General features: G+C 48.8%; 59 protein-coding genes (2 of these 59 only partly in view). 54 read left to right on the forward strand and 5 right to left on the reverse strand.

The window, feature by feature from the left end; genetic code table 11:
* Window positions 1-300: the 3' portion of a CYTH domain-containing protein gene (locus tag C7120_RS12990; RefSeq protein ID WP_107622067.1), read on the forward strand. The gene continues 207 nt to the left of window position 1, outside the view; only the last 300 of its 507 coding nucleotides appear in the window; its start codon lies off the left edge, out of view; it ends in the stop codon at window positions 298-300.
* On the opposite strand, the gene C7120_RS12995 is transcribed toward C7120_RS12990, so the two are convergent.
* Window positions 260-652 carry a VanZ family protein gene (locus tag C7120_RS12995; RefSeq protein WP_107622068.1) on the reverse strand — a complete coding sequence of 131 codons (393 nt, stop codon included), beginning with the start codon at window positions 650-652 and terminating at the stop codon, window positions 260-262. The genes C7120_RS12990 and C7120_RS12995 overlap by 41 nt on opposite strands.
* A gap of 75 nt (window positions 653-727) precedes the next feature.
* On the opposite strand from C7120_RS12995, the gene C7120_RS13000 reads away from it, so the two are divergent.
* The 10 genes from C7120_RS13000 to C7120_RS13050 all read left to right on the forward strand — a co-directional run bounded on the left by C7120_RS13000 (window position 728) and on the right by C7120_RS13050 (window position 14,891).
* The gene (locus C7120_RS13000) at window positions 728-2,086 is read left to right on the forward strand and encodes a sodium-dependent transporter (RefSeq protein WP_107622069.1); all 1,359 of its coding nucleotides are present in this window, start codon (window positions 728-730) and stop codon (window positions 2,084-2,086) included.
* A gap of 262 nt (window positions 2,087-2,348) precedes the next feature.
* Window positions 2,349-3,260, forward strand: coding sequence for a helix-hairpin-helix domain-containing protein (locus C7120_RS13010; protein WP_107622071.1), 912 nt, complete (start codon window positions 2,349-2,351; stop codon window positions 3,258-3,260).
* Between the two features lie 321 nt (window positions 3,261-3,581).
* Window positions 3,582-4,154: an RNA polymerase sigma-70 factor gene (locus tag C7120_RS13015; protein WP_233247122.1), complete on the forward strand. Its 573-nt coding sequence runs from the start codon at window positions 3,582-3,584 to the stop codon at window positions 4,152-4,154.
* Between the two features lie 116 nt (window positions 4,155-4,270).
* Entirely contained in the window at window positions 4,271-5,275 is a 1,005-nt protein-coding gene (locus tag C7120_RS13020; protein ID WP_107622073.1) for a FecR family protein, read from the forward strand.
* Between the two features lie 164 nt (window positions 5,276-5,439).
* The gene (locus tag C7120_RS13025; protein WP_369916889.1) at window positions 5,440-8,706 is read left to right on the forward strand and encodes a SusC/RagA family TonB-linked outer membrane protein; all 3,267 of its coding nucleotides are present in this window, start codon (window positions 5,440-5,442) and stop codon (window positions 8,704-8,706) included.
* An 11-nt stretch (window positions 8,707-8,717) separates the two neighbouring features.
* Entirely contained in the window at window positions 8,718-10,292 is a 1,575-nt protein-coding gene (locus C7120_RS13030; protein ID WP_107622218.1) for a RagB/SusD family nutrient uptake outer membrane protein, read from the forward strand.
* A 23-nt stretch (window positions 10,293-10,315) separates the two neighbouring features.
* Window positions 10,316-11,359: a glycoside hydrolase family 18 gene (locus C7120_RS13035; RefSeq protein ID WP_107622074.1), complete on the forward strand. Its 1,044-nt coding sequence runs from the start codon at window positions 10,316-10,318 to the stop codon at window positions 11,357-11,359.
* A 6-nt stretch (window positions 11,360-11,365) separates the two neighbouring features.
* Window positions 11,366-12,511 (forward strand): DUF1735 and LamG domain-containing protein, encoded by a 1,146-nt coding sequence (locus C7120_RS13040; RefSeq protein ID WP_107622075.1) that lies wholly within the window; start codon window positions 11,366-11,368, stop codon window positions 12,509-12,511.
* Window positions 12,512-12,545: 34 nt separating this feature from the next.
* Complete coding sequence (locus C7120_RS13045) at window positions 12,546-13,892, forward strand: BT_3987 domain-containing protein (protein ID WP_107622076.1); 1,347 nt, start codon at window positions 12,546-12,548, stop codon at window positions 13,890-13,892.
* 21 nt (window positions 13,893-13,913) lie between these two features.
* The gene (locus C7120_RS13050; protein ID WP_107622077.1) at window positions 13,914-14,891 is read left to right on the forward strand and encodes a hypothetical protein; all 978 of its coding nucleotides are present in this window, start codon (window positions 13,914-13,916) and stop codon (window positions 14,889-14,891) included.
* Between the two features lie 393 nt (window positions 14,892-15,284).
* Here C7120_RS13050 and C7120_RS13055 read toward each other — a convergent pair whose 3' ends face one another.
* The 4 genes from C7120_RS13055 to C7120_RS13070 all read right to left on the reverse strand — a co-directional run bounded on the left by C7120_RS13055 (window position 15,285) and on the right by C7120_RS13070 (window position 19,979).
* Window positions 15,285-16,286 (reverse strand): hypothetical protein, encoded by a 1,002-nt coding sequence (locus C7120_RS13055; protein ID WP_233247124.1) that lies wholly within the window; start codon window positions 16,284-16,286, stop codon window positions 15,285-15,287.
* A gap of 112 nt (window positions 16,287-16,398) precedes the next feature.
* Window positions 16,399-18,531, reverse strand: coding sequence for a TonB-dependent receptor (locus C7120_RS13060; RefSeq protein ID WP_233247125.1), 2,133 nt, complete (start codon window positions 18,529-18,531; stop codon window positions 16,399-16,401).
* A gap of 185 nt (window positions 18,532-18,716) precedes the next feature.
* The gene (locus C7120_RS13065) at window positions 18,717-19,037 is read right to left on the reverse strand and encodes a hypothetical protein (protein WP_146154277.1); all 321 of its coding nucleotides are present in this window, start codon (window positions 19,035-19,037) and stop codon (window positions 18,717-18,719) included.
* A 573-nt stretch (window positions 19,038-19,610) separates the two neighbouring features.
* On the reverse strand, window positions 19,611-19,979 hold the full coding sequence (locus C7120_RS13070; protein WP_233247126.1) for a helix-turn-helix transcriptional regulator: 369 nt from the start codon (window positions 19,977-19,979) through the stop codon (window positions 19,611-19,613).
* Between the two features lie 163 nt (window positions 19,980-20,142).
* On the opposite strand from C7120_RS13070, the gene C7120_RS13075 reads away from it, so the two are divergent.
* The 43 genes from C7120_RS13075 to C7120_RS13300 all read left to right on the forward strand — a co-directional run.
* A complete protein-coding gene (locus C7120_RS13075; protein ID WP_107622080.1) occupies window positions 20,143-20,340 on the forward strand; it encodes a helix-turn-helix transcriptional regulator in 198 nt (65 codons plus the stop codon).
* A 117-nt stretch (window positions 20,341-20,457) separates the two neighbouring features.
* Window positions 20,458-20,727 carry a 3-mercaptopyruvate sulfurtransferase gene (locus C7120_RS13080; protein WP_107622081.1) on the forward strand — a complete coding sequence of 90 codons (270 nt, stop codon included), beginning with the start codon at window positions 20,458-20,460 and terminating at the stop codon, window positions 20,725-20,727.
* Between the two features lie 346 nt (window positions 20,728-21,073).
* Window positions 21,074-21,490: an XRE family transcriptional regulator gene (locus C7120_RS13095; protein ID WP_107622084.1), complete on the forward strand. Its 417-nt coding sequence runs from the start codon at window positions 21,074-21,076 to the stop codon at window positions 21,488-21,490.
* A complete protein-coding gene (gene dnaG / locus C7120_RS13100; RefSeq protein ID WP_107622085.1) occupies window positions 21,487-25,443 on the forward strand; it encodes a DNA primase in 3,957 nt (1,318 codons plus the stop codon). The genes C7120_RS13095 and dnaG overlap by 4 nt, the downstream gene beginning before the upstream one ends.
* 184 nt (window positions 25,444-25,627) lie before the next feature.
* Window positions 25,628-26,140 carry an SAM-dependent methyltransferase gene (locus C7120_RS13105; protein WP_107622086.1) on the forward strand — a complete coding sequence of 171 codons (513 nt, stop codon included), beginning with the start codon at window positions 25,628-25,630 and terminating at the stop codon, window positions 26,138-26,140.
* Between the two features lie 561 nt (window positions 26,141-26,701).
* Window positions 26,702-27,226 carry a hypothetical protein gene (locus tag C7120_RS13110; RefSeq protein ID WP_107622087.1) on the forward strand — a complete coding sequence of 175 codons (525 nt, stop codon included), beginning with the start codon at window positions 26,702-26,704 and terminating at the stop codon, window positions 27,224-27,226.
* Window positions 27,227-27,278: 52 nt separating this feature from the next.
* Window positions 27,279-27,632 (forward strand): pseudouridylate synthase, encoded by a 354-nt coding sequence (locus C7120_RS13115; protein WP_107622088.1) that lies wholly within the window; start codon window positions 27,279-27,281, stop codon window positions 27,630-27,632.
* Between the two features lie 52 nt (window positions 27,633-27,684).
* Complete coding sequence (locus C7120_RS13120) at window positions 27,685-28,683, forward strand: S49 family peptidase (RefSeq protein WP_107622089.1); 999 nt, start codon at window positions 27,685-27,687, stop codon at window positions 28,681-28,683.
* A gap of 21 nt (window positions 28,684-28,704) precedes the next feature.
* Window positions 28,705-30,711, forward strand: coding sequence for a hypothetical protein (locus C7120_RS13125; protein ID WP_107622090.1), 2,007 nt, complete (start codon window positions 28,705-28,707; stop codon window positions 30,709-30,711).
* Between the two features lie 83 nt (window positions 30,712-30,794).
* Entirely contained in the window at window positions 30,795-31,796 is a 1,002-nt protein-coding gene (locus tag C7120_RS13130) for a hypothetical protein (protein WP_107622091.1), read from the forward strand.
* 94 nt (window positions 31,797-31,890) lie between these two features.
* Window positions 31,891-32,307, forward strand: coding sequence for a hypothetical protein (locus C7120_RS13135; RefSeq protein WP_107622092.1), 417 nt, complete (start codon window positions 31,891-31,893; stop codon window positions 32,305-32,307).
* 32 nt (window positions 32,308-32,339) lie between these two features.
* Window positions 32,340-32,756: a hypothetical protein gene (locus tag C7120_RS13140; protein WP_199220717.1), complete on the forward strand. Its 417-nt coding sequence runs from the start codon at window positions 32,340-32,342 to the stop codon at window positions 32,754-32,756.
* A gap of 2 nt (window positions 32,757-32,758) precedes the next feature.
* Window positions 32,759-34,081, forward strand: coding sequence for a site-specific DNA-methyltransferase (locus C7120_RS13145; RefSeq protein WP_199220719.1), 1,323 nt, complete (start codon window positions 32,759-32,761; stop codon window positions 34,079-34,081).
* Complete coding sequence (locus C7120_RS13150; protein WP_107622094.1) at window positions 34,069-34,395, forward strand: hypothetical protein; 327 nt, start codon at window positions 34,069-34,071, stop codon at window positions 34,393-34,395. The genes C7120_RS13145 and C7120_RS13150 overlap by 13 nt, the downstream gene beginning before the upstream one ends.
* On the forward strand, window positions 34,392-35,039 hold the full coding sequence (locus C7120_RS13155) for a hypothetical protein (protein WP_107622095.1): 648 nt from the start codon (window positions 34,392-34,394) through the stop codon (window positions 35,037-35,039). Before C7120_RS13150 ends, C7120_RS13155 begins: the two co-directional genes overlap by 4 nt.
* Window positions 35,032-36,795 carry a hypothetical protein gene (locus C7120_RS13160; RefSeq protein ID WP_107622096.1) on the forward strand — a complete coding sequence of 588 codons (1,764 nt, stop codon included), beginning with the start codon at window positions 35,032-35,034 and terminating at the stop codon, window positions 36,793-36,795. The genes C7120_RS13155 and C7120_RS13160 overlap by 8 nt, the downstream gene beginning before the upstream one ends.
* 267 nt (window positions 36,796-37,062) lie before the next feature.
* The gene (locus C7120_RS13165; protein ID WP_107622097.1) at window positions 37,063-37,380 is read left to right on the forward strand and encodes a hypothetical protein; all 318 of its coding nucleotides are present in this window, start codon (window positions 37,063-37,065) and stop codon (window positions 37,378-37,380) included.
* Window positions 37,377-38,846 (forward strand): hypothetical protein, encoded by a 1,470-nt coding sequence (locus C7120_RS13170; protein ID WP_107622098.1) that lies wholly within the window; start codon window positions 37,377-37,379, stop codon window positions 38,844-38,846. Before C7120_RS13165 ends, C7120_RS13170 begins: the two co-directional genes overlap by 4 nt.
* Complete coding sequence (locus C7120_RS13175; protein WP_107622099.1) at window positions 38,843-39,733, forward strand: hypothetical protein; 891 nt, start codon at window positions 38,843-38,845, stop codon at window positions 39,731-39,733. The genes C7120_RS13170 and C7120_RS13175 overlap by 4 nt, the downstream gene beginning before the upstream one ends.
* A complete protein-coding gene (locus C7120_RS13180) occupies window positions 39,730-40,698 on the forward strand; it encodes a hypothetical protein (RefSeq protein ID WP_107622100.1) in 969 nt (322 codons plus the stop codon). Before C7120_RS13175 ends, C7120_RS13180 begins: the two co-directional genes overlap by 4 nt.
* On the forward strand, window positions 40,695-41,279 hold the full coding sequence (locus C7120_RS13185) for a hypothetical protein (RefSeq protein WP_107622101.1): 585 nt from the start codon (window positions 40,695-40,697) through the stop codon (window positions 41,277-41,279). The genes C7120_RS13180 and C7120_RS13185 overlap by 4 nt, the downstream gene beginning before the upstream one ends.
* Before the next feature lie 36 nt (window positions 41,280-41,315).
* Window positions 41,316-41,756, forward strand: coding sequence for a bacteriophage holin (locus C7120_RS13190; protein WP_107622102.1), 441 nt, complete (start codon window positions 41,316-41,318; stop codon window positions 41,754-41,756).
* Window positions 41,756-42,274 carry a glycoside hydrolase family 73 protein gene (locus C7120_RS13195; protein WP_107622103.1) on the forward strand — a complete coding sequence of 173 codons (519 nt, stop codon included), beginning with the start codon at window positions 41,756-41,758 and terminating at the stop codon, window positions 42,272-42,274. The genes C7120_RS13190 and C7120_RS13195 overlap by 1 nt, the downstream gene beginning before the upstream one ends.
* Before the next feature lie 4 nt (window positions 42,275-42,278).
* Window positions 42,279-42,935 carry a DUF6549 family protein gene (locus C7120_RS13200; RefSeq protein ID WP_107622104.1) on the forward strand — a complete coding sequence of 219 codons (657 nt, stop codon included), beginning with the start codon at window positions 42,279-42,281 and terminating at the stop codon, window positions 42,933-42,935.
* A 218-nt stretch (window positions 42,936-43,153) separates the two neighbouring features.
* Entirely contained in the window at window positions 43,154-44,098 is a 945-nt protein-coding gene (locus C7120_RS13205) for an amidoligase family protein (protein ID WP_107622105.1), read from the forward strand.
* Window positions 44,095-44,469, forward strand: coding sequence for a hypothetical protein (locus C7120_RS13210; protein ID WP_107622106.1), 375 nt, complete (start codon window positions 44,095-44,097; stop codon window positions 44,467-44,469). The genes C7120_RS13205 and C7120_RS13210 overlap by 4 nt, the downstream gene beginning before the upstream one ends.
* A 493-nt stretch (window positions 44,470-44,962) precedes the next feature.
* Window positions 44,963-46,162 (forward strand): DEAD/DEAH box helicase, encoded by a 1,200-nt coding sequence (locus C7120_RS13220; protein ID WP_107622108.1) that lies wholly within the window; start codon window positions 44,963-44,965, stop codon window positions 46,160-46,162.
* Window positions 46,159-46,365: a hypothetical protein gene (locus C7120_RS13225; protein WP_107622109.1), complete on the forward strand. Its 207-nt coding sequence runs from the start codon at window positions 46,159-46,161 to the stop codon at window positions 46,363-46,365. Before C7120_RS13220 ends, C7120_RS13225 begins: the two co-directional genes overlap by 4 nt.
* Entirely contained in the window at window positions 46,362-47,618 is a 1,257-nt protein-coding gene (locus C7120_RS13230; protein ID WP_107622110.1) for a DUF3440 domain-containing protein, read from the forward strand. The genes C7120_RS13225 and C7120_RS13230 overlap by 4 nt, the downstream gene beginning before the upstream one ends.
* On the forward strand, window positions 47,615-48,115 hold the full coding sequence (locus C7120_RS13235; RefSeq protein WP_107622111.1) for a ParB/RepB/Spo0J family partition protein: 501 nt from the start codon (window positions 47,615-47,617) through the stop codon (window positions 48,113-48,115). The genes C7120_RS13230 and C7120_RS13235 overlap by 4 nt, the downstream gene beginning before the upstream one ends.
* Entirely contained in the window at window positions 48,112-48,513 is a 402-nt protein-coding gene (locus C7120_RS14085) for a DNA breaking-rejoining protein (protein ID WP_199220720.1), read from the forward strand. The genes C7120_RS13235 and C7120_RS14085 overlap by 4 nt, the downstream gene beginning before the upstream one ends.
* The gene (locus C7120_RS13245) at window positions 48,503-48,682 is read left to right on the forward strand and encodes a ribbon-helix-helix protein, CopG family (RefSeq protein WP_107622112.1); all 180 of its coding nucleotides are present in this window, start codon (window positions 48,503-48,505) and stop codon (window positions 48,680-48,682) included. The genes C7120_RS14085 and C7120_RS13245 overlap by 11 nt, the downstream gene beginning before the upstream one ends.
* A 190-nt stretch (window positions 48,683-48,872) precedes the next feature.
* Window positions 48,873-49,058 (forward strand): type II toxin-antitoxin system HicA family toxin, encoded by a 186-nt coding sequence (locus C7120_RS13250; RefSeq protein ID WP_107622113.1) that lies wholly within the window; start codon window positions 48,873-48,875, stop codon window positions 49,056-49,058.
* Between the two features lie 79 nt (window positions 49,059-49,137).
* Window positions 49,138-49,545 (forward strand): HicB family protein, encoded by a 408-nt coding sequence (locus C7120_RS13255; protein WP_107622114.1) that lies wholly within the window; start codon window positions 49,138-49,140, stop codon window positions 49,543-49,545.
* 132 nt (window positions 49,546-49,677) lie between these two features.
* Entirely contained in the window at window positions 49,678-50,229 is a 552-nt protein-coding gene (locus tag C7120_RS13260) for a DUF4468 domain-containing protein (protein WP_158267378.1), read from the forward strand.
* 314 nt (window positions 50,230-50,543) lie between these two features.
* Window positions 50,544-50,858, forward strand: a complete 315-nt coding sequence (locus C7120_RS13265) for a Tat pathway signal protein (protein ID WP_107622116.1) — start codon at window positions 50,544-50,546, stop codon at window positions 50,856-50,858.
* On the forward strand, window positions 50,855-51,160 hold the full coding sequence (locus C7120_RS13270) for a hypothetical protein (RefSeq protein ID WP_107622117.1): 306 nt from the start codon (window positions 50,855-50,857) through the stop codon (window positions 51,158-51,160). Before C7120_RS13265 ends, C7120_RS13270 begins: the two co-directional genes overlap by 4 nt.
* A complete protein-coding gene (locus C7120_RS13275; protein ID WP_107622118.1) occupies window positions 51,157-51,438 on the forward strand; it encodes a hypothetical protein in 282 nt (93 codons plus the stop codon). The genes C7120_RS13270 and C7120_RS13275 overlap by 4 nt, the downstream gene beginning before the upstream one ends.
* The gene (locus C7120_RS13280) at window positions 51,431-51,706 is read left to right on the forward strand and encodes a 5-formyltetrahydrofolate cyclo-ligase (protein WP_107622119.1); all 276 of its coding nucleotides are present in this window, start codon (window positions 51,431-51,433) and stop codon (window positions 51,704-51,706) included. The genes C7120_RS13275 and C7120_RS13280 overlap by 8 nt, the downstream gene beginning before the upstream one ends.
* Window positions 51,707-51,837: 131 nt before the next feature.
* Window positions 51,838-52,827: a DNA cytosine methyltransferase gene (locus C7120_RS13285; protein ID WP_107622120.1), complete on the forward strand. Its 990-nt coding sequence runs from the start codon at window positions 51,838-51,840 to the stop codon at window positions 52,825-52,827.
* Window positions 52,828-53,102: 275 nt separating this feature from the next.
* The gene (locus C7120_RS13290; RefSeq protein WP_107622121.1) at window positions 53,103-53,504 is read left to right on the forward strand and encodes a hypothetical protein; all 402 of its coding nucleotides are present in this window, start codon (window positions 53,103-53,105) and stop codon (window positions 53,502-53,504) included.
* Window positions 53,505-53,509: 5 nt separating this feature from the next.
* Complete coding sequence (locus C7120_RS14090; protein WP_199220723.1) at window positions 53,510-57,478, forward strand: 2-oxoacid:ferredoxin oxidoreductase subunit delta; 3,969 nt, start codon at window positions 53,510-53,512, stop codon at window positions 57,476-57,478.
* Window positions 57,479-57,512: 34 nt separating this feature from the next.
* Window positions 57,513-57,671: the start of a hypothetical protein gene (locus C7120_RS13300; RefSeq protein WP_107622122.1), read on the forward strand. Its footprint extends 1,971 nt past the window's final position; 159 of the gene's 2,130 nt are visible here — the first part of the coding sequence; the start codon lies at window positions 57,513-57,515; its stop codon lies beyond the right edge, outside the window.

Raw genomic sequence — 57,671 nt, forward strand, 5'->3', positions numbered from 1 at the left:
GAGATCTCGCAGGATGAGGCGGAGCATCTCATGAGGCTGTGCAAGGGTGGCAGAATAGACAAGCGTCGCTATCTGGTGAAAAGCGAAGACGGCACCCACACTTTTGAGGTGGATGAGTTCTATGGCGACAACGAGGGCCTCGTGATGGCCGAAGTGGAGCTGAAAGACGAGGCGGAAGCGTTTAAAAAGCCCGATTTCATCGGTCAGGAAGTTACGGGTGACCGCAGGTTCTACAATTCCTCGCTGCTTCGATATCCTTTCATCCTTTGGAAAAACACCTTGCCAGAAGAATACCGATAGCCTGTCCGAGGGCTACTCCGATCACATCTGCCAGAAAGTCGATCCATTCTCCGCTTCTGGCGCCGTTCGTGCAAGTGGCCTGAACGATTTCAACGAGGCCTCCCATGAGGATGGGGGCAAGCAAAGCGGGCAGCCATATCTTCTTTCGGTCGACATGATGGTGGGTCTTGAGGTGTTCTGCCCATATCACAACGCATAGTCCACCGTACATGATTAAATGTGTCCATTTGTCCACCAGTCTGACATGGCTTAGCGGATTTTCGGGCATAGGGATAAGGCAAAGTATCCAGATGACCACGATCATCAGGCACGAAAAAGGATATTTGATGAGTAAATGGTGCAGGTGAGACATTTTTACTTTCAGTTTTGGTGCAAAGATAAATATTTTTTTATACTTTTGCAACAAACTGAATTGAATCTTGTTAGTATGTCTGAGAAACGAAATATTTTTGGAAGTAAAGTCGGAATGATACTTGCTACTGCCGGAGGTGCTGTCGGACTGGGAAATGTCTGGCGGTTTCCTTATATGGCGGGAGAAAATGGCGGCGCGGCCTTCATGGTGATTTATCTGGGTTGCGTGCTGTTGCTGGGTGTCCCGTGTATGTTGTCTGAGTTTATAATCGGGCGCCATGGAGCATCCAATACATTCCGGGCTTATTCGGAGGTTGGAAACGGAAGCGCGTGGAAATATGTTGGTTTTTTGGGCGTTCTCACAGGTTTTCTGATTACGGGATACTATGCCGTGGTATCAGGATGGTGTCTTCAGTATGTCTATGCGTCGCTTTCAGGCGAGTTGCAGGGCGACGCCACCTATGTAACCCGTTATTTCCAGGAGTTCTCTCAGAATCCCATTCGTCCGGTATTCTGGACGATTGTCATCCTGCTGACAACCCATTTCGTCATTGTTCATGGTGTCCGTAAGGGCATAGAACGCTTCTCCAAGGCGATGATGCCCGCTTTGTCTGTCTTGCTGATAATTATCGTGATAGCGTCTTGTCTGCTTCCAAATGGCTGGAAAGGCATGGAATTTTTCCTTCTGCCCGACTTCTCGAAGGTAGACAGCGGCGTTTTCCTGGGTGCTTTGGGCCAGTCGTTCTATTCTCTGAGCATTGCCATGGGCTGTATCTGCACCTATGCGTCCTACTTTAGCCGCCAGACCAACCTGTTGAAATCGGCAGTCCAAGTATCGTTAATCGACACCTTGATTGCCATTATGGCAGGTCTGATTATCTTTCCGTCGGCCTTCTCCGTCGGCGCGAATCCCGACAGCGGCCCTTCTCTGGTGTTCATTACCCTGCCGAATGTGTTTAATCAGGCCTTTTCGAGCGCTCCTTTCATAGGGTGGCTCGTGGCTCTGATGTTCTATGCGCTGCTCTCTCTGGCGGCCCTGACCTCTCTGGTATCGCTCCATGAGGTGAGTACGGCGTTTTTCTATGAGGAGTTGCACATCTCCCGAAAGAGAGGAGCCGTTATCGTTACGGTCGCCACCTGCATCATCGGTGCATTCTGCTCGTTGTCGCTCGGGGCGGTAAAGGAGCTGGAGGTAGCCGGGCTTCCTCTGTTTGATCTCTTCGATTTTGTAACCGGACAGATATTCCTTCCCTTGGGAGGATTCCTCACCTGCGTCTTCGTAGGTTGGTATGTGCCGAAGAAGTTGCTGCATGAGGAGTTTACGAACTGGAACACCTTGTCCGGCAGATGCTTTGGCGCCTATCTCTTTCTGGTGCGGTATGTATGCCCTGTGGCGATTCTGGCGATTTTCCTTCATCAGCTCGAGGTGATTTAAATGTGTGAGAGATGGCAGTCGAGCGGGGCAGTCTTCAAACAAAGATAGGTGTAACGCCGGTACCGGCTGTGCTTACTTCTGCGATTTCGACGCGTGAAGTCGGCACCGCCTTCTTCTATGAAGAGCTGCATACGGCGCATCGGAAGGGTGCGTGGATTGAAATGCTTGCCTGCATGTTGCCGGATATTGTCTCTGTTTTATCGGTCGGGGCATACGCAAATCTTCGGCTTTTCGGGAGGCCGACATCTAAAATAGTGTAACCATGAGGTTCAAGGAATTCTTCTATTTCTCAAAGTCAGACCGGTCGGCATTGCTTGTGTTGTTGGCCGTGGGTATCTTTGCGTTCTTGATGATCTATGGCATCGGACGACTGAATGACAAAACCGATCTTGTATCTGAAGATAGCCTGAATCTGCGGAAAACGCCCATTTCATCGAGAGAAATCCCCCGGAAACAGGGGACACAATATTATTATGCCGACCAGGAGCGGAAGGTGGAACGATTCTCTTTCGACCCGAATACCGCCGACAGCACCCGGCTTCTTCGCCTCGGACTGCAGTCTTGGCAAGTGCGTGCTATTTACCACTATCGGGCCAAGGGGGGAATCTTCCGCAAGAAGACCGATTTTGCCCGCCTTTACGGGCTTACGGTGAAGCAATATAGGGAGTTGGAGCCTTACATCAAGATTTCTTCCGATTATCTTCCCGCGGCGGAAGTTTATGCGGAAAAGAATAAAAAATCTCCATTTCATCGAGATTCTGTCCGATATCAAGAGAAGCTTATGCCCACTGAGCGTATCCTCTTGAACCGTGCCGACACCTCGCAACTGAAGAAGGTGCCGGGCATTGGGAGCTATTTTGCCCGTCAGGTGGTGAGCTACAGGAATCGGCTGGGTGGCTTCTATAGTCTTGACCAGCTTTCCGAGATTGACGATTTCCCGATGGAATCGATAAAATATATGATCCTCGACGCCGAAAACATCAGGAAGATAAACCTCAACACACTTACCTTGAACCAGTTGAAACGACATCCTTACATCAATTTCTATCAAGCCCGGGAAATCTGCGACTACCGACGGCTGAAAGGTTCTTTGCGCAGTCTGGACGATTTGCGGCTGCTGAAGGACTTTCCCCAAGAAGCCATTGAGAGGCTTCGTCCCTATGTAGAGTTCTGAATTTCGGTGGCTCCTTATTGCCTGAGCGGATGCGGGCAGCGACCTTCTGGAGAGTAAAATAGCCTGTTTTACTGACTAAAACAGGCTATTTTAGTGACTGAAACAGGCTGTTTTACTTTTCTGTAAGTTCCCGGAAGGGTAAGGAGAAGCTGCGCGGACCTTGATGTGTGTCGGCTGCCGGTGATGGAAAGGATCGTCGTCGTTCTTGTAATCTTGCAAAAAATTGATGGTAAAAATTTGTCGGAACTGATAAAATTCGTATTTTTGCACAGATTTAGACGCTAACTTAATTTTAGACAGGGGGATGATACCGAGTGTGTGATGGATGTGAGCATTTCCGATAAAATTATTCTGTCGGCGCTGAGCCAGGGGAATGAGGAGGCTTTCGACATGATTTTCGAGCAGCTGTATGCGAAGATGAAGGACTTTGCGACCCGTCTTTGTGGCAGTGAGTGCGATGCGGAGAACATCGTGCAGGATATTTTCATGCAACTCTGGATCAATCGCGAGAACCTCGTGGATGTAGATAATCTCGACGGCTATGTGTTCATGATGGTGCGAAATGCCGGCCTGAATTTTCTCAGGAAATCGCTCCGCTACGAGTCGGTGCATTTAGAGGACACCTTGCAGATGGTCGAAGAGGAGTCTGCGGGAGACACCTTATATTATAAGGAGCTGGAGGCAATCATCGAACAGGAAATCGACAAGATGCCGTCTCAGCGACGCGTGGTCTTCTCCATGAGCCGTATCGAAGGACTCTCAAATGCCGAGATTGCCGAGAAACTCGGCATCAGCAAGCGCACGGTGGAATCTCATATTTCGCTTGCGCTACGCGATCTCAGGAAAGTAATGCCCTTCATGTCGCTGCTGGCATTACTTGCCATGATGAAATGAAGTGCCCTGTAGGTTGTCGCCGAAGTTCCAAAAACTACCTTTAACTTATCTTAACTCTTCTTGGTTGCGTGCAGAGGTTCGCAATTGTGTCTTTATAGTATAATCTTAAACCATTTATGAACCTAACAGATCTTACCCATATCATCAGGGATTACTTTGACGGAATAACGCCAAAGAGCTATTCCGAGCGCATTAAGCGGTGGCTTCTGAGCGAATCGCAGAAGGATGAGAAAGCCGCGGTGATGAAGCAGATATGGGATGGTTTGGCGCCCGAAGAGGTTGATGTGGCGGGTGCCTTGCGCACATTCCGCGAGAATCGCCATGAGTATGAATGGGGTTTGCATCGCAGAAGTCGCTTTGTCAAGGCCTTTCGTTGGGCTGCCGTATTGGCGCTTCCGATAATAGGGGCCGTCGCGGCGTGGGTGTATTCAGGAAAGTATTACGAGCGCAAGCAGTTGGTGGAGTTCTATGTCCCGGAGGGAAAGATAGACTCACTGATGCTTTCCGATGGCACGAAGGTAATCGTAAATTCGAAAACTACGATCCTGTATCCTTCCGTGTTCAATACCCATGGCGGCCAGCGTGATGTGTTCCTCTTAGGCGAGGCCCACTTCGAGGTGGCCAAAGATACCAAGCGGCCCTTTGTCGTGCACTCGGGGAAGTTGAATATCCAGGTGCTCGGCACCCAGTTTAATGTCAAGGCTTATTCCGATGAAGACCTTATAACGACGACTCTTGAAGAAGGGAGCGTGAAGCTGTATGACGACAACTACAGCGAGACGATGAAGCCCAACGAGCAGATCGTCTACAGTCGCAATGAGGGTCGCATGGCGAAACATGTTGTAAGGGTCAGGGATTTCAATTACTGGATGCTCGGAAACATGGTATTCAAGGACCAGACCCTGCGCAGGATCCTCAACGATCTGGGTAGTCGCTATGAGGTGGACTTTATGATCGATTCTTCTATAGACCTTGACCAGAAGTTCACCATGAACTTCACAGCCAAGGAAACCATCGACGATGTGCTCGAGGTTCTTGTCCGACTGAAAAAGAATTTGAAATATCATAAAAATGGTCAAACAATAAAGCTCTTCAAGAGTAGAAAGGAGGACTCTCAATAAAACACTACAGCATTTTTGACAATCAAACCTAAACTATTAGTGAACTCAACTAACTTTATTCTCATACAAATGTTATGAAAACAAACATTATTAATTACCTTAAAGCAATAAAAGTGAAAAGAATTACCTTTCTTTTGGTTTTATTTCTTTCGATGTCTGTCAGCATGATGGGACAGAATCAGATGGTGAATCTGGATAAGACAACTACCACTGTCCGTCAGCTTATCAGCGCTATCGAGAAACAAACTAACATGTCCGTAGATTACGGGCAAAACACCCTAAACCTTGCGAAGCAGGTGAAGGTGAACTCAAAATCAGAGAAACTCAGCGTGCTGCTCGGCACGATACTGAGTGGTACGGGCTTGGAGTATTCCATCTCTGGCCGTCATATCATTATTACCAAGTCTGAGTCTCAGCAGACCCGGAAACCGGGCCAGAAGCAAACGGTGAAAGGACGGGTGCTGGACACCAATGGCAATCCTTTGATTGGCGTTACCGTGAAGGTGAAAGGAACAAGCAATGCCGCGGTTACCGATATCGATGGAAACTATAGCATCAATGCCGATCGTGGCGATGTGCTCGAGTTTTCTTATATTGGCTTTACGACTAAGGAAGCTCGTGCGAACAGCAGTCAGCTCGACCAGACTCTTCTGGAGGATTCCAAGGAGTTGAATGAGGTTGTCGTTACCGCCCTGGGCATCAAGCGTGAGCAGAAGGCGCTGTCTTATAATGTACAGCAGGTTGCGGGCGATGAGCTTTCAATAAACAAAGATGCCAACTTTATTAATTCTTTGAATGGTAAGGTGGCCGGTGTCAACATCAATGCTTCTTCTTCCGGTGCCGGTGGTGCATCAAAGGTGGTGATGCGTGGTACCCGTTCAATCATGCAGTCAAGCAATGTATTGTATGTCATCGATGGTATTCCTATGTTGAATACGGGCGGCGAAGGCTCTACAGAGTTCGGCTCTTCCGGTACATCGGAGGGTATTGCCGACCTGAACTCTGAGGATATCGAGTCGATGTCTGTCTTGACGGGTGCTGCCGCAGCCGCTCTTTATGGTGAGAAAGCATCTAATGGCGCCATTGTTATTACCACCAAGAAGGGTAGCGTTGGGCGTACGCAGTTTACCGTGTCTCAGAATACGGAGTTTTCCACAGTCTTTCGCACACCAAAATTCCAGAACAAGTATGGTACGGGTTCGGGTCTTCGCGACAGCGGCGCCGAGTCTTACAGCTGGGGAAAGCTGCTCAACGAAAGCAACTATATGGGGTATGACCCGATAAAGGACTATTTCAAGACGGGTATCATGACAACGGAAGCTTTCACCATGTCTACGGGTACGGAGAAGAACCAGACATTTTTCTCGGCAAGTGCCTTGAAGTCGGCTGGAATTGTTCCAAACAACAAATATAACCGTTACAATTTCACGGTGCGCAATACCACAAGTCTGTTGAACGATCGTATGACTCTTGATGTTGGTGCAAGCTACATCATACAGAACGACCGTAACATGACGAACCAAGGTGTTTACAACAACCCGTTGGTAACGGCCTATCTCTATCCGCGTGGGAACGACTATCAGGATATGGCCATGTTTGAGCACTACGACACTACTCGCAAGATCTATACCCAGAATTGGAATGGTCTGATTAGTGAGTTAGTTGGGCAGAATCCATATTGGATCAATTATCGCACGCCTCGTACCAATAGAAAGTATCGCTATATGATGAATGCGGGCTTGTCTTACAAGTTTACTGACTGGCTGAGCCTCGCCGCACGTATTCGTATTGATAATTCTACCAACACCTATGAGGAAAAGTTCTATGCCACGACCAATATGACCCTTACGGGTAGCAACAACGGTATGTATAACATTCAGAAGTCTGACAACAAGCAAACCTATGGCGATGTGATGGCTAATGTGAACAAGCGTTTCCTCGAGGACAGGCTCTCGTTGGTTGCCAATGTCGGCGTATCTCTTTCTGACATGAAGCAGAATCTGCTGGGCAACAGAGGTCCGTTGGACGAGAACCTTATTCCGAATGTATTCACCGTGGCACAGATAAACCGTGCCCGTCTCATGCCGGAGCAGTCGGGTTTCCACGACCAGACAAAGTCTCTCTTTGCCAGTGTTGAGCTGGGCTGGGCAAGCCAGTTCTACCTCACATTGACAGGTCGTAACGACTGGCCTTCCATGTTGGCGGGTCCCCACTCTAACAAGTCGTCGTTCTTCTATCCTTCAGTCGGTGGCTCTTGGATTATTTCCGAGACTTTTGCCCTTCCTAAACAGATAGACTATTTGAAGGTTCGTGCTTCATTCGCGTCGGTGGGCCTTTCATTCCCTCGTTGGTATGCGAACCCAAAGTACACTTGGGATGAGAACAAGAAGCAATGGAGCAGTCAAACAACTTATCCCATGTATAACTTGAAGCCGGAGCGCACGGACTCATGGGAGTTCGGTCTGCAGGCGCGCCTGTTCAAGCACTTCAATGTGGACTTTACCTATTATACGACCAAGACCTATAACCAGACTTTCGATCCGAAGATATCGGCATCTTCCGGCTACAGCAAGATGTATATCCAGACGGGTGATGTAAGTAACCGTGGTATAGAGTTGGCTGTAGGTTACAACAATACATGGGGCGATTTCTCATGGTCCACCAATTATACGCTCAGCATGAACCGCAATAAGATCAACGAACTTGTTACGAGCTATGTGCATCCGGAGACAGGAACTCTGATTACGGTAGACAAGCTCGACGAGGGAGGTCTGGGCTCTGCCCACTTCATATTGAAGAAGGGTGGCACCCTAGGCGATCTCTATTCACTCGCCGACATCCAGCGCGACAGTAACGGTAAGGTTTATGTAGACTCAAACGGTAAGGTTTACAAGAACTCTAATGTGGAGGATGTCAAACTGGGTTCTATTTTCCCCAAGAGCAATATGGCATGGCGTAATGACTTCTCTTGGAAAGGATTGAATCTTGGCTTTATGATCTCAGCTCGTTTCGGGGGCATCGTTTATTCTGCTACTCAGGCCAATCTTGACTATTACGGCGTATCGGAAGCTACGGCTGCTGCCCGCGACAAAGGATGGATTTCTGTGAACGGTGGACAGAACTATGTGAATCCGGAAACATGGTATACGACCATTGGTGGTAGCGATGGAATCCCACAGTATTATACATACAGCGCTACCAATGTGCGTCTACAGGAAGCAAGCCTGGGCTACACCTTCAAGAAAAACATGTTCTTTGGACTTGGAGATCTCAGCGTGTCTCTCGTCGGCCGTAACCTGTTGATGTTCTACTGTAAGGCTCCTTTCGATCCTGAGACGACGGCTACAACAGGTAATTACTATCAGGGCATAGACAAGTTCATGACGCCAAGCACCAGAAACCTTGGTTTCAATATCAAACTCAAATTCTAATGTGTGAAGCAATGAAACAGATTAAAAATATTTTATTGGTAAGCCTGTCGGGAGTACTTTTGTCTACTTCTACAGGTTGTACTAACAGCTATGAGGAGTATAACCAGGATCCTTATGCTGTTACTAAGGAAGAGATGCAGCGTGATGCTTATAGCTTGAGCTCCGCTCTCATTAATCTCGAAAGTTGGGTGATTCCTACTGATGTGAATGCCAATCAGTTCACGGAGTGTCTTTGTGGAGGTTCCTACGGAGGCTATATCTCTGACTCCAATCCAGGATTCTCAGGCAAGAACTTTGCTCAGTACAGTCCAGAGAATGGTTGGGATCGTGTTCTCTTCAATGATTTCGTCCCCAAGCTCTTCATCTATAGCAATGAGGTGAATAATGTAACAGAGGATGTGGTTCCTCGTTCTGTTGCCCAGATTGTAAAGGTTACTGGTATTCATCGTGTAACTGATGCTTATGGCCCTATTCCTTATTCTAAGGTAGGTGCCGACGGCAAGATTACGGCTCCTTATGATTCGCAGGAGGAGGTCTATAATCTCATGTTCGCCCAGCTTGATAGTGCGATTACAAACTTGACTGCCAATCGTACCAACGATTTCAGCCCGAAAGCCGATCGTGTATATGGTGGCAAGGTGGAGAAATGGATCAAGTTTGCCAATTCGCTGAAGCTTCGTTTGGCCATCCACATCGCCAAGGCTGCCCCAGCTAAGGCTAAGCAGATGGCGGAAGAAGCCGTAAGCCAAGCGGTGGGTGTGATGACTAGCAATGACGACAATGCAGAACTGTCAGTATCCAGTACCAATCCCTTCTATGTTGTTATGCATGAGTATAACGGAGTAGAAAATAACCACGGAGATTCTCGTGTTGGTGCTGATATCATAAGTTATATGAATGGTTATAAGGATCCTCGTCGTTCGGCGATGTTCACGCAATCAACTTTTGCGAGTGCTGTCAATGGTTTCCATGGTCTTCGTACGGGCATTAATATCCCAGGTCAGGAGATTTCCAATATGTATTCAAACTATAAAGTGGCTACTGATTCCAAGCTCCTTTGGATGAATGCGGCAGAAGTGGCATTTCTTCGTGCCGAGGGAGCTTTGCGTGGTTGGAGTATGGGTGGTAGCCCTAAGGAATTCTATGAACAAGGCATTCGTCTCTCTTTCGGACAGTGGGGGGCAAACGGTGTGGAGAACTATTTGGCAGATAATACAAGCACGCCTGCGGTCTATACCGACCCTGTTGGTCAGAACTCCTATACTGGTACCGTTTCCTCTATAACCATAGCATGGGATGATAACGCGTCCATGGATACTAACCTTGAACGTATCATCACCCAGAAGTGGTTAGCAAACTTCCCATTGGGGCAGGAGGCTTGGACCGAATACCGCCGCACGGGCTATCCTAAGTTGATGCCTGTCGTAGTGAATAATAGCGGTGGTGTCGTAAGTACGGAGCGTGGTGCTCGCCGTCTCTACTATCCACAGGAAGAACGCATCAATAACCTAACTAACTACAACGCGGCCCTCACATTGCTTGGTGGCCCAGACAACATGGCAACCGATGTGTGGCTGGCAAAGTAGATAAAGATTAAAAAGTATATAAAATGAAACATATAATTAAGAATATAGCATATTCAATGTTCTGTCTTGCTGCTGTCTTTTTCATGGCGAGCTGTGATACGGATATTGAATCTGTAGATATCAATGAACCAGGTATCGAGAAACAGAATACAGAACTCTATACCACTTACCTTGCTAACCTGAAAGGTTATAAGGCAAGAGATCATAAGGCGATATTTGCTTGGTTTGACAATAGTGCTAAGAATCCTGCTTCGCAAGGGCAGAGCATTATTGCCATTCCTGATAGTCTGGACTATCTTGTATTGTCAAGTCCTATAAACTTGAATGCTCGTGAGCTTTCTGAGATTGCCAAGATCAAGGAAGACAAGGGCACGAAGACCCTTTATGAGATTAGTTATTTCACCATTAAGAATGCTTATGACGCAGCGAAGCAGGCATTTGAAGAGAATGCAGAGAATAAGGGCAAGGCTTTCACTCCCGACTTCAATACCTATCTTGTAGATACGGTTCAGGCTCGTCTTGCCCTTTGTGAGCAGTTTGGCTATGACGGTATTGTGATGACCTTCTCTGCCAAGACCAAGATTTATATGTATGAAGAGGAAAAGAGCGAGGCCATCGCTCTTGAAAACGATTTTCTCGGTATTGCCAAGGATTGGAAAAACCGTCATGCTGATAAGATGCTCGTGCTGGCAGGCAAACCTCAGAATGTCGAGGATCAGAGTGTACTCGAACTTGCCAGTTACATTATTATTCCCTGTATGGACGCTACCAACGCAGGAGGTGTTACTTATAACATGAATAAGGCTTTGGTGGAGGGTGTTCCAACGGCTAAGCTGATTCCTCTCGTATCTCTCTATTCTTTGGATAATACTGATACGAAGACAGGCTATTGGGGAAATACTTATGCTGCTCTTGGGGCGGCGAGGTTTGTCGCTTCAGAACACTCTTCCTATAAGATGGCGGGATTAGCCTTGGATAATATCGGCAATGATTATTACCATGCTAATTTCGTTTATCCCGTTGTCCGTAAGGCAATCTCTATTGTCAATCCAACCGTTAAAAAGTAAAGTGAAATGAAGAAAGTATTTAAATATCTGCCGTTTCTGGCCGTAATGTTCCTGCTGGGAGCTTGCCAGAGCGACAAGGAAGAAAATTTCGACAACAAGGCATTTATTGATGCTCCCTCGATGTCTTCAGAAACGATCATCAAGGGTGAGGCTGGCGTCATCGCCAAGTCTCTCTCCATTGCGACATCTCGTCCGGCGGAAAAGGCAATCCATGCGAAAGCCGTTATCGACAAAGCTCTCCTGAGTACTTACAATATGGCCTATTATGCTAAGGCTCAATTGCTTCCGGATGATTGTTACGAAATGGTTAAGAGTGAAATGGTCATCGACGCGGGTAGTGTGAAAAGTACTGAAGCCTCCTTTAGCTTCAAGGCGCTTGGGGGACTTGACCGCAGCGTTGTCTATGTGCTTCCCGTAACAGTTCAGACAGCCGACATAGATCTGCTTGCCTCTGCCAAGAATTATTATTATGTATTCAAAGCTGGAGCACTCATCAATGTTGTTGCCGATATCCAGGATAACTATCTTGAGATATATCCTTGGAAGAATGCCAGCCGTGTATCCGGCATGCAGAAGATCACCATGGAGGCACTCATTTATCCCCGTGAGTTTGGACAGCTCATTTCGACCGTGATGGGTATTGAGGGAAGATTCCTCATGCGTATCGGTGATGCCGGCGTGCCGGACAACCAGATTCAGATTGCTACCTCAAACGGCAACTTTACCGATGCCAAGCTCCAGCTGCAGACCAACAGGTGGCAGCATGTGGCTCTTACCTACGATAGCGACACTCGAGAGATGAAGGTTTATGTCAATGGCCATCTGATGGCAGAGACCTCGTTCTCATGCAGTATCAGTATTCTCGGTAATGGATTTGATCGTAATTTCCTTATAGGGAAGTCTTATGAGGACGGGCGCGATTTGAATGGTTGTATTTCAGAGGCTCGTGTCTGGGATGTAGTACGCACGGCGGACGAGATTGCCAATCATATCTATACCGTCGATCCTGCAAATCCGGGACTTGTCGCTTACTGGAAGTTTGATGATCAGTCCACTTATATAGTGAAAGATTACTCTGGAAATGGCAATAATCTTACTGCCAGGCGTGCTCAGCTCACTTGGAAGAAAGTTTCATTACCTGCGGCAAATTAATTTTTGAATGCACAAAAAGAAAACAAGAAGAACTATGAACTTGAATAATATTAAGACATTGGCGTTTTCCCTGCTGGCATTTGGCTCTATGGTCTCTTGCTCAGATTCTATTGATGTTGCAGGGGTGAGCGAAGACCAATATCAGAAGGCGGGCAGCAGTCTGGCCTTCCTTACGGATAAATACGGTCTCAGCAATCAAGACTCGCTGATATTCAATGAGAAAGGGTCTACAGACTTTTATGTGAATGTTACCGATGCGCCTGCAAAAGCACAGACCTATACCATCGCTTACGATGCTACGGCACTGAATAACTATAACATGTCTCACGGCACAAGCTTTGAGCCGCTTCCGGAAAACCTCGTTAGGATAGGAGGGAATGCGACCATTGCTGTCGGCGAGACGAAGTCTTCGGCTGTAGCAGTGAGCTATACATCTGCCGACAACCTTGAGAAAAACGGTATCTACGCTATTCCCTTGAAAGTTACAGGTGCCGACGCACAGACCTCTAAAGACAAGGGAGAGTTCGTGCTTTTCGTACGCGACATCACCAAGATGCCTAACTGCCATAAGGAAAACGGGCTGCAAGTGATCAGCTGTATGGAAATCAACGATGCCAACCCGTTGTATAATTTATGCTTTACACTTGAGAACAGCGGCAAGTATTTCTTTGACCAGGTAATTCTCTTTTCTGGAAATATCAACTATAATCCAGAGACCCAGGAGGTGTATAATTATAATAACGAGAATATTACCCAGTGCCTGAAGTACAAGGAAAAATACCTTGAGCCTCTTCAGCAGAAGGGAATGAAGGTGATTCTCGGCATTCTCGGCAACCACGACCGCGCTGCTGTTACCAATCTCAATAATGAGGGGTGCAAGGCGTTCGCTGCCGAACTTAAGGCTGTTTGCGAGGCTTATGGTCTTGACGGCGTATTCTTCGACGACGAATATTCCAAACCGGGCAACTATCCGGGTTTCGTAGCTTATAATAACTTCCCTCGCCTTGCCTATGAGTGCAAGAAGCAGATGCCGGGCAAGTTGGTTGAAGCTTATGTGTATAGCGGTACGCAAACTTGTTCCCTGACAGAGAATATACAGCCTATAGATTATGGAATTCATGATTATGGAGGTACTTATGATCTGAGCGCCAACTATCCGGGCATGCCTAAAACGGGCATGATCTTGGGATCTGTCGAGTGCGCGCGTGGCTATGCGTCGTCTACGACTGTTTATCAGAATATTAAGGAAAAGGGTTATGGAGGTACGATGTTCTTCGCATTAGCCCCCAACCGAACCCCTATGGGCGCTATCAACAGAGTATCTCAGGCCTTTTTCGGCGAGAATGTTACGCAAGAGGGTATTTATGAGAAAGATTGGTAAACTGATTATCAAAAGAAGAAAATGAAAACAAGATATTTATTTTTGGCATTGGCGTCGATTGCGCTTGCATTTGGTTTTACTGCATGTAGTAGCGACGAGGATAAGCCACTCGAGCAGGCTCCTATGAAAAAAAGCACCTTGACCTTTGATACGGATACCATCAAGGTGCCCGTAGGAGAGACCGCCACCCTTACCATTAAAGATGGTGGAGGCGACTATAAGGTGATCAATGAGGATACTACGATCGTATCGGGAAAGGTAAACGGAAACGCCGTTACGGTAACCAGCAAGAAGAAAGGTATCACCGGACTCGTGATTTCAGATGCCGCAGGCAACTATAAGCGCGTGTTGGTGAAATCCATGTACTTCAAGATCGAACTGGATAAGACCGATGTTGCCGTAACTATGAAGCTTGGCCACACCTCTGGGACGGCCAAGGTAACAATAACGGGTGGAAACGGAGGCTATAAATGGGAGAGCAAAGCCCCAGAGGTAGCCAAGGTGAAGAGTATTTCTGACGATGGTGTCATCACGGTTGAAGGCCTGTCTGAAGGAGCTACTGAGATTGTCATAACGGATATGATGGGACTTACTCAGTCTATCACGGTTAAGATTTCTGTAACAGATATTCCTTTCACGGATGAAGAAAAAGCCGAAATCATGAAGTCTACAACCAAGATCATCACTTGGGATGATAAGAAGAACTGGGACGGATATGGTCCTTGCACGATCTCGGAAGTAGACGGGAAGAGGTGTGCCGGATGGAATTATTATGACTATTACTACTGTTTGGCGTATTTCACGGGCGACCTCTCCGTGGGTAAGAAGACCGATGGAAACCTCAAGCTTAAGTTCGGCTGGCAGGAACCAGAGACTACCTATGATGATGTGGACATCGAAATCCTCAAGCGCGAGGGTGGTGTTGTATGGGGTATCATGTCGAAGCTTCAGGACAACTATCTCCATACAGGATATTTTATTGTAGCGGAACGCAATTAATTTGCAAGTCAAGTTTTAACTTGAAATATTCTCAAGGGGTGGTCTCGCAGAGAGGCTGCCCCTTTTTTCGTGCCTGCTCGTTGACGGGAAACGGGTGAATGGGCTTTTCACGGATGGCATTCTGAAAGCAAGGAGGCCGCTGACAGGAAAGTTACAAGCCGTGTGTAATAGGGTTACAAACAGCGTGTAATAGGGTTACATGCTGCTTGTAACTTCCGCATACATGCCTCTCGTGATTCGGAGAGGTTGCAGTCGGGAAGATTGCTTGTGAGCAAGGCGGGTGTTGCCGTCGGCTTTCTCTTCTTCAAGGCGCATAGGGTATGGGGATGAAAAATCCTCCCCGCTGAAAGGCGGGGAGGATAATGTGAGCGGCCTTGATGGTCTTTTTGGCTTTTACAGCCAGTAGCCCTCGTTTGAGTGGGCCTTTTTCTTGTAGACGAAGTTCACATATTCCTTCAAGGCCTCATACCAGTCAAGGTTGAAAGCCTCCGCCAGATTGTTTATCACCTCATTGCTATTATCGTCAAGATCCTCCTCCGAGAGCTTGCTCAGGTCGGTGTCTCCATTTATATTCGGATCCACTTTCTCGGTATCGTCCCTATCCATGTAGATCACGAAGGGTATCTTATAGTCGATATCGAATGTGCCGCTCTGATACAGGCGGTTATCGGGCTTATAATAGGGACAGGTCTTGTCTCCGTTAATGAACTTTGACTTGTAGCCGTGGTAGAGCTTGATGTGCATGTCGAATGCCTTGCGGGTCTTTAGGAAGCGCAGCACGCCCTTGAATCCGGTAGGACTTTTTTTGCCAATAAGTCTGGCATCTTCTTTGGTGGTTTTGTTCCATGGGTCTGTGTCGCAGTATAGGTAGTCGAAGAGTTTGTCGGTTTCCTGGTCGTCTGCCTCCGTCTTTCCACCCGGCAGGGTCTTGACATCCTCCGCCATGAAGAAGTGCTGGTGAATCTTGCGCTGGTCCTCGCTCTGGAACTGGTCGGTGATTTCCTTGCCTGCCGCATTATAGTATTTGATGAAAAGCAGATAGACGGGCGCGGGCCTGCCGTCGTACCATGGCGCTTTCTGAACATAGAATTTCTTTTGCCCCTCGCTGCCGAACTCCCACTGCTTGGTGGCAGGGTTCAGCTGCCAGATAATCTTCTGCACGGTCTTGATGTGCTTGGCCTCGGTGTCGGGGTTCTGGTGAGGACCTCCGTGTTCCTGCACATCGTTCCATTGGACATGCAGGTGGCAGTCTACGAGAATAAGTTCCACCTTGGCAGGATCCTCGTGCAGTTTGTTTCCTATTTCGTTTTCCGGCTTTTTGGGGTCGTCGCTACATGCTGTAAAGCCTAATGTAAGCAGGGCTCCGCAGAGAAGCGTAAGTAGCTTTGTCTTCATTGTCTTTGTTTTCATTTCTGATAATTTTAAAGGGTTGTTTTATTCTTTTTCGTTTTGATTACTGTTGTTTCCTGAATGTTTTGAGTTGATTGTTGTTTCTTGAAAGAGGGGGTCAGAATGTCCAGTTGAGGTTGAGGCGTATGTCGCGCCCCATGTCGTGGGCGTAGTATCGTGCCCGGTTGGTGTATTCCTTGTATTCCTTGTTCAGCAGGTTGTCGGCCGCCACCATGGCAGAGAGCTTCTGCCGCCCTTTGAGGGGAAAGCTGATGCCGGCCTCGAGACCGAAGAGATGATAGGCCGGTGGCGTATAGCTGATGAGGTCGGTGGCAGGATTGAATCGGTTTTGTTTGGCCGTGAATCGGTGCTTGAGCGTAATCCAGGGCTCATGCTTGCCGGAGCCTTCAGGTTTCCAGGTAAGCTCGTTGCTCACCCGTGCCGACGGGATGTAGGGCAGATAGTTGCCGGTGGTGCGCTCGTTGGCCCAGATGAGGGCGGCGAGGCAGTGGTATTCAAGCCAGTCGGTGGGCTTTATGTGCAGGTCGGCGTCAATGCCCCGGAAGAGGGCCCGCGTCTGCTTGTAGCGGAAGGTGGGATAGGCTCCTGATATGACGACCGTGGTTTCGTGGGTAGGCTCATCGTAGATGTAGTTGTCTATCCATTGCAGAAACGCGTCGAGCGTGGCTTCAAATCGCTGCGACCTGTATCTTAGGGAGGTAATCCATTTGTAGCTGCGTTCGGAGTTCATGGTGGAGTCGCCTATGGTGAACATACCCGAACCCAGCTCGTTGCCGTTGCTGTAGAGCTCGTATACATGAGGTGCCCGCCAAGCCAAGCCGAAATTAGAGACTATGGACAGATGCCGTGTGGCCTGATAACGGCCTCCGAGACTATAAGTAAGGTTGCTGAACGAGCGTTGCCCGCCATAGAAGTTGCCGGTCCAGTCGTATCCTGCGGCCTTGGTGCGCTGTCCGTCAAACCTGATGCCAAGCTCCGATCCCCATCGGTCGTGGCTGTACTTCTGTATAGTATATATCCCAAAAGTGCTTTCCGTATAGTTTGGAATCACGGGCACCACGCCCGTACCGGCCTGACTGTGGTTTTCCGTGTAGGCAAAGTCGGCTCCCGCCTCCGTGCTCCATGCCCCGTAAGCAGTCTTCCATTTCAGGCTGTTCTGCAGGGAGCTGAGGTGCAGGCTCACGGCCGGAATGTTGGAGTGGTTCATGCGGCGGATGCGGTTCTCGGTGCGCTTGTCGTTTTGGTAGGTCAGCTGGTAGGTCATCCGTCCCCATCTGCCAAGGTTATATGCCGCCTTTGCGGTGGCCGTGTGGTGCGTGATGTGCTGATTCGGATAATCGATATGGCGGCTGAAAGGGTCGGTCTCTATGGGGCGGCCCAGTTCGATGCGCTTCTTCAGGACATCCTCACTGCCCATCTGTGCGCTCGGCATGATGCCCAGCTTCTGGTCGAACAGGCTGTAGTAGGCTTCCATGGTCAGTCGGCCGTGTCGATAGCCGGCATTCAGGGAGAAATCATGTTCCCGCATACCGGTATTATTGAGTAGATAACGGGCCGTCTTGCGGTCGCCTCCATTGCTGTGGGTGCCTTGCAGTCGCCATGCGATGTCCCTGCAGAAGGGCAGGGTGCCTTCGATGTTGCCCGAGAGGGAATAGCGCTTGCCGTTGGTTCCGTAAAGCGAGGTGAGCGAACCGCCGATGTGGTCCTGTCCGAAGGGCAGCTCCCTCTGTTCCATAACGATGATCCCCCCCAAGGCTTCGGCGCCGTATTTCACAGACTCCGCGCCTTTTACCACCTCGATGGTCGACGAGCTGTTCTGGTCTACCTCGGGCGCATGGTCGGCTCCCCACTGTTGTCCGGTGAGCCGCGCGCCTTGGTTGATGGTCAGGATGCGGTTGCCATACATGCCCTGAATCACGGGTTTGGCAATGATGGTGCCCGTCTGTATGGAACTTACTCCGCTCACATTCTCAAGCATCGAGGCCAGAGACTTGCCCAGACAGCGGTGGATGGTGGCGTTGTCGATCTGTGCGCTTACGCTGTTGGCACTTACGCCTGTGCGCCGTGCTTGCACGAGCACTTCGTTGAGATTGACAGAGTCTTTGATGATGATATTTTTCTTTTTCTCCTGCTGCCCTTCCCGGCTTTGCGCTGAAGTCGGCACAGGGACTGACAATAGTGTTGATGTCAGTGTCAGAAGCATGATGATGCAATATTTCTGTAGCTTCATGTCTCAATGAATGATGATGATGTGGCTTGCTCCAAAGGATTCCGGCCCCGGGCAGCCATAATATAATAAGGTGGAGAGGACTATTCCTCGGTCTGCGCTTTACGCCCGTGTGCGCCCCAACAGTCTCCTATAGGGATGTGTCGTGTGCGCTTCGTGGCAAAAGACCAGTGAAGATGGGGGCTGACTCAGGCTGCTGTCGGCGGGGCATGAGCGTTTATCGAATCGATATGTCGATAAGCGATTTGCGGAGAAAACGAAAGGAAGTGTATCAGCGTGACGGTTATCACGGGAACGAAGATCACGACCTTTAGAGTTGCCGACTTGTGCATGACGAAGTCGCAGATATAGCAGTCTTTTTCTACGGAAGCGTGGTGGCTCGTAGCCGCCTGTTTCGTTTCCTGATGAGAATATTCGTGTACATGGAAATTCTTCAGGGCAAGAACCGTCGTGAATGTCAGTAGTAACATCCACGCATAGAAAACATTTATGGTATTTCTTGCTCTCATCCAAATGGTTTTTCGGCGTACTCCTACGGTACCTTGCCCGTCATGGTGAGGCCGTCAACTGTTTTATTGCGGTTGCGAAGGTAAGGAGAAAAACCGAAAGAGACAGGCTGTTGTCAGTTTTGGTGTTGCTTTTTTAATGTTTTTTATGAGCACATAACGCTTATTTTCACTTCCTGCCTTGTTGGGTTCTGGTGTAATGAGCTGGGATAAAACGGCAGAAAAGACATGTCCCGGCATGATGGAATAGGCTTGCCTCGCCGTTGAAAGGGAGCTGAAAGACACCTTTTCGCAACCTCGTCGCTCATCCCGTGGAAAAAGTAAAGGGAATGTGAGCCATTCCCTTTGCCTTGCTTTGGTCGGGATGACCAGACTTGCGGATGTTAAAAACACGAGCGTAACTCATTGATAATCAATAGGACATTTTTTAAATTTACATCAAATTTCACCGACTTTTCGCCGATTACAGACATCTTGAAACTGCTTGACAATCAAACATTTGAGTGATTGCTTTGTATAAAAACAGCATTGATAATACCATTTTTTCGCTCTTTTATTTTTTGGGATACATCTTTACTATCCTGCATTTGCCGCCTTTGGGGATGGTTCATCAGGCAGTTCTTGCACGAGTCTTGCAGTTAACCGGTCTATCGTCTTCTGCTGGCTTTCTATCGTCTTCTGCTGCGTTGCAATAACAGAGTACAGTTTTTTCTTATCCATTTCGGGCTCACTTTTCTGTCCCATTACCAGCCAGTTCGCATCAACCCATTCAAAACCTTCTATGATTTTGACGATGTTATCATAACTGGGCATGTTTCTCCCGGAAACGATATTGTTGACAGTAGTCCAAGAAATGCCTAATTTCCGTGCGAAGGAACTCACGCTATGCCCTTCCTTCTCCATAATCAGAAGAATCCTTTCCGTTATATTTTCTTTGCCTTCCATATATGTATTTTTAATTTAGATATAATAAATATTGGAAAAAATCTCCCAAACATTTGTTTATTTCAAATAAAAGTTGCATATTTGCACCACGAAGTTTTTTTTTCGCTACGAAAATAATAAAAAACATTTGAAGTAACAATAAAAACATTTAAAAATTGAGATTATGGAATTTAAGGAGTATGTTAATTCTTTGCCAAATCAAAGGACTGATGTCATTTCACAGCTGTCCATCCTCTGCAGGGTGTCAAGCACGACCGTCTACAGATGGCTGCATGGAGACTTTATCCCAGACGCACTCAAGCGCAAGGTCATTGCTGATTATCTTCAGATGCCCGAAAAGGAGTTGTGGCCAAATGTATGACGAATGCAGGAACTGCCAGTTCCACAGAAATTGTATCAACGGATTGTACTGCATGATGTTGAAAGAATATGTGCAGTACTCCCGGATTAAGAAATGTGAAACCAAAAAAGAAAACCAATGAAAGTAAAAGACTTTGAAAAAGCGATAGATGCACTCAGTACCGACATCGTCATTGATGAGATGAAGCTGAGACATTCAGATGTCAGGCAGGTCAATGCCCACACGACCAACTTGTTGATAGTTTGGGACGGAAACGGTCGAGCTTTCTCCGCAAAAAAGGGAAGCGAGCATGAAATATACCTCACAGAAGGAGAGGACGGAAAGATCATTGGAATGTCCGGCGTACCTATAGAAAGAGATAAAAGTTTTGACCTTAAATTTGAATGACTATGGCCAGCATCAGAAAGGTAAGAAAAGCCTTTAAGCGCAAGAACGGTATCAAGGAGTTTAGTGTCCGGTTCAAGTTCAAAAATGGAGTAACACGCTTCACACCAACGATGAGGAAAAATCTCAGACGGAATGTAACAGAATTATTCAGAACTAATTTTGCAGCGTGGAATGTACATAGATAAAGACAGTTGGGGGAAGTTCTCCATCAATGATTTAAGCGAAAAGGATCTTCGTCTGTTTTACGAAGCCCTGAAAATATATGCCCAGCAAAATCTGGGGCGCATACATCCTGAGGATAATGTTAGACTTTTCTCATTTGACAGAGAATTTAACGGCATAATGTATGAAGAACGGCGCTCATAACAACAAGAAATGGACCGTAGAGGATGCAGAGTTCGTCAGGCAGCATCTTGGCAAGGTCTCGCTTGAGGATATGGCTACATATTTGGAGCGTAGCCCGATGTCCGTTAGGCTCTATATACTGCGAAATCGCCTGACAGTCGGTCGCACGGTGAAGCGCAACCTGTTGCTTAAAATGCTCGAGATAAAATTCAGACATCCTGAGGATTTCAGTCCGACACGAGCTTTTTACAAAGACACGGGCATCGGACAGCGTCGGTATTGGGATCTTTACTTCGGCAGGAAGGCAATCACCTGGAAGGAGTATGCTGCCGTAGCAGAATATCTTGGAGTAACAATGCAGGAGGCGTTTGAGGCACGCCAGCTGGATCTATTTGAAGAAGAGAATAAAACAATATGATTGACAAACTTTTTATAGAAAAGACAAAGTCGGCCCTGGACATCGTGAATGTGGTGGAGAACTTTACACGCCTGCATAAAGCCGGAGTGAACTACAAGGGGGTCTGCCCTTTTCACGATGATCATACCCCGTCGATGGTGGTCAGTCCGTCGAGACAGACCTACCACTGCTTTGTCTGTGGCGCGAGCGGAGATGTCATTGCGTTCGTCCAGCATTACCTTAACATGACCTTCGTGGAAGCCCTGCGATGGTGCGCCACTCAAGCAGGATTGGAATTTCCCACCAAGGAAATGACACCGGAGGAGGAAGAACGGTATAAACAGAAGGAAGCACAACTCATTGCCATCGATGCCGCTGCCAAGTTCTTTCAGAAGAGCCTGCCACAAGCGGAGTCTTTCCTTGCCTCCCGAGGATACAGCCTGTCTGACAAGACTCTCACAGATTTTGGCGTGGGCTATGCCCCGGTGGGCAATGTGGCCATATCCGAACTCACGAAAGCAGGCTATTCGCTGGATCGTCTGCAAGAAGTGGATGTCGTGGGCAATAACGAAGGCCGGGCTTATGACAGGTTCCGAGACCGCCTAATGTTCCCGTTCTACGATATGCAGGGACATGTCATAGGTTTCTCTGGGCGCATCCTCACCCCGAGAGAGGGCGTTGGAAAATATGTGAATACAGGCGAGACTCCACTGTTCACGAAGGGTAAGCACATCTTCGGACTCTACCAGGCACGGAAGGCTATCGACAAGCAGGGATTTGCCTATTTGGTCGAGGGGCAGTTTGATGTGATGTCGCTGTACAAGATGGGGGTGGAGAATGTCATCGGTGGCAGTGGAACGGCATTCACGGATGACCAAGTGAAGCTGCTGCTGCGCTTCACGGACTATGTAGTCATGGTATATGATGCAGATGCTGCCGGTGTTAAGGCCTCACTGAAAAACTGCGAGCTTCTGTTGAAAGCCGGGGCAAAGGTAAAGTGCATCCGATTGCCGAAAGGAACTGACCCTGATGAGTTTGCAAAAAATAATGGTAGTCTGACAAAGGATAAACTGAAAGAACTGACAGAACCGTTCCCGAAAGCCTTAAAGAGAATGCTGCTTCCGCACGGCTGCAAGGACGAGACTACCATCAGCGATGGACTGAACACAATTTGCTCACTCGTTGCATGCATCGACGACGCAGGACTGCGTCTGGAGTATATCAAATCTGTGGCTGCCGACTTCAAGAGTAAAATAGGTATCATCGATGATAAGGTGCGTAGCGTCCGCTTGAAGATAAAGGAGGCTTTGCCGAAAGCGAAGACACAGGCAGGATTATTCGGCATTGATGCATTGAAGGAAAATTTGGAGAGCGACCGCCCTGGCATACTGACCTCAGTCATGCAGGAGTTCCTCGATGGGTATGGCGAGGACCCAATCGTATATGTAGCTGGCCGCCCATCGAACAATGATATTCAGGAGTTGCGCCGGGTCTATTGCTATTTTGTTTCTTCAGAAACGGGATGTGGTATTACTGACGATGGGGAAGAGAACGACTACTTGTATACATTAGCAGAAATGTTCCGTTCGGGCATCAATATACGGATGACCTACAACGACTCAACGGGTTCTTTTGTGGATTATTACATAGCGCTGCACGGAAGATTTTTGGAAAACTATTCAGGCGACCGTGTTCCTCTTATCTCAAGATGTATTGAGCTGACCTCTTATGCTGAGGATACTGTCGTAACGGTCAACCGTAACCACTACTGCTCGGTATTGAAACTGAACAAGGGACAGTTCGACGAAATCCGCAAGCCGTTCGTGCAGAAACGGAAGTCCGCCATGAAGGTAAGTATGCAGACCGACAACCTCGATGACGAGGAATTCGATGTAAACGAGCCGCCCGATTATGTACAAGAGAATGACGAGTACCGCCGCATGTGGAAGGAGTGTGGCTATTATCCTCGGCTCAACAAGAAGAGCGAACCAGTCTGCTACATGTTCCGCAACAAAAATGGAAACGGCATGACACAGATCGCCGACTTCTTTATGACACCGCTGCTGCACATATTCTCTGATGACTTCGAACAGAATAAGCGCGTACTACGCATCAACCGCCGTTATTATGACACGCCCATTTATATAGAGATCCCTTCAAAGGCACTGCTGAAGATGTCATCGATAGAAGAAGTGCTCATCAATTACGAGGCGGTGAATTTCAACGGCGAGGAATGGCAGTGGAAAGCCATCAAGACCTATATGAGCCGCCACTTTGTGATGTGCTCTGAGATTAAGACATACGGCAACCAGCAGAGTGAAGGAATGAGCCGCAAGGGCGATGAACAGTTCTTTGCGTTTGCAAACGGAATCTTCCATAGCGTGGACGGTCAATGGCGTTTTGAGCCGGTCAATGAACTGGGCGTCGTTACCCATAACAGGGACAACTACTATCTGCCTGCCTTTTCGACGATTTACGCCGGCAGCGGCAAGCAATCCGACAAATACGAACTCATCAGTCAACTCGTCTACAAGGAAGTCCCGGCTGAGAAAAGGGTAACCTTTGAGAAATGGGCTGGGCTGATGAACCAGGTCTATAAAATCAACGACAACGGTAAGTGGGCAATCATCTTCGCCATCATGTGCGCCTTCCGAAGCAATATCCACTGCATCGACCGATTGTTCACGGCTCCGTTTTTTATGGGCCCCATGTCCTCGGGTAAGACACAGATAGCGATTTCCATTCGCTCCCTATTCATTTCCCCAAATATTCCCATCTTCAACCTCAACACGGGTACCGACGCTGCGATGGCCACCATCATGGGAATGTTCAAGGATGTGCCTGTTGTACTCGATGAATACAACAACAAGGATATCAGCGATAATAAGTTTCAGGCTTTGAAGGGCATTGTTTACGACGGCGACGGCAAGCAAAAACGAAAGGGTACATCAGGACGGGAAATCGAGAATGACAAAGTCTTTGCCCCTGTCATTATCTGTGGACAGGAAACGCCCCAACGAGATGACAACGCTTTGATGAGCCGTGTGATCGTTTGCGAGGTACCAAAGCCCCGAAATCGTACTCAGGAGGAAGTGCGCATCTTTGAAGAACTCAAGACCATCGAGGATCCGAACAAGGTCGGACTGTCGAATGTACTGCTGCATATCCTGGAACTACGCCCCATATTCATGGACCATTTCCGGCAACTCAAGCAAGAAGCATACAACGAGCTCAAACAAGATGTTATCAATTCCGGCGAGATGGACCGTTTGATGAAGACGGCCTCCCTCTTTCTTGGTACGGTAAAATTAATAGAGCGATACTCTAACCTGCGCCTCCCATTCACATACGAAGAGTTTTTCAAGATAGCTCAGGAAAAGATAAGATTCCAACTCTCACTCATCCGTAGCACGGATAAACTGGCCATGTTCTTCACGGCTGTTAATAACATGATCGACACTAAGCAGATTATTGAAGGCAGGGAATTTCTTATTGAGCAGCCCAAGAAGGTTACAGGCAAGGATTCTCGAGGCGATTCACATACCTTCACCTTCGAACCTGATACGAATGTCATGTTCCTGCGTCTGAGTGCCGTATTTAGTATATTCGACCGTAGCGGCTACAACAGCGAGGGCAGCACGCTCTCCACCTTGGAGCAGAACCTGCGAAGCCACCCATCCTATATCGGAACCGTACCTTCCCGTCGCTTCACGTGGGAGGAGACCATCGAGGTTCCGAGAAACGACGACCAGGAGACAATGGTCAAGATCCGCAAGCCGAGGAGTACATCAACCAGCGCAATCATCATCGACTACGATAAGTTCAAGGAATTGTACAATATTGACTTCCGTAGAACATATATCGAGGAGCCGGCACCAGCGGAAGAACCAGAGACACCACCAGTAACTGCCAGCATGACCATAAGCCAAGACCTCCCATTTGCTCCTATGGAGGATAGTAATGAACCATTTTAATTAAGGAATTATGGATTTAAGAAAATATAGAATTTGTAAAGCTGCACCTTCCGAATGTAGTAGCCCATGTGATTTATGCGAGTTAGTCGATTGCATTGGTATTGACGAGTGTGAAGAATATTATGGATCCCGCACATATTTCAAATTAGGGACACCAATACTTGACGCTTGTTGCGGCGGAAAGATGTTCTACTTCAACAAAGAGGATGAACGGGTGTTATTTCAGGACATAAGAAAGGTTGAACCAACGCTATGTGATGGCCGGCATTTTGAAGTCAGGCCGGACATTCAAGCGGATTTTACCAATATGCCCTATCCAGACGAAAGTTTCGCCATGGTAGTGTTCGATCCGCCACATTTGCTTCGCAATGTCAGCAAATCAACATTTGCAGACATATATGGAAGCCTTAATCCCAAGGCATCCCCATTAGGTTACCAGATGATAAAGTATGGTTCCCTCGGCAATGCGGACTGGCGTGAGATGTTGAGGAAAGGGTTTTCAGAGTGTTTTCGCGTGCTGAAGCAGGGGGGCTTCTTGATATTCAAATGGAATGAAACGAACATAAAGGTATCGGAAATACTGAAACTTACATCGGAAAAACCAATCTTCGGACATATCTCCGGCAAGCGAGCCAATACCCACTGGATATGCTTCATGAAAGACATCTACGAGGACGACCTCGTGCTATGGGAATAGGCATATTATATATTGTTGCACCTGCGGGGGGCTGTCATCAATTAGGGTGGCAGCCCCCTAACATTTGTCAGATACGGAAGTAGGCCTTAATTTTAAAATTTTTGACAGCAAAATCGCACATCTTCCCCCGCACCCCCAAAAATTGTAAAAAAGCAAGGAATACACGACTTTTGAAAATAATTTTCAGAAAAAGAGCGTCCTACAATCCTACAATCCTACAAATTAATTTTCATTTTTAAACCATATATTCTGTAACTATCTATATATCAAATATTTATATTAATACATTAAAGTAAGTGGGTTTATAGGAAATGTTGTAGGTTTGTAGGACGATGTAGGAAATGGCTTTTTTTGTAGGAAATGACTTTTATAGAGTTCCATCCTACAAATTGGATCGTTTTTGGATATTGTAGGAGATTGTAGGTTCGACTTTTTGAGTGAAATAGAATAAAATATGTTTGATATGTTTTGTGTAATTTGCTGATTGTTAGTATATTTGCAAAAAAGTATATTTTATTTGTAGGATTGTAGGACGGTAGGAAGCAAAAATCTTAAAAAGCTATGGACAAGAAAAAAAGAGCCCTTAAAAAAATTGCTACCATCAGGATAGAACCCTATCTTGCGGAGTATGTCATTGGAAAATACGGCGTAGAAGAGAAAAACGGCGCAATAAAAATACCTTATAATTCCGACCTTTATCATTGTGTGTGGGAGAATATGTCGAACCAGCGTTCTAATCAGACGGAGCCGCTGGATGGCAATCTGCGCATACTGTTGCCGTGTCGTAAGACTGGAAATGGTGTACCATGGAAGGATCCCGCTTACTATAACTATCTCTCAGCGGCAGCCTCCAAGGAGATAGAAAGCCAGATCCGGCGGATGTTCAATTTCGAGTTACATCGTGTGTTATTGGAAAACGAGGAGTTCGGCCGGAAGCGTAGGAACTTGGATGTCATCTATGATTTCATCCGTGCCTACCAGCTTGAGTCCATTTCGTCTGATGCGCTGCTGAAAAACTACTACCGTTTTCGCAACCGTCTGCGTCCTAAAAAAATCCGCAAATACCAGAAAACTTCACGCAATTAACATCATTTAATACATACCGAACAGGCCTTTTTGTCATTTTAAGTTATAAGTTATGATAGAGTTCTCCAATCTTATCCAGGTTATGCCGACTATTCCGAACAAATCCAATCCGGATAAAGTCTATGAATTCGTAGCGAACCCCTTCTCGTACATTCCGCAGCTCACTGATAACGAAGCAGGAAACTGTTGGAACTGCGACAAAACAATCGTGATAGACTTGCCAGACATCGAAACGCTCCGATTCTTCTCCATCGAGCGCAATGCCATCGTGACGGTCAAGACATCCGACAGGAGGTGCTATAAGATCGGGACAGCAGACATTCCTGCCCGGGTACAGATTTCTTCAAATCTGACCTCCGCCAACCTCGTTATCAAATGTAAAATGCTTGTAGACCCGCTTTTATAGGTCTTTTGCCTACACCTTATTATATAGTACATTCGCATCAAAAAGAATTTTGATGAACGAATTACAAATCCTTCTTGTTTCGGGAAAGCCGTTGTTTATCACCATCGACGGCTTTCGCCAAGCCATGCTTGCGGCTTTTCCTTTGAATGGAAAGATCGTAGAAGATAATTCTGGTACAAAGGCAGCCTTCGGCTTTTCACAGGCCGAAGTGGCTGCTTATCTGAAAAACCACACTTGGTATCAGTTTGAGACACATGTTGCCCTGGAGGAACTCAAGAAGGTGTTGGCGCAGGATAACGATACACCTATCGTAACGCTTACCGACGAGTTCGACGATGAGCAGCTTCCAGACAATTCCATTGCCTATCATCGTGTATGGGGTACGGTCATGGCAGACAGCTATTGGTACTTCTCGTCCAAACAGCTCGCCACCGACCTTCAGGCGGCCGAAACCAATCCTCAGATTTCCTGCCATTTTCTGCATATCAACTCTCCTGGAGGTGAAGCATGGTATCTTGACCGTCTGAGCGAGACGCTGCGTGCCTGTCAGAAACCAATTCTCACCTTCTATGAGCAGATGTGCTGCTCGGCCGGCTATTATATCGGTTGTCATGGTAACCGTATCTATGCGCTTACCGACAACGACTATGTCGGCTGCATCGGAACGATGTGCAGTTTTTACGACTTTGAACCTTACTTTGAGAAGCTCGGCATCAAACGCGTAGAAGCTAAGGCTACCAATTCCGATTTGAAAAACAAGACCTTCGACGACTTGCGTCACGGTAAGGACGAAAAGTTTGTGCATGATATTCTCGATCCGCTCAATGTTCAGTTCCTTGCCGAGGTGCGTTCTCAGCGCAGCCAACTCGCAGAACTCCCCGATGATGCGCCGGTACTGCGTGGCGAAACTTTCTATACCCCACAGGCAGTGGAACTCGGACTTACCGACGGGAGCCGCACGATGCCGGAAGCCGTTGCCGAAGCCGTCACCATGGGGCGTGAGTACGCTGATGCCAACAAACTGAAGACTGCCATATATAATATTGTTTAATGCTTTAATTTTTAGTTGTTTATGAATTTCAAAGAGAAACTTACCTCCGTTCTCGAATTCCTGCACCTCAAGCAGAAGTTCGATGAAAAAAGTCTTTCCAAGGAAGAGTTCAACGCTGTCGTGGCCGAATACCAGAAGAAGTACCAGGTTACGCTCAACGATGACCTCGCCGCGGAGCAAGCTGCACAGCAGACCGCACAGCAGGCTGCTGAGTTCCAGACCACGCTCAACACCATCCAGTCGGTTCTCAACGGCATAGAGGCAACGGCTGCCATAGAGGGTGACGAGGGCGCACAGCAAAACCCGCCACAGAGCAATGCCACGCTCGAGGGCATTCTTGAAAGCATCAAGGGGATGCGCGCCGACTTCAAGGCAATGGCCGAGAAACCTGCACCTGATGTCCCGTCGCAGACCCTCAATGCTTCTCCTCTCAACATCAACGGATTTGGCAATACGCCCGAATACCTTTTTGGCGTAGAACATCCTCTGTTCTCTATGAAGAACCGCTGGAATCAAATTGCAGCCAATCCTCGTGCGGCAGCTGCCATGCCGGAAGTCGACGAACAGGTAGATGGCGTAGCCTTTTACAAGGCAGTCTGCAACTTTGCCAAGTCGCTCAAGAACCGCTATCAGTATCTCCAACAGAACAAGATGCTTGATGCTCCGGCACTTGCCAAAGGCACCTATGCCACCAACTACGATGGCGTGGACAATGCCGGAGTCGGCGATCAGTTCGTCGTGCTGCGTCAGGATGCGCTCATCGCCCGTGTGCTTCAGGTGCGCGACATGACCCAGTTCTTCCCTGTCGCTTATGGCTATCAGGATCGTGGTCTCGTCTTCAACGCATTCTTCGACGAGGTTTCACAGGCTTATCAGGCCGGTGAGGTCTTCAAGGGCGGAATGAAGATAGAAAACCACATGGGTTATGTGGACGATGCGATGATCAAGATGGAATGGGGACCGATGAAAGAACTCGAGCGCAAGTACATCGGCTATCTCAACAAGGAAGGCTCCGACCCCATCAAGTGGACGATGATTGAGTACCAGCTGCTCAACACGCTCACTACGGCTCAGGTAGAGCAGAACAAACGCCGTATGCGTGGCATCTATGTGAAGCCCGAGAAAGGGGTTGCCGGTTCTTACCGAAATGCAGGTACAGGTATCCTTTATACTTTGCTTCGCTATGTCCATCAGTACGACATCAAGCCTCACACTGGCGACGAATATCGAAGCTACACACAGGCTACTTTTCTTCCTGCCGTGCAGGAGTTCATTGCCGATGTACGCAGCTCTGTTACTGAGGACATGGACATCGACCAGCACTGTGTCTATCTCAACAAGAACCACCAGTCGTGGTGGATCAAGAATGTCCGCACCACATACGGTAAGGACACGGACTTCAGCGGCCCGATGGGTGCGCTCAATGTCGTTCCCGACAGCACGGTCCGCATCATCTGGCTGCCTTACCTCGGACAGCTGCCGTTCATGATGCTGCATCAGCCGGGCAACATCCAGTTCCTGGAATTCGTGCCGGGCGAGATGCTCTCCATGAAGATGCAGGAACAGATGGAGCAGGTGCGTGCGTGGAGTACTTGGAAAGAAGGTTGCTCTGCCTCGTTCACGGGCCGTCGTTTCGACACCAAGAAAGCGATGGACGACAATGCCTGGGAGTGGCAGCAGATCTTCATCAACCTCTTCGCCGGCACCATCACCGATAAGGTAGACGCTGCCAACGGCTTCTGGCAGGTGACGGGAGCAACCACCACCGCCGACACCTACACCGACATCACCGGTGCGAAGGCTGGCGTGGCTTACTGCATCGAGGCTGGTGTGGCCGACCATCTGCCGAAGATTGCCAAGTCGGGCAAGTTCGCCAATCTCTCCGCCGCGTTCACCGCTACGGCTGTGGGTGACTACATCATGGTGATCCTCGGAGCTGACGGCAACTTCCGCGAGCTGGAGCGTTGTGTAGGTGGTAAGCGCACTATCAACAAGGAACTTCAGCCCAATGTTCCGGGTGGCCGCTAAGACAAAGAGTTGATTTGTTTATTAAATTTATTGTGTAACCGTAGGGAGCCGTTCCGGCGGCTCCCTGCAAAAATAAAAGAAAAATGAAAAAGCCAAATATTCAAAAACGCTGCCGTGCGTACAATCCCCTGAAGGGCTTTAACTACGCCAACCGGCAGGCACGCAATATGTTCATGGTCATGTTCGCCCTCTTCGGCGTGGTCCTGCTGCTTGGTGCATTGCTCGACCATTCGCTGTTCGCAGCCGGAGGTTCCGGCTTGTCCCTTGCGTCAATGGCCGTACTCGGACATATCGATGATGTGTCCGACCGTGACACGCATGGATCCGACATCTCCTACATCGTCTATCTCATCGCTCTCGACCAGATTGACCGTACCAAACCGTTTCCGCAGCCAAATGCTAACCGTGAGGTCGCTCCCGTACCGTTGAAACCGGGAGAAATACCACACTACTTCGAGGCGCACGACATCCCGACATTCACGGGAACCACCGAGAAGGGCGACATCACCACTACGGGCGAGAATAGTTTTGTAATCATCATGGGTGGTGCCCGTGTGCCGCTCTATAACTTCATTGAGGAATACAGCGGCGGTAAGTTCATCCTCATCTTCAAGCACATTAAGAAGAAGGAGTGGTACATCCTCGGCGAGCTGGAACGCCCGATTATCCTCTCTAACACCGAGACGAAGGACGACAAGGACGGTCGCTACACTACCTTAACCTTCAAGCGCTCGTCTGTCGACTTGCCACTTGTCTATACTGGCAACCCGGCAGTAACGGCGGCAGGAAGCGTGGCAGCCGGAGCGACCACCATCGCCATCACCCCGGCGTCCAACACCTACACCATAGCCAACGGTACATCCGCTGCTGCAGCCATCGCCACCGTGTCCGGACTCAGTAAGAGCGACAAGGGACGCTACATCACGCTCATCGGAGCAGGAACCGACAAACCCGCCACCATCGCCGATGGCTCTACCTTCATTCTCGAAGACGGTGCCACATGGACTGCCAAGACAGGCGCGTCTATCACGTTCCGTGTATTCGATACCACGACCCTCGTCGAAGTGTCGAGAACCGAAGTATAATCAATAACTGCCCACAAGGCCCCCGGTAAAATGCCTGTCGGAATAGGCTCCCCTCCCTTGGGAGGGGCCTGGGGTGGGCTTTAAATTCAATTTTATGTATAGCGCAAAAGAAAAACTATATCACTTTCGCCAGCTCTCCAATCCGCTGGCAGCCGCGGCCGACCTTAGCTTGCTGCACGGGAAGAATCCGCAGAGTACGGACTTCACGCGCTTCGACCTCGCACCAAGGAAGAATGCCGAGGATATTCTGTTCGCTCTGCTCGATGTAGCCGACCACGACGACATCGTGCGCAACCGGCGTGAATTTTTCTCACAGCAAGAAGCAGACAATGAACCTCCAACGAGTCCCGACGGCAACCCCGTTGTTGACGGTGAGGGCAGCGAGAACCCGACAGGCCCCAAAGGTACCCCTGTTGAAAGCCCTGTGGATAACTCTGAAAAAGGAGGAGAGGATAAGTCGCCGAAAAAACCAGCCACTCCAAAAAAAAAGAAGAAGAGTACTCGCAAATAGACTGGACAAACCTTGACGATGCAGATGTGCAGATGGCCACTGTCATCTACAACGACCGCATCAACACATGGCGAAAGATGAAGCAGCTCGACGAACTGCTGGAGACAAAGCCCACCGCACAGGCCGTAGCCGACATGGCAGAACTGCGCATCCGCAATCTTCAGGCATTCGCCGAGCTGCAGTCGTTCAACGACACGGGGAAGTTTCTCTGCAAGCACCCTATTCTCTACGGACGCTCTGAGATAGCCCGGCTCATCCGACTCCTCAAAGCTGACCCTGCCGAGTTTCTGCGCCGCCATAAGAATGTGCTTGACAATATCAAGCGTTACCATTCCTACCTCAAGCGCGGAGACCGTAAGGACCACCGGCAGCAGGATCGTCAGAATCTCGAGCGACATCAAGAATATGAACGATTGTTTAAAATGGTTTTGGAACAACAAAGTAAATAACAATGGAAAATAGTATAAAAGTTTTTAATTTGGGCAACCTACCTACTGCCCCGCTGGACTCTTTTATTGAACTTCAGGAAGACTTTAAAAAGCCTGACGCGGACAAGTTATCGAAGCTGCAAATGCTCATCATCACTCGTGGCTTCAAGTATTCATTCAAGGTATGGAAAGATCCTGATGGCAAACTGTGGATTATCGATGCGCACCAGCGCCGGAAGGCCCTGCTGGGACTTCGTTCTTATGGATTCAATATCCCGGAAATACCCTACGAGGAGATTCAGGCTTCAGACAAGCGAGAGGCTGTGGAGGAAATAGCCGCCTACAATTCCGAATTTGCACAGAAGAACCCTGACACGCTGCTTTTCACGAAATACAACATCAATGGAGACGATCTTGCCAAGTTCAACCTTGGATATGAAGTCAAACAGACAGATTTCTCCATTGACAGAGAAAAACTGTTCTCCACGGAGACAGACATATCAGAAATACAGGAGGACGCAGTTGATATAGTTCCGCAAGATGACGATATGGAGATGTTTGTCCGTCCGGGGGATATTTTCCGGCTTGGGAACAACAGGCTGATGTGTGGAGATTGTCGTGCGAAAAAAGATGTAGCGGCCTTGATGGACGGCAGAGTTGCCGACATGTTACTCACGGATCCGCCGTATAATGTCAATTATGAAGGTGGCGGGGAAGGAAAACTCACCATTCAGAACGACTCGATGGAGAATGACCTGTTCCTTCGGTTCCTGCAGTCTGTGTTCAACATGATGTTTGCCATTGTCAAGCCTGGAGGTTCATTCTATGTTTTCCATGCGGATTCTGAAGGCGAAAATTTCCGTAGGGCCATCCGGGAAGCAGGCTTTAAGATAGCCCAGTGCTGTATCTGGGTCAAGGACTCGCTCGTTATGGGACGCCAGGATTACCAATGGCAGCACGAACCTTGCTTGTATGGGTGGAAGCCCGGGGCTGCCCACTTTTGGAATGCAGACAGAAAGCAGACCACTATATGGAATTTTGACAAACCTAAAGCTAACAGGATACACCCTACCATGAAACCCATTGCCCTGATGGCATATCCGATAACCAACAGCACAAAGAATGGTGATGTAGTTGTGGACTTGTTCTCAGGCTCCGGTTCTACCATCATGGCATGTCAGCAGACCGACCGTATTGGTTATGGTATGGAGATAGACCCGAAGTATGTCGCTGCCACGGTACGCAGGTTCATGGCGATGTTTCCACAGCAACTTATACTGCTGGAGAGGAATGGAACCGTCCTCCCTGCCACTGAAACCAAAAAGATGATCCTATGTCGGAATTAGTCAAGGAAGAGTTGTCAGACGAGTATGTGAACCAGGTGAGAACCTTTGGGGCGTTGAGTTACACTCCCGAGCGTATCTGCCAGTTGCTCGGTCTGAGAAAAGCCAAGCGCATAGCCCTGTTGTACCGCATAGGCATTCCCGGCGATGTCTACTGCGAGGCATATCACCAAGGGCGTGCGCTTGGTGAGTATAATATTGACGCGGAACTCGCTAAGAAGGCGGAGAAAGGAGAGAACGATTCCATTACCCTGCTTGAGGAACGCAAGAATGAGCGCGCCGAGAAAGACCTGCGTATGAAATTGTTTGGAATATGAAAAGTGAAATCGAGAAATTAGACTCCATCCACCCTGACCTCATATCCACATTCCTGACGAATGGAGATTGTGAGGGAATTCCGCAGGATGTCAAACTGTTCTTGCAGCAGTTGCAGTGGTCTGCAGAAATTTTCGAATATGAGCGCAATATAACAAGGGCGGCAAAAAAACTGAGGCTGCGTATCAATGCAGAGCAGCACATCAAGATAGAGGAGCGTACTTGCATGGCGAGGATTTATCAGGCAATCAACTATTTCCAGGTTGACTGCAATGTCCCCATCAAGGTTTGGGAGAGTAATTTTGCCAACAAGTATGAGGATCTCGCCAAACTATGCGCTCTCAACCGCGACTATAAGGGTATGAAAGCCTGTTATGACGCAGCGTTGGAATGCCGTCGTCGTTCTTCGGAAATAGCGGAAGCAGACAAAGACTTGGGCGTTCTCTTCTTGATTTCACCTGAGCTGACACCAGAGCAGCTCGGCTTCTCGAGGAAAAACCTCAAGGAGATTGCTGCCAAGCACAATCAAGGATTTTATCACACGCTCATCGACTCGCTGCCCATCGAGACGAAAGAGAAAAGGCGTCTGCTGCGGGATGCGGACATACAAGAGGCGGAAATAGTGGAGGAGATACCAAATGACTGACAACCGACAGTATGAAAACAGCGTGCCCGACTTCGAGCACTACTATATGAATCATGTGCAGCTGCTGGCGAACATCATCGACCCCAACATGCTCTATGCCGAGTGGGCGCGTGCCACAGGTAAGACCGAGGGGGTGATCGTGCCACGGCTCATTCGTGTCGTGAACGATATGCCTGGTGAATTGTCGTTTCTGGTACATAAGACCTATGTCGCCCTGATGACCAACATATGGCCGAATATTCAGGCGTCGTTCTCACGCCCCGTCATCGTGAACGGCAAGCAGCGGGCAATGCTCGAATATGGCATCGACTATGTGGTGGGCGAGGCGAAGCTGCCCTCTCACTTCCGCCGCCCGCGCTATCCGATTGCCTATGCCAAGCACTCAATTATTTTCCGCAACGGAGCGCACTTGCAGCTCGTTTCGTCTGACCAGCCCGAGAGTGTGGCCGGCCGTAACGCCGTCCACGCCTTCGTCGAGGAGATGAAGCACAACAGCGGCGAGAAACTTAAATCGCGCCTGTTTCCTTCGCTGCGTGGCGGCTCGGCAGACATCCGGCGGTCGGCCTACTATGAGGGCGTGACGGGCGTGAGCGACACCGCCCGGGTGGATTTGGGCGAAGACGATTGGTTTGAGGAGTACGAGAACAAGATGGACCGCTGGCTCATCGAAGAGATAGCCTCTGTGTCGCTCGCCATCAACCAGTCGCTCTACCGCCAGTTCACGCTCCAACGTGAACTGCGCAAGACCAAGAACCCCATCACGATGGAGAAGATACGCCTGGAGAACGAGCGGCTCAACGCTTTTGTCGCCCGGTGGAAGCCACGCCTCGCCGACATGCGCCGCAATGCCATCTACTATATCCGTGCGTCGTCGTTCTGCAACAAGGACATTCTCGGTCCCAAGTTCTTCAAGACCCAGCTCGACACGCTCGACATGGACGAGTTCCTGACCGCCATCTGTGCCATTCGGCACAAGGAGGTAACTAACAAGTTCTTCACCACCTATGACCGCGAGCGGCATCAGTTCAAGGACAGTTACATCTACGACCAGATTTTGAAGCTGAACCTTAAGGACCATTTCACGCTCACGGCACGCTATCTTCGCCATTACGATAAGCGCGAGCCTCTCTACATAGGCTACGACCCGGGTAACTTCCAGTCGCTTATCGTTGGCCAGAAGAAGGAGTACGGCCGCCGCTTCGATATCATCAAGGAGTTTTGGGCATATATCCCCGATGACCAGCAGAACCTTGCGCAGCAGGTGTTCTCCTTCTTTGGTACCGATGCCGTGAACAAGGTTATCCACCTCTATCCAGACCGTGCCGGCAACAAGACCAAGGAGGAACTTGAACAGATAACCACCGACTCGCTGACGATGAAGGCAGCTTTGGAGAGCTATGGTTTTTCCGTGTTTCTCTACAACGACGGTGCGCCCACCATCTACCACTGGCAGCAGTTCCGGCTCTGTCAGTTGCTCTTTGCCGAAAAACTTCCGCAGTTGCCAAAGGTGCGCGTTGACGAGAACGAGTGTCCCAATCTTTGCAGTGCCATCCTCGTTAGTCCGTTGAAGAAAACCAACGGCAGGATAGAACTGGATAAGTCGAGCGAGAAGAAGGAAGAGCTGAAGCGCCGCCCCGGACTGACCACGCAGCTCCCGAGTGCAATGATTTACCTTCTGTATGGTCTTTATTCGGACATCATCAAGAAAGAATTGAGTTCTTTGCCCGATGATTTGCCCGAAAACATCACGATATAACACCCAATAATGTCCAATATTTGATATAAAAAATGTCCAAAACAGGGCTATAATGGCGGCTATTTACATAGGTCAAAAACTCATTTGTCTGAAAATCAGCGGTTTGCGTTTCTAAAAGCAAAAATCAAAATGGACAAATGACGGAAATTATCACGCACCGCTGATTTTTGATAATGAGGTGCAGCCCTTCAAAAGGGTGGAAATATGACGGCCGGCTCCACATTCCGTCCTTTGCACACATAGGAGAATTGCGTAATTTCGCAAGTGATGAAGAAGGCAATCGAAATGGACGGCATCCATGCGATGCAATGGGCAAGGGAGATTAGCAAGCTGCCGAAAGGTGACTTCACGCTGTGCTTCTTCCCCTATTCGAGGTCGCAGGGCATGGCTGGTGAGAGCATGGTGGTCAAGGAGCACTGCAAGTATCGCACGCAGCTGCCACAGGACAGGTTCGCCGTTGACTCGGAGAACTACTTTCTCTTTGAAGACGGCGATGGTGAGCCAAGGATGTGCTACCGCATACTCATCAGGTATATGGGTTTTCCGCAAGACGGATATAAACTACACAAGATAAATTGGTTATGAACGACAGTATAGAACTTTACGGCAACGCCGGAAACTATATTCTGGACGGCAATGTGTTCTCCTTCCAGATAGGGGAAGGACAGCAGGTATTTGGCACGCCGGGACTACTCGTGCCGACAGGCAGACAACTCTATCTGCACGAACACCAGTGGCTCAGTGTCAATGGCTATCAGGTGTGTATGCGTGGGGTGAACAATGCGCTCTGCGACGAGGTAACGATGGAGATCAAGCAGAACCGCCTGCTGCCCCGCTTGTACAGCAAGGAGATAAAGATGCTCTATGGCCACGGCCCCTGTGCGTATGTGCAGACAGTGGAGAGTGGCAAGTTGAAGCGTGAGTACACGGATCTGCCCGAGTGGGACGATTGGATGAACACTTGGCAAGAACGGGGCATGGAATGCACGGCACAGGAGTTCGCCAAGACCAACATCAAGAACTTCTATTACTTCGGCGACTTTTTCTGCAAATGGCGGTTTGCCCGTGGCAAACGACTGGGTATGACGCCCGTTGCTGGACTGGAGCCACTGGAGAATAAGCACTGCCGGCTCGCCACCACCCGTCAGGATGTAGCCTATGAGCAGATTGGCTATGGAGACTTCCATCACATCGCCGTGGGCAGGTGGACCTACGGGTTAGGCAATTACAAGGTCTATCCAAAGTTCGCTTTGTCAGAGGTGGACAACTACCTCTATGCTGCGGTATCGCACCATCGGGAGAAATCGGTCGATGAGTTCTATGGCGTAAACGAGACTCATCAGGGCGCGCGCCCCTATATCCAGGGCAGCAACAAGACTGCGACTTATATCAACTCTTTCCTGCGCAATTCGCTTGCGGCCAAGATTCACATCATCATTCCCAACGCGTGGGTGAGCAGTAAGCGCACCCAGCTCATCAAGCTATGCGAGGAGAACAAACTGCTCAAATCCAAGGATAAAGTCTTGGTTAAATACAACGGCATCGAAATTGGCACGGAATACCGCGAATCGTTGCTCGTGGAGTATATGCGATTGGAACTGCGCAAGATAGGCGACTATCTCAGCGGAGTAGACAATCAGGGCAAGGCCTATTCATCCATCTCGTTCATGGACTCGTCCGGCAACGAGCAGCAGTGGAAAATAGAGACCATCGACCTCAAGTACAAGGAATATATCGAAGCACTCATCTCCTACGACAAGCGCAGCGAAGAAGCGCTGCTCTCAAGCGTCGGATTGGATGCCTCCATCACGGCAGTGAGCAAGGACGGCGTGATCAGCAAGTCAGGATCCGATGCCTACTACAACTACCTTATCTATATCATGTCGCTCACGCCCGAGGACGAGATTTGCGCAGAACCGTTCAACCTCGCCCTGAAGCTCAACTTCCCCGCCCTCTACAGGCAAGGATACCGCGTCGGCTTCTACCGCGAGGTACCCCAGCGACAGGAAGACATATCACCCAAGGATAGACTCAATCAGCAACAGTCATGAATATACTGACAGAACTTTTCACCGACTTCTCCACTTTCTGCCGATATGCACCAGGCGTGGAGACAAATATGGACTTGAACGACCTCCAGCCTTCGGGACTCACAGCCCGGAAGAGAGTAGAGACAGCCATCAGTCCGGCTGTATTTCGAGCCATCTCCAAGGAAGATGGAGACTCGTCTCTCCTGGAAGGTTTGCGTGCTGCCATGGCCAACATGACCATGGCCGTGCAACTCATCTTCGACAGTATCAACCGCCGCAAGAACGATGTGAATGTCTACAAATACGAATTCGAAGCCATGCGCCGCTCCTATATGGAGAACTACTGCAATGCGCTTGACACCATCGTGCAGTTGCTCATGGATGCGGAGATACGGGAAAACGACACCACCTCGCCGGCTGCACTGTGGCGCAAGACCCGGTATTTTTCCGTTCTGAATAGGTGCGAGATAAAGTCCATGACCGACTTCGACATGATTTATCCCATCGACAGCTCTTATCTGTTCTTTTTCCGCACCGTTCCCCTTCAGAAGGAAACGCTCGATGAGTTGCTCTCCGCCTATTTCGCCAAGCTCACCGAGGACAGCACGCAGCGCGTCCGCCCGATGCTCCTGCTTGCCCTCGCCAAGAAGACCATTGCCAAGTCGTTGCGCCGTTTCGACATCCTCGAGTTTCCGCCCACCATCCGTAACCTCTTTGACGAGAGCCACGCCAGCCGTTCGGGCAAGGATGACCACGACTCAGCCCTCTCCCTTGCCGACTGCCTCGACCGTGAGGCGGAAGAACTTCTTGCCAATGCCGACACGCTCCTCTCCGCCGACATCGCTGCCGACATCAGCAGCTATTCCGCTTACAACCACCCGGATGACAAAATCATCATGCTGCCGTGAAAGATATAGAGCTTGTATATAAGGGCGAAATCTACCGTATACCCAACCGATGGGACGGTATGACCGACCGCCAGTACATCCGCCTCGTGGCCGACTTGCTCCGCATGGCAGCCGGCGGGCTGTCGGCCGGCGAGGTGCGCATCAACTGGCTCTGTGATATCATGAATTGGGACCGTCGCTGCTTCCGCACCGAGGAGCAGATTGCCAACCTCGTGGCCATTTCCGAGCAGCTCACCTTCCTTTTTCAAATCAACTATCCCGACAACAATGCGGTTCTCGACGGCATGGATAGCGAGACCTACGAACTTTGCCGGCGCGTCGACCCCTTCCGCCTGCATCTTCACATAGCCCGTGTGCTGCGCCGGTTGGACTACCAATATGTCGTAGACCTCTGCTTCTGCGCCCAGCTCATCCCTGCCGTCCGCGTCAAGGAACATACCTATCAAGGTTATACGGTGGAAAAGGGCTACGGAGTGCTCACCTGCTCGCTCACCGCACTTCAATACATAGAGGCACGCGAGCTCATCGGACATGGTTCTGAATCGCTTCCCCTCATGGCGGCCATTCTCTACTACCCGGAGAAACTATACAATTCCGAACGTGCCCACGCCCTTGCCCAGGAGTTCTCTGCTTTACCCCCGGAACTGCTCACGGCCATCTCCTTTAATTTTCAGGCTTTCAACAACTATCTCTTCAGCAAGACCCCATTCTCGTTACTCTCCAAGTTCAAGTCCAATCCTGACCATCCCATTACCACCGACGCCTCCGATGCGCTCTACGACCTCTCTAAAGACGGACTCGGCGACGCCCGTCAGATAGAGCAGATGAATGTACTCACTTATCTTAAGGTGCTGCGCAAAAAGACCATTGATGCCGTCCGCGACATGAAGGGGTTTGGCTGGGATAAGACTAAAATCAGCAACGAGGTGGGATTGCCTATCTCTGTAATCGATGATATCATATGATAAAAGACCAATTTCTCTATTTTGCCCAGTACCCGTCCAGGGACGGTGTTCTCGCCATGTTCACCAATGGGTCAAGCGACTTTCCTGGCTATAATGACCTCGTAGCCTCGCTCCGCAGTCTTCCTGATGAGTCGCGCGTCCCCGAGATTGCCAACTATGTCTATGGACAGTCGTTCGACGAGCTGAAGCAGCGCATCGATAAACTCTTCGGATCCTTCCTTTTTGTTGACTACGGAGAGCTGGACATGCTCGGATCTTCGCCGGGGTCTTTCCGCGTCTCCCAGCGCATGGCCGTTACCGTCGCCAATAAGATGCCCGACCGTGCCGACGCTGCCGAGTACATGCTGGCCTCCGACGCTACCTTGCAGCTGCTCGCCCAGGTGCACGCATGGTTGCTGGCCGATGCCGACGCCGGAAATATTGACTGGCTCTCCCGGGGCGAGCTCGACAAGGCCGAGATCGTCCCCTTTGTCGCCACCGAGCTCCACTCGGTCGGCTGGACGCTCATGATGTCCTGCGAAGCTCCCGACAGTCTCGGCACGCACGCCCTCTACCGGTCCTTTGTCCGCCGGCTACAATGACTTACCTTTGTGTCACAAATCTCAACTCCGGCAACAATGAAAAAGCTACCCATGATATCAATCGTCTCCCTGCCACTCTCCGTCGTGGCAGACTTCTCCCGATACCTCTATCAGGATTGGGAGTTCGCCAAGTGGATAGGCATCGCCGTCATCCTCGACACCATTCTCGGCGTGGTCAAGCACCTGCTCCACAAGGATGCCTCCAGCGAGTCTTTTTTCAGCAAGTTTGGAAAGAAGATCGCAGTCTACATCGTGCTGCTCATCCTCTCCAATATCCTCACCAATTATACTGTGCAGGGCAGTATCGTTGGAACCACCCAGTGGATCGGCACTTATCTCTGCGTGTTCATGATGGTGCGCGAGGGCTTCTCCTGTGTGGAGAATATTCAGGCCATCTATCCCATATTTCCAACCTCATTCGTCCGTCGGCTGAAAGACTTCAACGACAAGGGCGAATATATTAAAAAAGATTCGTAATGGCAACAAAAGCACAGCGCGCTTTCGCACGCAACATCTACGCGGCAGCCCTGACGGCTACCGACATCGCCCCCGAGTTTGTAACGGCGCAGGCAATCCTCGAAAGCGGATGGGGCAAGTCTCGTGTGGGCAAGTATAACCTTTTTGGCATTACCAAAGGGAGCAACTGGGCGGGCAAGACCGTTCTCGTCCTCACCCACGAGTATTTTTCTACGCCGGATCGCATTTTCACGCCTCCCGAGCGCATTGTGTCTGTCTGCAAGGTCAAGGGCCGACAACAGTGGTGCTACACCGTCTACAGGCTCTTCAAGGACTTCGATTCTATGGCCGACTGCCTTGCCGAGTACTCCCGGATCTTTCAGAAGCTCGCCTATGCCGACGCGTGGCCCTACAGGCACGATGCTGAGGAATTCGCGCGCCGCATCTGCGACAATCGGGGTGGTCGGTACGCTACCTCGCCCAACTACCTCCACATGATGCTCAGTCTTATCAAGTCCGTCCGCCAAATCTGCAAGTAAGCCTATGTTCCCTAAAATCAAAATCAGTGGGAGTGTCCTCGCCACCATTCTCATGCTCGTCTTCGCGGGGCTTGCCGTTCTTGCCTTCCGGGCCTACTGCGACATGAAAGCCGACCGCGACCGCCTGCGCGAGAACCAGAACCTGCTTCTCCATAACGGCGTGGTAGAGATTACCCAGACCAACGCCGGCCGAAGTCATGCTTCCACGCCGGCAATCACCCTCCGCCCGGAGGAGTTCCGGAAAAGTGGTGATACCCTTGCCAAAGTAAGCCGGCAGGTGGATATCAAGCCCTCTCGTATCTCGGGAGCTGCTACCGCTGCCACTTCCACCCGCGCCGACATTGAGGCACCGCTGACGAGTGTACAGGCCGACGAGTTGACGAGTGAACCGGTTGACAGTCAGGCAACCCGTCCGCCCGTCCACCCGTCCACCCGTTGCTTTTCCTGGCACGACCCATGGTTGTCCCTCTCGGGTTGCGTGTCCGATTCCGTCTTCCGTGGCACAGTGTCAGCCACCGACACACTCGACATCATCGTCCACCGTGTCCCCAAGCGGTTCTTGTTCTTCCGCTTTGGCTGCCGCGAGGTGCGCATGGACATCATCAGCCGAAATCCCCACACCCGGCTCACATACGCAAGATATTACAGGTTGATAAAATGATTGTTTTCATTGGTTTTTAGTTATTGGTTCACAAGTTGTTTAGGTTTATGTCGGGAGCCGTCGCAGCGATTGCGACGGCTCTTTTTTTATCATGTTTTAGCGGAAGATAAACTATGCTAAATGCCTGATTATAAATGCGATATTACTTGCGTGTCCGCACGGATAGTGTTATCTTAGCAGTACAATAGAAAACAAGAAAAATCAAAAAAAATAAGATTATGAACGAGCAAATTCAAAGCATTCTCAATGAGAACGGAACCAAGACCTGCAAGATCCGGAAACTTCTCGCCTTCGGGCTGACACGCCGGCAGGTTGCCGACCTCGTGGCAAACGGGAACTACGGATTCGTACAGAACATTTACAAGCGCATGATGCAGGGTGTTGCTGACACCGCAGCACAGGCCGCCGCCACCATCGCCCCGTCCATCGATTACACCTTCAATCGCAATTTCGGGGTGGAGATTGAAGCCTGCAACTGCACCCGCGAACGCCTCGCACGGGAACTTACCGCCGCCGGAATCAGCGTACAGGTGGAAGGCTACAACCACACCGACCACACCGACCACTGGAAACTGGTAACGGACGCAAGCCTTTGCGGCAATAACACTTTCGAGCTGGTAAGCCCCATCCTCCACGGCGAGCAGGGGCTTGAGGAACTCGAAAAGGTGTGCTGGGTGCTCGACTTCTGCGATGCCAAGGTGAACGACTCCTGCGGGCTTCATGTCCACATGGACGCTGCCGAGTTCGACCTTGCCACCTGGAAGAACCTTATCCTTACCTATAAACGCCTCGAGGGAGTCATCGACCACTTTATGCCACGCAGCCGACGCAACAACCGGTATTGCAAGGGGCTCACCGCCGTTACCGAGGCTACCATCAACTGCGCCAACAACATCGGCCAGCTTCGGGCTGCGTTCGACAACAACCGCTACCACAAGGTCAACCTCGAAGCCTACGCACGCCATCGCACGGTGGAGTTCCGCCAGCACGGAGGTTCGACAAACTTCACAAAAATGTCTGCTTGGATTCATTTTCTCGCAAAAATGATTATCTTTGCACAGCAGGGTGCAGTGCGGACGGGCACAACCCTTCAGGACATCCCTTTCCTTACCGAAAGCGAAAAGCTTTACTTCAGATTGAGAACCAAAAAATTAGCAGTATGAGAAGAATAAAAATGAATTTAAAAGGAGACGCCCGGAAAGAAGAGGGCGTCTCCCCCGAGTGCTTTTTCGACCGAATTATGGAGATCTCCCAAAGGCGAAGTGTGGAAATTCCTGGAGAACATCAACTACGCCCACCCTTCAAAATTTATAAAATCATGGGGGATGGGCATCGGGTGGTCGCCACCTCCCCCGCTGACTTTCTCCACCAGCTTCGCATGGGCAGCCGTTTCGACAGCGAAGGCACGGATATCGAGTATATGCACCGCTTTGCCCATCGTTTGCAGGAACTTGAAGGTTATCTCGTCAGCACCGAAAGCCCCGAGGCTTTCCTTGCTGACCTCCTCCGCCACGGTTTCGTCTCCGAAGAATAAATATACGATGCTCGTTCTTTGTAGCCGTAGCAGTTTTTTAGCAGTTACGGCTATTTTTTATAAAAAATATTTTGAAAAACGCTTGCGTATTTCAAATAAAAGTCGTATCTTTGCAATGTAATAATTAAAGAAGGTGAGACACACCGTAAAAACTGTAACAAATCATGAAATGTTTTAGGAGAACTTTATGTTTCTCAGTAAGGTTGGAAAGCCTTGTGTCTATTTCCGACAAAGCCTGCAAGGCTCGTTCGTACGATGGTAGCGAAGACATACTACCCAAATCTTGTGTATTTGGACAGGATCATGAAGTCCAGAAAAGCGATGCGTATTGGATAGCAGCATGGATCCTACCTAAAAAGAAACTACAATATAGTTCCAAGAAGCAAGCCTGGTTTGACGAGAACGATAAACAGCTCCCAACTTATAGTCGTGTCCGTCATAAGCCGTCTTTGGTTGCTCCTGTATCAGACAACTCCATTGACTCGTTGGCAAGATGACAGCCACCTTGTTAAACAGCCAGGTCGGTTGTATCCGACACCTGCTAAAATGGAAAGTTGGAGCTATCTTCATGGATGCTGGCACGGGGAAAACCCGTGTCGCCATGGAGATTGTCAATGCCTCTCCATGTGATTCTGTTATATGGATAGCACCGTTGAGAACCATCAGGAATCTGAATACGGAGATCAATAAATGGGGAGGGATGAAAAGTAGGATATATTACTTTGGCGTGGAAAGTATCGGTATGTCCGACAGAATCTATATGCAAGTATATAACCTGATAAACGAAAGTAAGAAACCGTTTATAGTGATGGATGAAAGCATTAAGATAAAAAACATGGAAGCGAAGAGAACAAAGAGGCTTCTTTTCCTTTCAAAATTAGCTGATTACAAGCTGATTCTTAATGGTACTCCGTTAAGTAAAAATTTACTTGACCTGTGGTCACAAATGGAGTTTCTGGATCATCGCATCCTCAATATGAGTTATAGCTGCTTCAAGAATACATTTTGCGATTATACGACCATCACGAAGAGATGTGGCTGGAAGAGCTTTACGCGTGAGATCATAAATGGCTATGAGAATATTGACTATCTGCATAGTCTCATTGAACATTATGTCTATAAATGTGATCTGAAACTGAATGTCTCACAGCTTTATAATACGGTTGAATATAGGATAGGAGTTGAAGAGAAAAATGTATATACGGAGATAAAAGAATATTTCCTTGACAACGAAATGATGGAATACAGAAACAATAATATATTCCTCGAAATGACCCAGAAGATGCAGCACGCATATTGTTGCACTCCAGACAAGTTTGTCAAGATAGATGATTTGTTCACCCGGATACCGCAAAGGGAGACGATTATCTTTTGCAAGTATGTGGACAGTCGTAACGAATGTGCGTCAAGGTACAGGAAAGCAAAGGTTCTTTCATATCAGAAGGAAGCGCTCGGGCTTAACCTGCAGCACTACAAGTATATGATCTTTTTTGATAAGATCTGGGACTATGCCTTGCGTATGCAGGCAACACGCCGCACATATCGTACGGGGCAGGAGTCAGACTGTGTATACTACGATTTGACAGGAGATGTCGGTCTGGAGTGTATGATAGATACCAATATCGAGAAGAAGATTTCTATGACTGAATATTTTAAGAAAAAATCTATTAAAGAAATAAAGTCTGAGTTATGAAAGAATTTAATTTAAAGTTGGCCAAAAATGGGGCAAAGGTTTGCACCAAAGATGGAAAATCCGTCCGGCTACTTGCTTTTGACCGGGAGAATGCGTCTTTCCCAATCGTTGGGTTAATAGAGAATCGGAGAGTTTGCTGTTATACCATCAACGGTAAGTTTTACATTGACAAGGACTCTGAAAATGATTTAAGAATGGTATGAATGTATATGAAGCAGCAAAGGCACGACTGAACATCATATTTGACAGATTCGAATATGTATATGTATCGTTCAGTGGTGGTAAGGATAGCGGAGTTCTGCTTGAACTGTGTGCCCAAATAGCAGAGGAGAGGAGAGTTCGATTTGGAATATTTCACATGGACTATGAAGCTCAGTATGTTATGACTACCGAATATGTGGAACGGACACTTGACAGGTTCAGGGACAAGGCTGACATCTATCATGTCTGTGTTCCATTCAAGGTAACTACCAGTACGAGCATGTTCCAGTCATACTGGCGACCATACGAGCAAAGCAAAAAAGACCTATGGGTAAAGAACCAGCCTGTCAATGCATTGACAGAGAAAGACTTTCCGTTTTTCTCTGAAAAGCTATGGGACTATGACTTCCAAGACGAGTTTGGCGAATGGCTGGCATCTAAGTACGACAGCGTATGCTGCCTGATTGGCATAAGAACCGGCGAAAGTCTTAACCGGTGGCGCGCCGTGCACAGCGACCGAAACTATAAAACATGGGAAGGATATTCCTGGACGAATACGGCAAAGAAATGCGTTACTGCTTACCCGATACATGACTGGACTGTCGAGGATGTATGGACGGCATTTGCAAAGAATTACTGGGATTATAACAAGTTATATGACCTTTTCTTTTATGCAGGCGTCCCTCTTCACAAGCAGCGTGTAGCCTCTCCTTTCTTGAGTGAAGGCATGGAGGCTATACACCTTTATCAGGTAATAGAACCTGATACATGGGGCCGGCTGGTCGGTCGTGTCAATGGCGTGAACTTCGCAGGCTTATATGGTGGCACTACTGCTATGGGTTGGCAGAGAATCACCAAGCCGAAACATTTTACATGGGAACAATACATGTACTTCCTGCTCGATACCTTGCCGGAAGCGACAAAGCAGAATTACCTTGACAAACTCGCTACGAGTGTCAGGTTCTGGAAGGAGCGAGGTGGATGCCTTGATGAAGATACGATCGGCAGACTTAAACAAGCTGGCGTCAAGATAGAAGTCGGAGACACAACGAACTATAAGACAACGAAGAAGCCTGTCCGGATGGAGTACCAGGAAGACTATGCCGGCAAGAACTTCAAGGACATACCAACCTATAAGCGAATGTGCATCTGTATCATCAAAAACGACCACCTTTGTAAGTACATGGGATTCTCGCTCACAAAGGATGAAATGGACCGAAGAGAAGCAATAAAAAATAAATATAAGGACTTATGAAATCTCCTGTGTATAATGTAAAAGCTGTGCCTGTTGAAAAGATACAGGCCAACAGTTATAACCCCAACAATGTGGCTCCACCAGAAATGAAGCTGTTGTACGAAAGCATCAAGGAGGATGGGTACACGATGCCCATCGTCTGCTATGAATTGCCCGATGGGAAATATGAAATCGTAGACGGTTATCATCGTTATACGGTTATGCTTACGCACAAGGATATCTATGAGCGTGAAGGAGGCAAGTTGCCGGTTGTTGTTATCGATAAAGATATAAGCAACCGTATGGCGTCAACCATCCGCCATAATCGTGCGAGGGGAAGCCACTCAATTGAGCTGATGATGAATATTGTCGGCGAACTGAAAAAGGCAGGGATGAGCGACGCCTGGATAATGAAAGAAATCGGTATGGATGCCGACGAACTCTTGCGCTACAAGCAGCTGTCCGGTCTCGCTGCAATGTTTGAAGACAGGGAATATTCTGAATGTAAGGAACTATGAATAGGTATATTATAGAAAAGAGCAGCACCCAGACAAATAGCTGGGTGCTGACCGATACGGAAAAAGGTGTGGTCATTACCTTTGAGGATGGTCGATATGACGAGACTATGCACATAGATTTGCCGAAAGACGCGTCTCGTGAAATGACAAACGAAGTCATAATCCAGACGGTAAGGGAGATGTGCGACTGGGTGGCACGCCACCATGGAAGCAAGTGTTTCCGCCAGCCTTACGGATTCGAATTCAGTGAAGATGATACGAGACGCTATTTCTACCGACGCAAGTCTCCACGATGGCGTATGGAGATACAAGAAGGTGAAGTTGAACTTCACCGCCTTGCATCTTCATTGCGCAAGGCTGCGGAATTTTTAATAAAAAGGAATAATTATGAACGATAATAGAGGTGGTGCACGCCCTAATTCCGGTCGCAAATGTCTGGGCAAAGTTCCGCTCTGCTCACGTGTAAGCGAGCAGGCAAAAGAACGGTTAAGCCTATTGGCGGCAAAAAGAGGCGTTTCGATTTCAGACATGCTCGAGGTGGTTATCAACAGTTTTCATCTTCGTTGATTTCTTTTGCGGAGACACTTGAGCTTGCCGCACAAAAGGACCTTTGATATTTATAGCCGTGGCGGTTCCTATGCTATTACGGCCTTTCAAATGTTAAAAAATAGGCAATGGAACAATTTTGTTCTAAAAATATTTGGAGATTTGGAACGGAATTGTTACCTTTGCATTGTTCATTTAAAACAAGCGGTCTATGAAGTATTCTGAATTTTACAAGTTGATTGAACAGCATGGCTGGACAATCAAGGGAGGAACAAGGCACTACAAATATGTGCATCCTGACTTCCCTTACTCAATTCCGGTAGGCCGGCATAAGACACAGGAAATTCCGAGAGGAACTCTGAATGCAATGCTGAAAGCTGCAGGATTGAAAGATTAAAGAGCTTCTAAGAAAGCTTCCCACTCCTTCGGGAGTGGGTTTTAAGTGAACATTTTGATAACAGTTAAAACAGAAAGATATGAAGAAAATTGTTGCGATTATCGAAAAAGGTGAAGATGGCGGTTATAGCATCTATGCAGCCAATGACTTTCCGCTCTTTGCAAGCGGAATGACGGAACAAGAGGCAAAAGACGAATTCAGCAATTTCGTTCAGGAACAGGCTGAGTATATGAAGGAAAGAACAGGAGAATATCCTGCATGGTACAGCGCTGGTGGAGTCGAAATAGAGTATCATTACGATATGTCCGCATTCTTCCTTGCCTTTCCGTTTATCAATGTTTCAGAACTCGCCAAAAGTATTGGCATTAATCCCTCATTGATGCGTAAGTACAAAAGTGGATTGGCAAAAGCAAGTTCAAAGCAGAAAGACTTAATTCAGCATAAGTTCGATGATATTATAAACAGGTTGAGTCTTGTAAGATTCTAAGACCTTGCCGCTTTTAAATGAACACTCAAACCTCTTGGTATGTCCACCAAGAGGTTTTTTATTCTAACCTTTTCGTACTCTTATTATATTTTTTGTATCTTTGTGGCAATATTAACTAAAAACATAGTATATATGAAAAAATTAAGACTATTGCTGTTAACAGCATTCGTTGCTTTTACTTGCAGCGCACAGAAACCTCTCAGCTACACTAAGGTTATTCAAAAGGAGGGTATGACAGCCCAACAATTGTATGAGGCATCCAAGAACTGGTTTGCAAGGACCTATGTTGACTCTAAAGCCGTAATGAGAGATGCAACCCCAGGCAAAGAACTTACGGGAAAAGGTAAGTTGGTATTTTCCACCAATATGATGTATTCAAGTATTCAGGGATACATCGGCTACCTTATAGATATACAGTTCAAAGATGGTCGGCTGAAGTTCACGATGAGTGACTTTCGCCATGACCCTTCCCATGAAGCAAAATATAATAACCACATGGGTGTACTTGTTGACTCACTCCCAAAAGATCTTAAAGACATAGGTATTGAGGGAATGAACAGAAAGGCAAGTTACAAGTATTATTTCAAAAATGGTGTGCCACTCTGTGAAAAGCAATTCAATGAACTCAGCAAAAGTCTTGAAGAGTTCATTGATAAGCGAGATGAAACCAAAGACGAATGGTAATTTTTACGCTACGCAAAAATAATCCCCGAAATCCTTGCAGGTTTCGGGGATTATTTCTATCTTTGTAACCGCTAAATGTCGTGTAGTAATACACAATCAAGGGCGAGAGTAACATCAAGCCCCGAACTTATTAGATTTCGATGGGCTTATTTTTATGCCCATATTGCAGCTTTGCTGCAATGAAGATATGGCGGATGCCTTCCATGTGAATTAGCCCTTGTTGGTGTAAGACACGATGTTTAGCGACAGGAAGAGCATCCGCTTTTCCTGTCTCCGCACCCGGCGGATCCGGGCAATGCTAAACATCGTGCAATATGCAACAAACAATTCATTTCGAGCCTTCTGCCCAAGTGCAGCAGCCTATCGACGTTCGTGCTACGATACAGCGCAAAATCAAGTCCATCAACCTCTGGCTCTCAACGCCCAGCAAGTTCTACACCCAAATCTGCGAGTTCCCGGTAACCCGTCTTTTGGCAATCCGTATCAATCTCCTATCTTTGTGCCTGATAGTCGCAGCTGTCGCTATCGAGCAGCAGCCGGTCGCTGCCGTGGTTTCGGCCCTCTGCGCCGCCTGGCTGGTCTATCGTGTTAACAAGACTGATAAAGAGCAGAAAGGAGGCAATGCATGAAAATTATACAAGACACTTCCGTCTATGGCTTCAAGGCTAAGACCGGACTTTTCATTCCATTTGAAGATTTTGTTTTATTTCCAAAATTGCTGAAGTCCATACGAATAAAAGTACAACGAGAGGCCGATAAAGCGTCGTATATGTATGGGCATTACAAGGATATTCACGAGTTCGGGGATGCAACATCACGGCAATGTACGCTGATGGATAAGTGGGAAGACAAGTTGCAGACTCTTGAAGGATTTGTCAACACATTGGCAGAACTTCAATCTTTATTGGCAAAGAAAGGAGGCAAAAAATGAAAACCACTCTCATTCATCTTAACGAGCAAGCCACCGAAACCCTCGAAGCAATGCTCGACCCAGGTTATATCTACGAGCGCACCGAGCGTCTTCAGGCCATTGAGGACTTCCTGCTCGACCAGTGGCGGGATGCCCATGCCATCAAGCCTGAGGCAGCCCTAACCTTCCTCGACACCCTGCGCTCCCTGCGTAAGGACTTCGGCACATTTCTCACCTCGGTCGACCCGTCAGGCGAAGCCGACGATCGTCAAACCTTAAATATGTTAGACAATGAGTAAAAAGAAAGAACCACAAGAGCAGCCCATCACCGACATCAGCGTCTATGTGGCTGCCCTGCAAATGACCTATCGCCCGGCGTCAACTCCGGCAGAGGCCACCCACTTCTTCTCCACAGAAGAAGTGGTGCAGGCCATCAAGGAGATAGACTCTTCCGCCAAAGTCAGCCCTATCCAAGTGTTCGAGGCACTCCGACAGGCCGGTTTCGATTTCTGCAATCGTCCCGGTTCCCAGGGACTGTCGTTCAAATGGATGTTCCGTGAACGATAATTTTCTTTTTGTCAAAGCATCCATTCATTTGGATGTTTGTTTGTCGGGGCACTTCGTCGGGAGACGAGGTGTCCTTTACAAACAGAACAGAAGTCTATAATTTTGCCATTGACAAACAAACAAGAAAATGAATGAAACAAATTATCAGACACGCCTCGCTTTTCAGCGGTATTGGCGCACCCGAACTCGCAGCTTTTTGGATGGGGTGGCAAAATGTTTTTCACTGCGAAATCAGCGAGTTCTGCAACACAATTCTCAATTATTGGTATCCTAATTCAATCGGTTATGAAAACATCAAGCAGGCAGACTTCTCCAAATGGCAAGGAAAAATCGATGTACTCACAGGCGGTTTCCCCTGTCAGCCTTTCAGTTCGGCAGGACAACGACTTGGAGCGAATGATGACCGTTACCTCTGGCCGGAGATGCTACGAGCAATCAGGCAGATACAGCCCTCTTTCGTCATTGGTGAAAATGTTGCTGGCATCCTCTCGATGGTACAGCCCTGCGAGGCGGTTAAGGTGGGATGCACAACCTCTCTATTCGGTGAAGGCGACGACATATACCGAAAAGAGCAACAGTTCGTTGTCGAAACCGTCTGTACAGACCTTGAGCGTGAAGGATACACCGTCCAACCGTTTGTTATTCCGGCTTGTTCCGTCGGTGCGCCACACCAACGAGACAGAGTATGGTTCATCGCCCGAAGGAATGTTCCCATATATCTTGCCAACTCCATGCGCTCAGGACTTCAAGAAACGAGGAAAGAACTCCAAGCAGAAAGGATTGCCCGAAACATTCCGCAGATGCGACTGGTTGCTGACACCATGCGCGAGCGACGGTATGCGAGCCATGATGCCGATGGACAACCTGAAAGCACACAAGAAACCGAAAGCGGATCAGAGCAACTTGGCGGAGCAGATTGCCCACAAGGTTGGTGGAGGGACTTCCCAACTGTCTCCCTTGTTTGTAGAGGAAATGATGGGCTACCCTTTGATGTATCTCATCTTGCCATTCCTTTCACCCAATGGAGACAGGAATCCATAAAAGCTCTCGGCAATTCTATGGTCCCACAAGTCGTGCTTGAACTGTTCCGGGCCATAGAAACAGAAATACTCGAGGAATGACTTGCAACTTTCAACTATAAGTGTTATATTTGCATTGGAATTAATATTAGGATTATGGTACTTTTAGAAGCAATTTTTCTTTTGATAACGCTTGCCTTGATGCCGTTTTTCACACATGGCGAGCCGTGGTCTGTAAAGTTGTTCTATATTGGGTTATGTGGCTTTCTCACACCTATAATAGGCATTCCATTATACAGGCATCTCGTTAAATAGGATATTCTCTGTCCTTTCTCCTATAACTGTCTGTTACTATATTTGCAGCATAAAAAGCAAGTATGGTAACAGACAGTCTCATTCGTAAGAAGTTCGTCCATGATGCCCTTCAAAAAGGCATCTCAAAAATCTATGCCACGCAGGAATCCGTAGTCCGTAGCAATTACCAACTACGGACAGGACGGTTGCAGACCTCCCTATCCAAGCATTCTTTCAACAGCCAGATTACCGGCGAATCGCAAACCATCTTTGTCAAGATACTCCCGTATCTCCGCTTTTTGGATATGGCTTACCGACAGCGGAATGACAGGGTCGCCAAATTCAAACGCCGTAACCTCGCACTTTACAACCGTGTTGTCTGGGGTGTCCTCTATCATGAGACATTCCCCCAACTCCGTTACGGGTTTACCGATGAAGTTAGACAAGCCATCCACAATCAACTTGAAAAAGCAGTTAATCCATAATAGTTATGTCAAGCAAACATCTCTCACAAGACGAAATAGAGTATGTTGTCGATGTCAAGACGGCAAAGGCACAACAGGCAATCCACAAGCTGGAGATACAGTCGGCTTCTCTCCGAAATGAGAACAAGCAGCGTCTTCAGCAGATGATAAAACTGGAGGCTTCAGGCAAAAAAGAAACAGAGCAATATAAAAAACTTGCAGCCAGTTACAAGGATACGGGCAAGCAGATAAAGGAACTTACTTCCCAAATTCAGGAGCAGACAAAGTCCCTTGACACCAATGCGATGACCATGTCGCAACTTAGGAAACAGTCAAAGTCCTTACAAAAGGAGCTTGACAATGTGTCACAAGCACTCAATCCTAAGCAATATGCCGACCTTGAAAGCCGCCTTCAGACAGTCAATGCACGGATGGCAGAATTGAAGCAGAATGCCAAGAACTTCAAGGAACTTGCCAGCTCGGACGAATACAACAACTTCTTCCTCGGCCAGCTTACCATAAAGGGTATAGAGACAGCTGTCGGATGGCTTAAGTCGCTTGCCGGAACATTGTCCGATACCATCTCCAAGAGCGTCGAGTTGGCCGAGTCTGCCGACGGCATTACCCATGCTTTTGACAAGATTGCTACTCGGGATTATCTCCAGACACTCCGTACTGCCACAAAAGAAACAGTATCAGACATTGAGCTGATGAAGGCTGCCGTAAAGGCCAAAGACTTCCGTATACCACTCGAAGACCTCGGCAAGTATCTCTCCTTCGCACAACTAAAGGCACAGCAGACAGGGCAGTCGCTCGATTACATGGTCGACTCCATCGTTACCGGTTTAGGACGCAAGTCTCCGATGATTCTTGACAATCTCGGTCTCTCTGCCGCAGAAATAGGCGAGCAGACCAAAAAGACCGGAGATTTCATGAAGGGAGTGGCATCTATTGTCGAAAAACAACTTGCTGCCGCAGGCGAGACCTATATCTCCGCGGCCGACCGTGCGGAACAGCGCACTGTCGCCTTGGAGAATGCGCAGAAAGACCTCGGTGATGTATTGCTGCCGCTGAAAGAAAATTTTGCGGATGTTTATGGGCAAATACAGCTTACCCTTATAAAAACCATCAAATATCTGGTTGAGCATCGTGATACGCTACTTGCTTTGGGAAAGGTGGTGGCATTGCTTATTGCCACTTATACCGCTTATATCTCAACGCAGAAGCTGGCACATCTATGGAGCCTCCGTGCCGTCGCCGTGAGCAAATTAAAAGCTGCAGCCATGGCGGTGGAGAATACCATGCTTGAGCTCTCCGTTCTCCGCCATGCTGTTCTCAACAAGACGATGACTAAGTCAATTGCGTTGCAAAAGGCTTTCAATACCGTGCTCAAGCTGTCTCCGTGGGGATTGGTGTTCGGCGGCATCACGCTTGTCATAGGCGCATTGCTCATGTTCGGCAAACGCACTGACGCAGCTGCGAGAGCACAAAAAAGACTCGCTGATGTAAAAAAGGAGGCGATCTCACGAGCGGCAGAAGAAAAGTCGAAGATCGATTTACTCGTAGCCGCTGCGCGTGACGAAAATATGTCTATGAACGAACGCCGGAAGGCCGTCGCCGAGCTCAATCGCATTATACCTAATTACAACGCACAGCTTGACGAGACTACAGGAAAATACAAGGAAAACAAGAAAGCGCTCGACGCCTATCTCTCATCCCTCGTACGCAAGTATGAGATAGAGGCGGCCAAAGAAGAGTTAGCAAAGCTCACCAAGGCCGCATGGCTGGCAAAAAAGGAAATGGAGAAGGCCAATAAGGCTCTGGCGGACACTGAAGGGGCCAATGGGGGATACACCTACACGACTTCATGGGGAACAACGGGCAACACCAAACAAGACCTTGTCGACAGGGCTCGCAAAAAAGCGGGAAGCGCACAAGCAGAATACAAGCGATCTGAAGAAGATAAAAAAGCGTTCATAGATAGTTTCGGTCAAGATCTCAAGCAGGATGCTGTCCGTCAGACTCAAGGAGAGAGCAAAGCTACAGGAACAGTCGGGGCTGAGTTGGACCGGATCAAAAAGAAAATAGACGAGCTACAGTCTAAACGGCTTTCTATCAAGGTAGGCGATACGAAAGGATTGAAGAACCTTGACAATCAGATTGCGGCTTTGGAAAAAAGAAAAGCCAGACTGGAATACAAATCGGGAACCGGTAAAGAGAAGAAGAAGTCGAATCCAGCTCAGCTCGCCGCCAAAGACTTCTCCCACGATCGGTCTCAGGATCTTGATGAAGCCAAGCGGGCTTATCAGGAAGATGTCAACGCGCTTCAGAAAGCCTTGACTGAAAAGCGTCTCACGCAGGAACAGTACAATGCCTATCTCTCCGCGCTCAACATCCGGCATCAGAACAACCTGCTGGCAATCGAGGAGTCCTATCAGACACGCTCGCAGGGCATGGTCATGAAGGACGCCTCCAAAAAGAAGGCGCTTCAGGAACAGCAGGATAAGGCGGTCGCCTCCCAGCAGCAAGCCGTCAACAACGCTTACCTCGACGCCGAGAAGCAGTATTATGACGCCCTGGACAAGATGCAGCAGATGCGCACCTCGTCTGTCCCGCAGACCCTCCAACAGGAGTGTGATGCTAAGTTGCTCGTTCTCGACGGCTATTACCAGGCCTCGCTCCAGCTTGCCGGCGACGACGCGGAGCGTCAGAAGCAGCTCACCGAGTCTTACGAGGCGGCCAAGGTCGCTATCAAGGCCGAATACGCGCGCAAAGAGCAAGAGGAGAAGGCCCGGGCAAGGCAGGAATACGGACTCGATACCTTCGAGGACCAGTATGCCGCGCAGGCTGCCAAGCGCAAGGCTGACTATGACAAGGGCATCATCGACAAGCAGCAGTATGACCGGGCCATGGCCAACCTCGATCAGCAGGCCGAGGAACATCACCTACAGATTCGGCAGCAGTATGGGCTCGCCTCGCAGCAGGAGCTCTACAATGCCGAGCTCGAGCTGCTCAAGCAGCATCTCCGGAATAAGGAACTCTCCGAAACGGAATATGAGGAAGCCATTAAAAATCTCAAGATCGCCAAGATGAAGGAGGCGTTCGATTATTATTCCAATCTTTCAGGCGATGCCGTGCAGGCTCTTCAGCAGGCCGAGGAAGCCAATGTCGAAGCCAGGTACGATGCTGAGATAGAAGCTGCAAAGAACGCCGGCAAGGACACTACGGAGCTGGAGAAGAAGAAGGCCAATGAGAAACTGAAGATACAGAAAAAATATGCCGATGTAAACTTCGCCATCAAGGCGGCACAGATTGTTGCCGATACAGCTACTTCCATCATGAGAGCCTATTCAGAGCTTGGACCCATCGCAGGAACGGTGGCTGCCATCCTGATGAGTATTACCGGTACCGCCCAGCTTGCCGCTGCCAATGCTGAACGCCAGAAGGTAAAGCGCATGACCCTCAGCGGCGCGAGCGGATCGGCTTCCGCCTCCGGCACTCGTGTCGCTACTGGTCTGGAGGCAGGTGGAAGCATCGACATCGAGCGCGAGCAGGATGGCCGTCGCTTCCATGCAGACTACGACCCGACCAAGCGTGGCTTTGTCGATAGGCCAACCGTCATCGTCGGTGAGGGTGGATATGGACATAGCCGGGAGTGGGTGGCATCCAACGCCGCCGTGGAAAATCCCACGATCGCCCCCATCATCGATATCATCGACCGGGCCCAGCGTGCAGGATCCATCCGCACCCTCGACATGAGCAAGTTCCTCATTCAGCAGGCCGGGGGGCGTGCCTCGGGCGGAAGCATTGCCCCGTCCGTGAATGATGTGCGCCCCATGGCACGGGAATCTTACAAAGACACTCTCATTGAGCGACTCACATCCGTCCTCGATCGTCTTGCCGACGATGGCATACCGGCCTCTGTCGCCCTCGACGAAATCGACCGGAAGCAGCAGCTGCGCGAACGCTCCCGTAAGTTCGGATCGAAAACTTAATAAAAAGACCTTTACTCCATAAATCCTCAAGACAATGAGAATAACGAATCTTGAAAAGGGCGAGGACTACAACCTCAAGCCCGACACACAGATACAGGTTGAGCGCACCAATCCGTTCTTCAACGACTACGGTGAGCAGACCACGCCGCTCGAACTGCCCGCCTCCGAGCGCAACCGACGCATCCTGGGCTTT

Source organism: Prevotella sp. oral taxon 376 (assembly GCF_003043945.1).
Classification (GTDB): Bacteria; Bacteroidota; Bacteroidia; order Bacteroidales; family Bacteroidaceae; genus Prevotella.

Excerpts from the sequence above, each read along its gene's own strand:
- C7120_RS13135 (WP_107622092.1), top strand. The coding sequence starts at position 31,891 with ATGTATAGCGCAAAAGAAAAACTATATCACTTTCGCCAGCTCTCCAAT.
- C7120_RS13010 (WP_107622071.1), top strand. The coding sequence starts at position 2,349 with ATGAGGTTCAAGGAATTCTTCTATTTCTCAAAGTCAGACCGGTCGGCA.
- C7120_RS13095 (WP_107622084.1), top strand. The coding sequence starts at position 21,074 with ATGAAGAACGGCGCTCATAACAACAAGAAATGGACCGTAGAGGATGCA.
- C7120_RS13115 (WP_107622088.1), top strand. The coding sequence starts at position 27,279 with ATGATAGAGTTCTCCAATCTTATCCAGGTTATGCCGACTATTCCGAAC.
- C7120_RS13185 (WP_107622101.1), top strand. The coding sequence starts at position 40,695 with ATGATAAAAGACCAATTTCTCTATTTTGCCCAGTACCCGTCCAGGGAC.
- C7120_RS13280 (WP_107622119.1), top strand. The coding sequence starts at position 51,431 with ATGAGTAAAAAGAAAGAACCACAAGAGCAGCCCATCACCGACATCAGC.
- C7120_RS13035 (WP_107622074.1), top strand. The coding sequence starts at position 10,316 with ATGAAACATATAATTAAGAATATAGCATATTCAATGTTCTGTCTTGCT.
- C7120_RS13270 (WP_107622117.1), top strand. The coding sequence starts at position 50,855 with ATGAAAATTATACAAGACACTTCCGTCTATGGCTTCAAGGCTAAGACC.
- C7120_RS13265 (WP_107622116.1), top strand. The coding sequence starts at position 50,544 with ATGCAACAAACAATTCATTTCGAGCCTTCTGCCCAAGTGCAGCAGCCT.
- C7120_RS13195 (WP_107622103.1), top strand. The coding sequence starts at position 41,756 with ATGGCAACAAAAGCACAGCGCGCTTTCGCACGCAACATCTACGCGGCA.
- C7120_RS13255 (WP_107622114.1), top strand. The coding sequence starts at position 49,138 with ATGAAGAAAATTGTTGCGATTATCGAAAAAGGTGAAGATGGCGGTTAT.
- C7120_RS13260 (WP_158267378.1), top strand. The coding sequence starts at position 49,678 with ATGAAAAAATTAAGACTATTGCTGTTAACAGCATTCGTTGCTTTTACT.
- dnaG (WP_107622085.1), top strand. The coding sequence starts at position 21,487 with ATGATTGACAAACTTTTTATAGAAAAGACAAAGTCGGCCCTGGACATC.
- C7120_RS13225 (WP_107622109.1), top strand. The coding sequence starts at position 46,159 with ATGAAAGAATTTAATTTAAAGTTGGCCAAAAATGGGGCAAAGGTTTGC.
- C7120_RS13205 (WP_107622105.1), top strand. The coding sequence starts at position 43,154 with ATGAACGAGCAAATTCAAAGCATTCTCAATGAGAACGGAACCAAGACC.
- C7120_RS13015 (WP_233247122.1), top strand. The coding sequence starts at position 3,582 with ATGGATGTGAGCATTTCCGATAAAATTATTCTGTCGGCGCTGAGCCAG.
- C7120_RS13025 (WP_369916889.1), top strand. The coding sequence starts at position 5,440 with ATGATGGGACAGAATCAGATGGTGAATCTGGATAAGACAACTACCACT.
- C7120_RS13060 (WP_233247125.1), bottom strand. The coding sequence starts at position 18,531 with ATGAAGCTACAGAAATATTGCATCATCATGCTTCTGACACTGACATCA.
- C7120_RS13075 (WP_107622080.1), top strand. The coding sequence starts at position 20,143 with ATGGAATTTAAGGAGTATGTTAATTCTTTGCCAAATCAAAGGACTGAT.
- C7120_RS13080 (WP_107622081.1), top strand. The coding sequence starts at position 20,458 with ATGAAAGTAAAAGACTTTGAAAAAGCGATAGATGCACTCAGTACCGAC.
- C7120_RS13200 (WP_107622104.1), top strand. The coding sequence starts at position 42,279 with ATGTTCCCTAAAATCAAAATCAGTGGGAGTGTCCTCGCCACCATTCTC.
- C7120_RS13175 (WP_107622099.1), top strand. The coding sequence starts at position 38,843 with ATGAATATACTGACAGAACTTTTCACCGACTTCTCCACTTTCTGCCGA.
- C7120_RS13170 (WP_107622098.1), top strand. The coding sequence starts at position 37,377 with ATGAACGACAGTATAGAACTTTACGGCAACGCCGGAAACTATATTCTG.
- C7120_RS13150 (WP_107622094.1), top strand. The coding sequence starts at position 34,069 with ATGTCGGAATTAGTCAAGGAAGAGTTGTCAGACGAGTATGTGAACCAG.
- C7120_RS13155 (WP_107622095.1), top strand. The coding sequence starts at position 34,392 with ATGAAAAGTGAAATCGAGAAATTAGACTCCATCCACCCTGACCTCATA.
- C7120_RS13055 (WP_233247124.1), bottom strand. The coding sequence starts at position 16,286 with ATGAAGACAAAGCTACTTACGCTTCTCTGCGGAGCCCTGCTTACATTA.
- C7120_RS13020 (WP_107622073.1), top strand. The coding sequence starts at position 4,271 with ATGAACCTAACAGATCTTACCCATATCATCAGGGATTACTTTGACGGA.
- C7120_RS13220 (WP_107622108.1), top strand. The coding sequence starts at position 44,963 with ATGACAGCCACCTTGTTAAACAGCCAGGTCGGTTGTATCCGACACCTG.
- C7120_RS13190 (WP_107622102.1), top strand. The coding sequence starts at position 41,316 with ATGAAAAAGCTACCCATGATATCAATCGTCTCCCTGCCACTCTCCGTC.
- C7120_RS13250 (WP_107622113.1), top strand. The coding sequence starts at position 48,873 with ATGAAGTATTCTGAATTTTACAAGTTGATTGAACAGCATGGCTGGACA.
- C7120_RS12995 (WP_107622068.1), bottom strand. The coding sequence starts at position 652 with ATGTCTCACCTGCACCATTTACTCATCAAATATCCTTTTTCGTGCCTG.
- C7120_RS13000 (WP_107622069.1), top strand. The coding sequence starts at position 728 with ATGTCTGAGAAACGAAATATTTTTGGAAGTAAAGTCGGAATGATACTT.
- C7120_RS13030 (WP_107622218.1), top strand. The coding sequence starts at position 8,718 with ATGAAACAGATTAAAAATATTTTATTGGTAAGCCTGTCGGGAGTACTT.
- C7120_RS14085 (WP_199220720.1), top strand. The coding sequence starts at position 48,112 with ATGAATAGGTATATTATAGAAAAGAGCAGCACCCAGACAAATAGCTGG.
- C7120_RS13245 (WP_107622112.1), top strand. The coding sequence starts at position 48,503 with ATGAACGATAATAGAGGTGGTGCACGCCCTAATTCCGGTCGCAAATGT.
- C7120_RS13230 (WP_107622110.1), top strand. The coding sequence starts at position 46,362 with ATGAATGTATATGAAGCAGCAAAGGCACGACTGAACATCATATTTGAC.
- C7120_RS13105 (WP_107622086.1), top strand. The coding sequence starts at position 25,628 with ATGTTCTACTTCAACAAAGAGGATGAACGGGTGTTATTTCAGGACATA.
- C7120_RS13130 (WP_107622091.1), top strand. The coding sequence starts at position 30,795 with ATGAAAAAGCCAAATATTCAAAAACGCTGCCGTGCGTACAATCCCCTG.
- C7120_RS13290 (WP_107622121.1), top strand. The coding sequence starts at position 53,103 with ATGGTAACAGACAGTCTCATTCGTAAGAAGTTCGTCCATGATGCCCTT.
- C7120_RS13285 (WP_107622120.1), top strand. The coding sequence starts at position 51,838 with ATGAAACAAATTATCAGACACGCCTCGCTTTTCAGCGGTATTGGCGCA.
- C7120_RS13065 (WP_146154277.1), bottom strand. The coding sequence starts at position 19,037 with ATGAGAGCAAGAAATACCATAAATGTTTTCTATGCGTGGATGTTACTA.
- C7120_RS13165 (WP_107622097.1), top strand. The coding sequence starts at position 37,063 with ATGAAGAAGGCAATCGAAATGGACGGCATCCATGCGATGCAATGGGCA.
- C7120_RS13235 (WP_107622111.1), top strand. The coding sequence starts at position 47,615 with ATGAAATCTCCTGTGTATAATGTAAAAGCTGTGCCTGTTGAAAAGATA.
- C7120_RS13050 (WP_107622077.1), top strand. The coding sequence starts at position 13,914 with ATGAAAACAAGATATTTATTTTTGGCATTGGCGTCGATTGCGCTTGCA.
- C7120_RS13210 (WP_107622106.1), top strand. The coding sequence starts at position 44,095 with ATGAGAAGAATAAAAATGAATTTAAAAGGAGACGCCCGGAAAGAAGAG.
- C7120_RS13120 (WP_107622089.1), top strand. The coding sequence starts at position 27,685 with ATGAACGAATTACAAATCCTTCTTGTTTCGGGAAAGCCGTTGTTTATC.
- C7120_RS13110 (WP_107622087.1), top strand. The coding sequence starts at position 26,702 with ATGGACAAGAAAAAAAGAGCCCTTAAAAAAATTGCTACCATCAGGATA.
- C7120_RS13145 (WP_199220719.1), top strand. The coding sequence starts at position 32,759 with ATGGAAAATAGTATAAAAGTTTTTAATTTGGGCAACCTACCTACTGCC.
- C7120_RS14090 (WP_199220723.1), top strand. The coding sequence starts at position 53,510 with ATGTCAAGCAAACATCTCTCACAAGACGAAATAGAGTATGTTGTCGAT.
- C7120_RS13140 (WP_199220717.1), top strand. The coding sequence starts at position 32,340 with ATGGCCACTGTCATCTACAACGACCGCATCAACACATGGCGAAAGATG.
- C7120_RS13040 (WP_107622075.1), top strand. The coding sequence starts at position 11,366 with ATGAAGAAAGTATTTAAATATCTGCCGTTTCTGGCCGTAATGTTCCTG.
- C7120_RS13160 (WP_107622096.1), top strand. The coding sequence starts at position 35,032 with ATGACTGACAACCGACAGTATGAAAACAGCGTGCCCGACTTCGAGCAC.
- C7120_RS13125 (WP_107622090.1), top strand. The coding sequence starts at position 28,705 with ATGAATTTCAAAGAGAAACTTACCTCCGTTCTCGAATTCCTGCACCTC.
- C7120_RS13070 (WP_233247126.1), bottom strand. The coding sequence starts at position 19,979 with ATGGAAGGCAAAGAAAATATAACGGAAAGGATTCTTCTGATTATGGAG.
- C7120_RS13275 (WP_107622118.1), top strand. The coding sequence starts at position 51,157 with ATGAAAACCACTCTCATTCATCTTAACGAGCAAGCCACCGAAACCCTC.
- C7120_RS13045 (WP_107622076.1), top strand. The coding sequence starts at position 12,546 with ATGAACTTGAATAATATTAAGACATTGGCGTTTTCCCTGCTGGCATTT.